Source organism: Colwellia sp. MB02u-9 (genome assembly GCF_014077085.1).
Classification (GTDB): Bacteria; Pseudomonadota; Gammaproteobacteria; order Enterobacterales; family Alteromonadaceae; genus Cognaticolwellia.
Genome location: NZ_JACGVF010000059.1, coordinates 57,672 through 115,342 on the forward strand (window position 1 = coordinate 57,672; position 57,671 = coordinate 115,342).

Annotated in this window: 48 protein-coding genes, 1 tRNA gene and 1 pseudogene (2 of these 50 cut by a window edge); 30 read left to right on the plus strand and 20 right to left on the minus strand. The window is 37.7% G+C overall.

The genetic code is table 11. The features are described from left to right. The 4 genes from H4J65_RS00690 to H4J65_RS00705 all read left to right on the plus strand — a co-directional run. Positions 1-76, plus strand: the final stretch of a protein-coding gene (locus tag H4J65_RS00690) for a Fe-Mn family superoxide dismutase (RefSeq protein ID WP_182135203.1). 506 nt of this gene lie to the left of the window's left edge; only the last 76 of its 582 coding nucleotides appear in the window; the start codon falls outside the window, past its left edge; its stop codon occupies positions 74-76. 332 nt (positions 77-408) lie between these two features. After that, the gene (locus H4J65_RS00695) at positions 409-2,343 is read left to right on the plus strand and encodes a PrkA family serine protein kinase (RefSeq protein ID WP_182194212.1); all 1,935 of its coding nucleotides are present in this window, start codon (positions 409-411) and stop codon (positions 2,341-2,343) included. A 33-nt stretch (positions 2,344-2,376) separates the two neighbouring features. Continuing rightward, positions 2,377-3,651: a YeaH/YhbH family protein gene (locus H4J65_RS00700; protein ID WP_182194214.1), complete on the plus strand. Its 1,275-nt coding sequence runs from the start codon at positions 2,377-2,379 to the stop codon at positions 3,649-3,651. Positions 3,652-3,674: 23 nt separating this feature from the next. Further along, complete coding sequence (locus H4J65_RS00705; RefSeq protein WP_182194218.1) at positions 3,675-5,201, plus strand: SpoVR family protein; 1,527 nt, start codon at positions 3,675-3,677, stop codon at positions 5,199-5,201. Positions 5,202-5,281: 80 nt separating this feature from the next. Here the strand turns inward: H4J65_RS00705 and fadR are convergent, their stop codons facing one another. After that, positions 5,282-5,992, minus strand: coding sequence for a fatty acid metabolism transcriptional regulator FadR (fadR, locus tag H4J65_RS00710; RefSeq protein ID WP_182135195.1), 711 nt, complete (start codon positions 5,990-5,992; stop codon positions 5,282-5,284). A 151-nt stretch (positions 5,993-6,143) separates the two neighbouring features. On the opposite strand from fadR, the gene H4J65_RS00715 reads away from it, so the two are divergent. Beyond that, a tRNA-Leu gene (locus H4J65_RS00715) sits at positions 6,144-6,238 on the plus strand. A 101-nt stretch (positions 6,239-6,339) separates the two neighbouring features. On the opposite strand, the gene H4J65_RS00720 is transcribed toward H4J65_RS00715, so the two are convergent. The 3 genes from H4J65_RS00720 to H4J65_RS00730 form a co-directional block, all read right to left on the minus strand. Then, positions 6,340-8,538 carry a hypothetical protein gene (locus H4J65_RS00720; RefSeq protein ID WP_182194222.1) on the minus strand — a complete coding sequence of 733 codons (2,199 nt, stop codon included), beginning with the start codon at positions 8,536-8,538 and terminating at the stop codon, positions 6,340-6,342. Further along, entirely contained in the window at positions 8,538-9,128 is a 591-nt protein-coding gene (locus tag H4J65_RS00725) for a GNAT family N-acetyltransferase (protein WP_182194226.1), read from the minus strand. The genes H4J65_RS00720 and H4J65_RS00725 overlap by 1 nt, the downstream gene beginning before the upstream one ends. Before the next feature lie 1,104 nt (positions 9,129-10,232). Further along, the gene (locus H4J65_RS00730; protein ID WP_182194229.1) at positions 10,233-10,931 is read right to left on the minus strand and encodes a FadR/GntR family transcriptional regulator; all 699 of its coding nucleotides are present in this window, start codon (positions 10,929-10,931) and stop codon (positions 10,233-10,235) included. Positions 10,932-11,097: 166 nt separating this feature from the next. On the opposite strand from H4J65_RS00730, the pseudogene H4J65_RS00735 reads away from it, so the two are divergent. The 6 genes and pseudogenes from H4J65_RS00735 (at position 11,098) to H4J65_RS00760 (ending at position 16,126) form a co-directional block, all read left to right on the plus strand. Further along, positions 11,098-11,733, plus strand: a pseudogene (locus tag H4J65_RS00735) (integrase core domain-containing protein). An 88-nt stretch (positions 11,734-11,821) separates the two neighbouring features. After that, complete coding sequence (locus H4J65_RS00740) at positions 11,822-12,589, plus strand: SDR family NAD(P)-dependent oxidoreductase (RefSeq protein ID WP_182194233.1); 768 nt, start codon at positions 11,822-11,824, stop codon at positions 12,587-12,589. Next, on the plus strand, positions 12,590-13,549 hold the full coding sequence (locus tag H4J65_RS00745) for a 2-dehydro-3-deoxygalactonokinase (protein WP_182194237.1): 960 nt from the start codon (positions 12,590-12,592) through the stop codon (positions 13,547-13,549). Between the two features lie 31 nt (positions 13,550-13,580). Continuing rightward, positions 13,581-14,228 carry a 2-dehydro-3-deoxy-6-phosphogalactonate aldolase gene (locus tag H4J65_RS00750; RefSeq protein ID WP_182194242.1) on the plus strand — a complete coding sequence of 216 codons (648 nt, stop codon included), beginning with the start codon at positions 13,581-13,583 and terminating at the stop codon, positions 14,226-14,228. Beyond that, positions 14,228-15,139, plus strand: coding sequence for an SMP-30/gluconolactonase/LRE family protein (locus H4J65_RS00755; protein ID WP_182194246.1), 912 nt, complete (start codon positions 14,228-14,230; stop codon positions 15,137-15,139). Before H4J65_RS00750 ends, H4J65_RS00755 begins: the two co-directional genes overlap by 1 nt. A 105-nt stretch (positions 15,140-15,244) precedes the next feature. After that, on the plus strand, positions 15,245-16,126 hold the full coding sequence (locus H4J65_RS00760) for an aldose 1-epimerase (RefSeq protein WP_182194248.1): 882 nt from the start codon (positions 15,245-15,247) through the stop codon (positions 16,124-16,126). Between the two features lie 244 nt (positions 16,127-16,370). Here H4J65_RS00760 and H4J65_RS00765 read toward each other — a convergent pair whose 3' ends face one another. Then, positions 16,371-18,506 (minus strand): alpha-galactosidase, encoded by a 2,136-nt coding sequence (locus tag H4J65_RS00765; RefSeq protein ID WP_182194252.1) that lies wholly within the window; start codon positions 18,504-18,506, stop codon positions 16,371-16,373. 231 nt (positions 18,507-18,737) lie between these two features. On the opposite strand from H4J65_RS00765, the gene H4J65_RS00770 reads away from it, so the two are divergent. After that, complete coding sequence (locus H4J65_RS00770; protein WP_182194256.1) at positions 18,738-20,705, plus strand: beta-galactosidase; 1,968 nt, start codon at positions 18,738-18,740, stop codon at positions 20,703-20,705. Between the two features lie 75 nt (positions 20,706-20,780). Continuing rightward, positions 20,781-22,205 (plus strand): SLC5 family protein, encoded by a 1,425-nt coding sequence (locus tag H4J65_RS00775; RefSeq protein WP_182194312.1) that lies wholly within the window; start codon positions 20,781-20,783, stop codon positions 22,203-22,205. A 72-nt stretch (positions 22,206-22,277) separates the two neighbouring features. On the opposite strand, the gene H4J65_RS00780 is transcribed toward H4J65_RS00775, so the two are convergent. From H4J65_RS00780 to glpK, 4 genes are all read right to left on the minus strand, one after another. Further along, positions 22,278-23,024 (minus strand): SapC family protein, encoded by a 747-nt coding sequence (locus H4J65_RS00780; protein ID WP_182194259.1) that lies wholly within the window; start codon positions 23,022-23,024, stop codon positions 22,278-22,280. 9 nt (positions 23,025-23,033) lie between these two features. Continuing rightward, a complete protein-coding gene (locus H4J65_RS00785; protein WP_182189168.1) occupies positions 23,034-24,554 on the minus strand; it encodes a tryptophan halogenase family protein in 1,521 nt (506 codons plus the stop codon). A 193-nt stretch (positions 24,555-24,747) separates the two neighbouring features. After that, entirely contained in the window at positions 24,748-27,453 is a 2,706-nt protein-coding gene (locus H4J65_RS00790; protein ID WP_182194262.1) for a TonB-dependent receptor, read from the minus strand. 316 nt (positions 27,454-27,769) lie between these two features. Beyond that, on the minus strand, positions 27,770-29,248 hold the full coding sequence (gene glpK, locus H4J65_RS00795) for a glycerol kinase GlpK (protein WP_182194265.1): 1,479 nt from the start codon (positions 29,246-29,248) through the stop codon (positions 27,770-27,772). Positions 29,249-29,410: 162 nt separating this feature from the next. Between glpK and H4J65_RS17930 the strand changes: the two genes are divergently transcribed. Then, entirely contained in the window at positions 29,411-29,824 is a 414-nt protein-coding gene (locus tag H4J65_RS17930; RefSeq protein ID WP_404851930.1) for a DeoR family transcriptional regulator, read from the plus strand. Here H4J65_RS17930 and H4J65_RS17935 read toward each other — a convergent pair. Next, positions 29,771-29,965 carry a hypothetical protein gene (locus tag H4J65_RS17935; RefSeq protein WP_259367458.1) on the minus strand — a complete coding sequence of 65 codons (195 nt, stop codon included), beginning with the start codon at positions 29,963-29,965 and terminating at the stop codon, positions 29,771-29,773. The genes H4J65_RS17930 and H4J65_RS17935 overlap by 54 nt on opposite strands. Between H4J65_RS17935 and H4J65_RS17940 the strand changes: the two genes are divergently transcribed. Next, positions 29,879-30,052, plus strand: coding sequence for a hypothetical protein (locus H4J65_RS17940; protein ID WP_310649893.1), 174 nt, complete (start codon positions 29,879-29,881; stop codon positions 30,050-30,052). The two genes, H4J65_RS17935 and H4J65_RS17940, sit on opposite strands and share 87 nt — an antisense overlap. Before the next feature lie 615 nt (positions 30,053-30,667). On the opposite strand, the gene H4J65_RS00805 is transcribed toward H4J65_RS17940, so the two are convergent. Next, the gene (locus H4J65_RS00805) at positions 30,668-30,886 is read right to left on the minus strand and encodes a hypothetical protein (protein WP_182194269.1); all 219 of its coding nucleotides are present in this window, start codon (positions 30,884-30,886) and stop codon (positions 30,668-30,670) included. Between the two features lie 146 nt (positions 30,887-31,032). On the opposite strand from H4J65_RS00805, the gene galE reads away from it, so the two are divergent. Genes galE through H4J65_RS00830 form a run of 5 tightly spaced genes read left to right on the plus strand, consistent with a single transcriptional unit; the run spans position 31,033 to position 36,639 of the window. Next, positions 31,033-32,046, plus strand: a complete 1,014-nt coding sequence (gene galE, locus H4J65_RS00810; RefSeq protein WP_182194272.1) for a UDP-glucose 4-epimerase GalE — start codon at positions 31,033-31,035, stop codon at positions 32,044-32,046. A gap of 1 nt (position 32,047) precedes the next feature. Then, positions 32,048-33,103, plus strand: a complete 1,056-nt coding sequence (locus H4J65_RS00815; protein ID WP_182189172.1) for a UDP-glucose--hexose-1-phosphate uridylyltransferase — start codon at positions 32,048-32,050, stop codon at positions 33,101-33,103. After that, positions 33,093-34,241, plus strand: coding sequence for a galactokinase (gene galK / locus H4J65_RS00820; RefSeq protein ID WP_182189173.1), 1,149 nt, complete (start codon positions 33,093-33,095; stop codon positions 34,239-34,241). Before H4J65_RS00815 ends, galK begins: the two co-directional genes overlap by 11 nt. A 55-nt stretch (positions 34,242-34,296) precedes the next feature. Then, positions 34,297-35,274, plus strand: a complete 978-nt coding sequence (locus tag H4J65_RS18155) for a Gfo/Idh/MocA family oxidoreductase (RefSeq protein ID WP_310649894.1) — start codon at positions 34,297-34,299, stop codon at positions 35,272-35,274. A gap of 24 nt (positions 35,275-35,298) precedes the next feature. Then, entirely contained in the window at positions 35,299-36,639 is a 1,341-nt protein-coding gene (locus H4J65_RS00830; RefSeq protein ID WP_182194276.1) for a serine aminopeptidase domain-containing protein, read from the plus strand. Between the two features lie 546 nt (positions 36,640-37,185). On the opposite strand, the gene H4J65_RS00835 is transcribed toward H4J65_RS00830, so the two are convergent. Next, on the minus strand, positions 37,186-38,121 hold the full coding sequence (locus H4J65_RS00835) for a LysR family transcriptional regulator (RefSeq protein ID WP_182194279.1): 936 nt from the start codon (positions 38,119-38,121) through the stop codon (positions 37,186-37,188). A gap of 121 nt (positions 38,122-38,242) precedes the next feature. Between H4J65_RS00835 and H4J65_RS00840 the strand changes: the two genes are divergently transcribed. From H4J65_RS00840 to H4J65_RS00860, 5 genes are all read left to right on the plus strand, one after another. Next, complete coding sequence (locus H4J65_RS00840; protein ID WP_182183007.1) at positions 38,243-39,268, plus strand: zinc-binding alcohol dehydrogenase family protein; 1,026 nt, start codon at positions 38,243-38,245, stop codon at positions 39,266-39,268. 72 nt (positions 39,269-39,340) lie between these two features. Then, positions 39,341-39,631: a putative quinol monooxygenase gene (locus H4J65_RS00845; protein WP_182183005.1), complete on the plus strand. Its 291-nt coding sequence runs from the start codon at positions 39,341-39,343 to the stop codon at positions 39,629-39,631. A gap of 223 nt (positions 39,632-39,854) precedes the next feature. Further along, positions 39,855-40,010: a hypothetical protein gene (locus H4J65_RS00850; protein ID WP_182194282.1), complete on the plus strand. Its 156-nt coding sequence runs from the start codon at positions 39,855-39,857 to the stop codon at positions 40,008-40,010. Positions 40,011-40,033: 23 nt separating this feature from the next. Beyond that, positions 40,034-40,411 carry a VOC family protein gene (locus H4J65_RS00855; RefSeq protein ID WP_182135183.1) on the plus strand — a complete coding sequence of 126 codons (378 nt, stop codon included), beginning with the start codon at positions 40,034-40,036 and terminating at the stop codon, positions 40,409-40,411. Further along, on the plus strand, positions 40,408-41,187 hold the full coding sequence (locus H4J65_RS00860) for an oxidoreductase (protein WP_259367459.1): 780 nt from the start codon (positions 40,408-40,410) through the stop codon (positions 41,185-41,187). The genes H4J65_RS00855 and H4J65_RS00860 overlap by 4 nt, the downstream gene beginning before the upstream one ends. A gap of 300 nt (positions 41,188-41,487) precedes the next feature. Here H4J65_RS00860 and H4J65_RS00865 read toward each other — a convergent pair whose 3' ends face one another. Both H4J65_RS00865 and H4J65_RS00870 read right to left on the minus strand, forming a co-directional pair. Next, positions 41,488-41,895 carry an ACT domain-containing protein gene (locus tag H4J65_RS00865; RefSeq protein ID WP_182194285.1) on the minus strand — a complete coding sequence of 136 codons (408 nt, stop codon included), beginning with the start codon at positions 41,893-41,895 and terminating at the stop codon, positions 41,488-41,490. Positions 41,896-41,922: 27 nt separating this feature from the next. Then, positions 41,923-42,237, minus strand: a complete 315-nt coding sequence (locus tag H4J65_RS00870) for a multidrug efflux SMR transporter (protein WP_182135179.1) — start codon at positions 42,235-42,237, stop codon at positions 41,923-41,925. Positions 42,238-42,525: 288 nt separating this feature from the next. Between H4J65_RS00870 and H4J65_RS00875 the strand changes: the two genes are divergently transcribed. Further along, positions 42,526-43,350 carry an EamA family transporter gene (locus tag H4J65_RS00875; RefSeq protein WP_259367460.1) on the plus strand — a complete coding sequence of 275 codons (825 nt, stop codon included), beginning with the start codon at positions 42,526-42,528 and terminating at the stop codon, positions 43,348-43,350. A gap of 384 nt (positions 43,351-43,734) precedes the next feature. Here the strand turns inward: H4J65_RS00875 and H4J65_RS00880 are convergent, their stop codons facing one another. Further along, positions 43,735-45,789: a methyl-accepting chemotaxis protein gene (locus H4J65_RS00880; protein ID WP_182182992.1), complete on the minus strand. Its 2,055-nt coding sequence runs from the start codon at positions 45,787-45,789 to the stop codon at positions 43,735-43,737. Positions 45,790-46,771: 982 nt separating this feature from the next. Between H4J65_RS00880 and nhaB the strand changes: the two genes are divergently transcribed. Both nhaB and dsbB read left to right on the plus strand, forming a co-directional pair. Then, positions 46,772-48,361, plus strand: coding sequence for a sodium/proton antiporter NhaB (nhaB, locus tag H4J65_RS00885; RefSeq protein WP_182182989.1), 1,590 nt, complete (start codon positions 46,772-46,774; stop codon positions 48,359-48,361). 121 nt (positions 48,362-48,482) lie between these two features. Then, on the plus strand, positions 48,483-49,001 hold the full coding sequence (dsbB, locus tag H4J65_RS00890) for a disulfide bond formation protein DsbB (RefSeq protein WP_182194288.1): 519 nt from the start codon (positions 48,483-48,485) through the stop codon (positions 48,999-49,001). A gap of 72 nt (positions 49,002-49,073) precedes the next feature. On the opposite strand, the gene H4J65_RS00895 is transcribed toward dsbB, so the two are convergent. From H4J65_RS00895 to H4J65_RS00905, 3 genes are all read right to left on the minus strand, one after another. After that, positions 49,074-50,450 carry an SLC13 family permease gene (locus tag H4J65_RS00895; protein WP_182194291.1) on the minus strand — a complete coding sequence of 459 codons (1,377 nt, stop codon included), beginning with the start codon at positions 50,448-50,450 and terminating at the stop codon, positions 49,074-49,076. Between the two features lie 125 nt (positions 50,451-50,575). Then, positions 50,576-51,595, minus strand: coding sequence for a beta-N-acetylhexosaminidase (nagZ, locus tag H4J65_RS00900; RefSeq protein WP_182194294.1), 1,020 nt, complete (start codon positions 51,593-51,595; stop codon positions 50,576-50,578). Positions 51,596-51,751: 156 nt separating this feature from the next. Then, positions 51,752-52,381 (minus strand): TetR/AcrR family transcriptional regulator, encoded by a 630-nt coding sequence (locus H4J65_RS00905; RefSeq protein WP_182194297.1) that lies wholly within the window; start codon positions 52,379-52,381, stop codon positions 51,752-51,754. 626 nt (positions 52,382-53,007) lie between these two features. Between H4J65_RS00905 and H4J65_RS00910 the strand changes: the two genes are divergently transcribed. Continuing rightward, positions 53,008-54,852: a M2 family metallopeptidase gene (locus H4J65_RS00910; protein ID WP_182194300.1), complete on the plus strand. Its 1,845-nt coding sequence runs from the start codon at positions 53,008-53,010 to the stop codon at positions 54,850-54,852. 120 nt (positions 54,853-54,972) lie between these two features. On the opposite strand, the gene H4J65_RS00915 is transcribed toward H4J65_RS00910, so the two are convergent. Continuing rightward, positions 54,973-56,193, minus strand: a complete 1,221-nt coding sequence (locus tag H4J65_RS00915) for an Nramp family divalent metal transporter (protein WP_182194303.1) — start codon at positions 56,191-56,193, stop codon at positions 54,973-54,975. Positions 56,194-56,378: 185 nt separating this feature from the next. Between H4J65_RS00915 and H4J65_RS00920 the strand changes: the two genes are divergently transcribed. Beyond that, positions 56,379-56,843: a MarR family winged helix-turn-helix transcriptional regulator gene (locus tag H4J65_RS00920; protein ID WP_182135159.1), complete on the plus strand. Its 465-nt coding sequence runs from the start codon at positions 56,379-56,381 to the stop codon at positions 56,841-56,843. A 71-nt stretch (positions 56,844-56,914) separates the two neighbouring features. On the opposite strand, the gene H4J65_RS00925 is transcribed toward H4J65_RS00920, so the two are convergent. Further along, on the minus strand, positions 56,915-57,671 hold the final stretch of the coding sequence (locus H4J65_RS00925) for a choline BCCT transporter BetT (protein WP_182135157.1). It continues 1,193 nt past the right edge of the window; 757 of the gene's 1,950 nt are visible here — the last part of the coding sequence; its start codon lies off the right edge, out of view — the gene reads right to left on this strand; it ends in the stop codon at positions 56,915-56,917.

Genomic DNA, 57,671 nt, shown 5'->3' on the forward strand with positions numbered 1-57,671 from the left:
TAATCTTCGCCCTAGCTACATGGAAGCTTTCTGGGCCTTAGCGAACTGGGATTTTGCCTCAGCAAACTTCGCTTAATCGCTAAAGTAGATTAATTTCAATTTAAAAGGTCAGCATTCATTGCTGGCCTTTTTATTTGCCTTAAATTCAACCAATACACCTTTTCAATCAACATACCTTAAAGTTGATCGTCTATTCAATAACATAGCTTCCTCACTACTACCCTCTGGTTACAATTCTTTTCGCTAATATTTAAGCGCTTTCATAATTAACATCTAGACTTATACATATACTAAGTAAAACAGTAATGCTAAAAAAAGTCACAGTATTATGTCGGGTTTGATAAGTAACATTTCTCAAGTAGTCGCATTATCAGCCCAACCTGAACGATTTATCTTCTGGAGGCGGTTATGAGTATATTTCAACATTTCCAATCACGTTACGACGAAGCACAAGAAGAGTGCTATTCAATTCAAGACTTTCTTAGTCTATGTCGTCATGATCCTATGGCCTATGCTAGCGCAGCGCAGCGGTTGTTAAAAGCCATTGGCAAGCCCGACATGATAGATACCTCAAATGAGCCCTGTTTAAGCCGAATTTTCTCCAATCGGGTTATTGCCCGTTATCCCGCTTTTAAAGATTTTTACGGTATGGAGGAAGCCATAGAGCAGATTGTGGCCTATTTAACTCACGCTTCACAAGGCTTAGAAGAACAGAAACAAATTCTCTATTTACTTGGTCCTGTGGGTGGCGGTAAGTCGTCATTGGCTGAAAAATTAAAAGCGTTAATACAGCAAGAGCCGATTTATGTCCTGAGTGCAAACGGCAAACGCAGTCCAGTCAATGATCACCCTTTTTGTTTATTTGATGCCAATGCCGACGGAAAAATATTGCAACAAGAATACAATATACCCGCACGTTATCTCAGTACTATCATGTCACCTTGGATAGCAAAACGTTTGCATGAGTTCAAAGGCGATATAGCAAAATTTGAAGTGATAAAAATTTATCCTTCTATTCTGGACCAAATTGCCGTGGCTAAAACCGAGCCAGGAGATGACAACAACCAAGATATTTCTGCTCTGGTCGGTAAAGTAGATATTCGCCAATTAGAGCACTTTGCCCAGAATGATCCTGATGCCTATAGCTACTCAGGGGCTTTATGTCGTGCCAATCAAGGATTAATGGAATTTGTTGAAATGTTTAAGGCCCCCATTAAGGTATTACATCCGCTTTTAACCGCCACACAAGAAGGTAACTACAATCCGACTGAAGGCCTTTCCGCCCTGCCATTTAGTGGTATTTTACTGGCCCACTCCAATGAGTCTGAATGGACAACCTTTAGAAACAATAAGAACAATGAAGCCTTTTTAGACCGGGTTTATATTGTCAAAGTACCTTACTGTATGCGTGTTTCTGAAGAAGTAAAAATTTATCGAAAATTATTAGAAAATAGTGAATTAAATCATGCCCAATGCGCACCAGACACCCTAGAAACCTTAGCGCAATTCTCAGTGCTTTCACGCTTAAAAGAACCAGAAAATTCAAGCATATATTCTAAGATGCGCGTGTACGACGGCGAAAGCTTAAAAGATACCGACCCCAAAGCAAAATCATATCAAGAGTATCGAGACTATGCCGGTATCGACGAAGGTATGTCAGGGCTTTCAACACGTTTTGCCTTTAAAATATTATCTCGTGTTTTTAACTTTGATCATTTAGAAGTGGCGGCAAATCCGGTGCATTTGTTTTACGTACTTGAGCAGCAAATAGAACGAGAGCAACTACCCAAAGAGATCAGCGAGCGTTATCTAGCCTTTATCAAAGGTTACTTATCACCAAAATATATTGAGTTTATCGGCAAAGAAATTCAGACCGCTTATTTAGAGTCCTATTCTGAATATGGCCAAAATATTTTTGATCGTTATGTGACTTACGCTGATTTTTGGATCCAAGACCAAGAATACCGTGATGCTGAAACCGGGCAACTATTTGACCGTGAAGCACTGAACAATGAGCTGGAAAAAATAGAAAAACCTGCGGGGATCAGTAATCCAAAAGATTTTAGAAATGAAATTGTTAATTTTGTCCTGCGTGCAAAAGCCAATAATAATGGTAAAAATCCTTTATGGACCAGCTACGAAAAATTGCGCACCGTTATTGAGAAAAAAATGTTTTCAAATACCGAAGACTTATTACCTGTAATTTCATTTAACAATAAAACCTCCAACGATGATCAACAAAAGCATGATGATTTCGTTGAACGCATGATGACTAAAGGCTACACAAAAAAACAAGTCAGATTACTTTCTGAATGGTATTTACGCGTTAGAAAATCTTCTTAGGTTGTACTTAGTACCTCTAAGTTAGGAGCATAGATGACAAACTTTATCGATAGGCGATTAAATAGTAAAAACAAAAGCACGGTCAACCGACAGCGCTTTATCAGACGTTATAAAAGCCAAATTAAACAGGCTGTTTCTGAGGCGGTTAATAAACGTGGCGTTACTGATATAACCAGTGGTGAAAATATTACCATCACTAAAAAAGATTTAAATGAGCCCGTTTTTCATCAAGGTAGTGGTGGCATTAAAGACCGCGTTTATCCAGGTAACGACCAGTTTACCAGTGGCGATCACATTGCTCGACCACCACAAGAGCAAGGGCAAGACGGCCAAGGTGATGCAAGTGATTCTGGCGAAGGCGATGATGACTTTGTCTTTACTATTTCCAAAGATGAATATCTACATTTACTTTTTGAAGATTTAGAGTTACCTAACTTAGAAAAAAATCAGTTAGATAAAGTCACTAATTATAAAACGGTGCGTGCGGGTTATTGCGCTGAAGGCGCCGCTTCCAACATCGATATTGTGAAATCATTACAAGGCTCAATAGCGCGCAGAATTGCCATGACCGCGGATAAACGCCGTAAACTTAAAACACTCGAAGCTGAGTTAACCTTGCTAGAGCAAGACAGACACGATAACACTCTCGCTAAACATAAACTTATTACGGCCATTGGCAATCTTAAAGAGAAAATCAGTAAAGTCCCTTTTATTGACTCCTTTGATTTACGTTATCGTCATTACGCCAAACAAGCGCTGCCAACATCAAAAGCGGTGATGTTTTGTATAATGGATGTCTCAGGTTCGATGGATCAAGCCACTAAAGATATTGCTAAACGTTTTTATATTCTTTTATACCTATTTTTAACGCGTACTTATAAAACCATCGACGTGGTTTATATTCGTCACCATACCCAAGCAAAAGAAGTTAACGAACATGAGTTTTTTTATTCGCAAGAAACTGGCGGTACCATCGCATCAAGTGCTTTAGAGCTAATGATTGAGATAATGACGCAGCGCTATAACGAAAAAGAATGGAATGTTTATGGCGCTCAAGCGTCTGACGGCGATAATTGGGCCGATGACTCTCCGCACTGCCAGCAATTAATGCGCGAAAGTATACTGCCAAAAACCCGATACTTTAGTTATATAGAAATATCTCAGCGTGCTCATCAAAGCCTATGGCAACAATATGCTCAACTTGCTGATACCGATGATGCTTTTTCAATTGAGCACATTAAAACAGTGGCAGATATTTATCCGGTATTTAGAGCCTTATTCAAAAGAAAAAAAGTACAAGCCGCGTAGGAATTCAATACATTGGAGCTTTTATGACTAAACGTAAACCACTTGACGATAGCAGTGACTGGACATTTACAAAGCTTGAACAATACCAAAGTGAAATTGAGCGTGTTGCGGAACATTATCGTTTAGATACCTACACTAACCAAATTGAAGTGATCACCGCCGAGCAAATGATGGACGCCTACGCGGGTGTCGGCATGCCTATTGGTTATAATCATTGGACCTTTGGTAAGAGATTTATTCAAACCGAGCAAACTTATAAACGCGGACAAATGGGCTTAGCTTATGAAATTGTTATTAACTCAGACCCCTGCATTGCGTATTTAATGGAAGAAAACACCATGGCGATGCAAGCCCTTGTTATGGCACATGCTTGTTATGGGCATAACTCATTTTTCAAAGGTAACTATTTATTTAAATCATGGACAGACGCGAGTTCGATTATTGACTACTTACTGTTTGCTAAAAAATATATTGCTGACTGCGAAAATAAACATGGTATTGACGAGGTTGAAGCTTGCCTTGATGCTTGCCATGCCCTAATGAATCATGGTGTTGACCGTTATAAACGACCACAAAAAATATCAATGGAAGCAGAATTAAAACGTCAAAAAGAACGTGAAACTTATCTGCAGTCACAAGTAAACATGCTGTGGCGAATTGGTGCAGCTAATGAGACAGAAGGCAAAAAAACCAAGGCAACTTTTCCAACCGAGCCCCAAGAAAACATCCTTTATTTTATCGAGAAAAATGCCCCGCTATTAAAACCTTGGCAACGAGAATTAGTACGCATTGTCCGAAAAATTTCTCAGTACTTTTACCCTCAAAAGCAAACGCAAGTGATGAATGAAGGCTGGGCTTGTTTTTGGCACTACACTATCCTAAATCATCTCTACGATGAAGGCTTAGTAACAGATACCTTCATGCTGGAGTTTTTACATAATCATACTAATGTGGTTGCACAACTTGACTATAACAGCCGCTATTATTCAGGTATCAATCCCTATGCACTAGGCTTTAATATGTTTATGGATATTAGACGGATATGTGAAAATCCAAGTGAGGAAGACAAGCTTTGGTTTCCAGAAATAGCCGGCAGTAATTGGCTTGATACTGTGCATTTTGCTATGGAAAACTTTAAAGATGAAAGCTTTATAAGCCAATTTTTATCACCAAAATTAATGCGAGATTTTAAACTATTTCATTTACACGATGACAGTGATAAGAACTACATTGAAGTGGGCGCTATTCATAATCAAAGTGGCTATCAACAAATTCGAACTATGTTATCTGACCAATACAATTTAAGTAACCTAGAAGCAAACATCCAAATTATTAATGCCGATGTTAGTGGCGATCGCTCATTAACTTTACGCTATATTCCGCATCAAAAAGTATCACTCGCTGACTCTAAAGATGAGGTGTTAAAGCACTTATATTACCTGTGGAAATTTGATGTGAAACTGCTACAAGAGAATAAATACGGGGTTGACGAAATTATTGCGCAATGCCCAGAGCCAGATGAATTGGCAAAAAAAAAGGCAACTATTTAGTTGCCTGATTTACTTTGCATGATTTACTTTACATAATAACGTTAACTTCAGGTTATTGCTGCTCAGCTATTATTTATTAGTTATTCAGCAAGTTCTTTTAATACTTCGTCTTTTAGCTCAATCCAAAGTTTACCTGACTCAATACCATATTTTCTGACCGCAAATACAGCTTCGTCGCATTGGCCCGCTTTAGCTAGTTCAATCAGTTTTTTATAATAGTTTCGTGATATTTCACGGCCGCGCGGATGAGAATAATACAAAGTACCTAAACGCGAATACAAACCTCTAAAACCATTTAGAATCAATAAATAAATAGAGTTTCCTGAGGCTACAACCAAGTCTTTATTGAGCTTGTAATCAAATTCCGCAAACGCTTCGCCAGTATCTTCAACATCTTCAATGGCTGACAATAATTCAATGGTTTTTTCTGGATTATTTTTAATTGCGCCACGGACATATATTGCACTAATATTGGTACGCGCCGACATTAAATTATCCACTAAATCAGGAATTCCTTCTTGATCAAGCTGCGCTAACGTTTCAAGAATGTTAAGGCTAGACGTTTCCCAAAAATTATTAACTTTTGTCGGCTTACCATGTTTAATGGTTAACCAACCATCGCGTGCTAAACGTTGTAGCACTTCTCTTAATGTCGTTCTTGTGACGCCGATAAGTTCTGATAATTCACGTTCAGCGGGCAAAATAGTACCCGGTGGAAATCCACCATTCCAAATAGATTCTACAATATACTGCTCGGCAAATCCTGCTGGGCTGTTCGCTTTTATAACCATGTGGCTCCACATCACTTAAAGTTGACTGTAATTGAAACAGATTGTACCAGAAGATCCAATGGACACAAGCGCAATAGAATTGATAATAATTGACTAGTGCCACTTAAGTTGATAATTCAGGCAGGTTGAGAATTTTTATCATTAAAATTTAGCAGCAGATTACAGCTGGCATTGTTTAGGCAGCTTAAGGGGATTCAAAATCCGGTTTCGAAAGAAGTGACGGTTCAAGTCCGTCCTGCGGTACCAAAATATGAAAGCCCTGATTCGAAAGAGTCGGGGCTTTTTGTTTTTTAAATTCAGAATTTTAAATCCATATCTTGCCTAGACTGTACAATTTCGTCTAGCTGTTATTTTTCATTGCCATTCTTATTTACTAGCAAGATAATCAGCATCATTGCGAATAAGACCACAATACTCACCTGTAGGGGGCCTGAAATGTTAACCCCTAACTTGCTGCCGTTAAGGATATCAAAGATATCTTTCAGTGCACCTATAGATATTAATGCCATTGAACCAGATAAAACACGGGTGAAGCGTTTACTATTTCGAGTGCGTATCTTTTCATACAGCTTGGCTGTTTCTGAAATAATTTCTTCTTGGCGATTTTGAATCTTATCTAAAGTGCTCTGAGTGCGGATATGGAGTTTTTCAAAATCCATATGCTTGAAGACCTTTTGGATCATACGTGTATGATCCGGAAAGGTCATCATACTACCTGCGCTTATCAAATCCAGTAACCAATGGGCATCGTTGGTGAACTGTTTGAGGCACTCCCCTTCAATTTGTAACTTTTCTACACGTGATTTAAGCTTTGAAGCAGTAATTTTTTTATCGCTCAGCGTTGGCAATGCTTGATCTAAGCTAAATTTCAGTTGTTTATCTAACCGTTTATTGGTGAGCTGAAATAAGTTATTAATGGCGGCGGCAACACCCATCATTTCGGCAGATTGTTCTATCACCCAATTAGGTTGTTGAAGTAGACCTAAAACGCACTCATGATGATTGGTATAAGCAAACTCTTCATGGTTATAGCAATCTTGGTTCAAGTTAAACGATTCTGAGTTCACAGTCCTAAGGCACCAGTCATCAACCGCGCTTCGCAGCTCTCGTTGCTGCAGGACAAAAACAGGGTAAGCAAAATGTGATTTAATCGATTTAGCCGTGACTGCAGCGCACTCGCCATCGACACATTCAACTATCCGGTCCAGCAATGTGGATACGTAGCGATTCTCTGTTTTATTAAACGAGAGGATGTCAGAAACAGGTTTTTCATAATGATCAAAATTGCTACTGAGGCTATTGGCTAATTCGATAAAACGATTTTCAGCGAACTCTTCTAGCAAGCCCATATTTTGATTGTGCCAGCGCATTTTTTGGTCCATAGCAAATGGGGTGCCCAGTGACATGGCATGTCGAACGCCACTTGCGCTAACATTATTTAATTGTGCTTTTAGGTTTAGTGCAAAAATACCCATGGGATAATAAATCAACTCAACTGCAAAATTAAGATTGGAGTCTTTGCCGTTTTTATTGCGGAATGGCATAGTTAATTCTGGTAATTGCCATGAATAAATATCTTCAAAGTTTTTTGAAATTCCAGCCCAAATATCATTTAGCATATTGCGTTGAGGTGCTTCTGCTCCCCAGTCTTCAAGATAGAGTTTATGTGTTTTTGGGGCTTGGTCAACGATGTTTGATAGCGATTGCCTTAACTCTCGTGTCACCGTGTGATTGACGCAAGCAAAGTATGAAATATTAATTGCCCCACGTTCGACAAAGAGTTCTCCCGAACCTTTTGGCCTATTTTCACTAAAAAATCTTAACGATGGCCAAAGCGCTTCCAAATCCGTCGACATAATGTATTTGTCATCGTCGGTTAATGCCTTTACTGCTTCCAAAAACTTTGGCCGAAGCTTGGCCATTTGTTGAGTAAGGATTTCAGGATCTCCCCAGCGGATAGCACACAACTGGGCAATAATTGAAACGCCTGCACTAAAGTGACGATATGAATTGAACTCTTGCACTAAATGCTCAGAATATAATTGGCACTCAACGTCATTAAACTCAGCGGTTAGTTCGTTAATACATACTAAGTGGGCATCAATATTTTCAGCTGCTTGTGCCATCAACCATTCTTGACTGGTATAAATACCGCGATCGATATAGCAAATATCAACTTGAATTACGGCGAACTGTTGTAGCGTTTTGTTGAATGCACACGAGGGTAACGCTTTTAATGCGGTAATGCTTGAGCGCACTAATGTTTCAGCATGATTATACCAATTACTCTCTTCGACCTCGTGGCGAGCGTAGCCATAGCAAGCACAAAACAATAATAATATTTCATCGTTGTTAATGTTCTCGATACTTTGAGTGGTTATTGTGGCTTGGTCTTCTAATTGATTAACAAGCGTAAAAGCGGGAGAATTGTTGGCTTGTAACTCTGTTTTTGCCCAATGGAAACATTGTTCAAAATTTTCTGAGCGAATATATTCAAAAAACTTGGTTAAAATGATTTGTTGTCCGATGTTCTGCTCGAATGACATTAATTTTCCTTGGATAAGATACGGTTGCGTTGTTGCTCTAATCTTGGATCATCAGGCATCAGGTAATAGCTTTGCAAGAATATTTGTTCAATGATGTCAGCAAGTTGATATTTAGAGGGGGGGGGGTGTTTCGAGCTAGCGTGATACATCAATGCCATTGGCGTTGATTGCATATTATCATAATGGGGTGAAAGATATTCAACATTGAGCGTGGTAAACCCTAATTGCTTGTAAAAGTCTTCAGGTCCCGACTCGGCCTCGACTAATAACCATTTTAAATCAGCATTAGCATCGAAAAAATTAAACAATTCATTGCATAGCAATTTGCCCAAACCTTTGCCCTGATGATGCGGCGCAATGAATAAATAACCTAACATGGCAAAAGACAAGGGCGAGTAAAGCTCAGTTAATGACATACCGAGCACTCGATTATCTTTGCACAGCAAGATGCATCGAGATTGTCCGTTGTTAATAGCTTGTTCAATGTCAACTATCGGCTCTCGCTCCCATTGAGGAAATATATCGCAATACAACGCAATAGCCTCTTGCCAGAGTGGACCCTCGGCATGTGTAAGTTGTTTAGTCTGCATGAATTTAACTACTTCTGCTTTTTCTAAATAATATCAAAACTAGGCCAGAAATGTTTTTTCTTTTTTCAACAACAACCAGAGATTATGAATAAGGCCAAGCGGAGTATTGTCCTTCTATGTTTTTTATGCCAATTCCTATAATCTCGGCTCTAGATATACTGAAAGCTATAGGAGAAACAATGATCGGTTTAATAGATTTTTCTCAGCACAACAAGATCACAAACTTAATGAGATTGGTATAAAATAAATAACCTATCCAAAAATTTTACTTTACAGATTTTTCTGTATCTGAGTCGATTCTTCTTCTCAGCAAGATAAACGCATTATGGACTTCCCACATTTACCTTCAATAGGTATGTCATGGTCAAACTTCATTGGATATAATGCACGTAGCTCAATGCCGTTTTGGGATGGCATCATTTTGTTCTTCTTTCTCAGTATCTTTTGTATACCATTTTCTATCAATTCTAAAGGGGCGTACCAGAGATTTCTATTGTCATATTTAACAATATGTAGTGTTTTATCTATTACATGTCTAGCAACTTGTTTAGCCATTTATTGAGTGTTTTAGAGGTAAATAATACTGGGATTAAGAGTACGCTCAGGAATTAACTTTTGCAAAGTATATGCAAAGTGTGTTTTTGGTATATTTAATTGTTTGAAATATAAGTGCTTGGCTTGGCTTGGCACTATACTTTAATATAAGGCGACTGGCTTTTCATATCTATTCATCATTAACTATGCCATTTCACATCTCGCTCGACAGGCCAGTTTTGAATATTTCGAATTAGCACGTTATGGGTAACAACGTAAAATAAGTTGAGGTGTCAACACACATTTTCAGCATCTAGTATTATCGCGGCTAGTGATATGTTACTGACCGCTAAAGAAACAAAAGATAAAATGTATGCAAAATTGCTGTATTTGGTTATTTATCGATTACCTGTGGATTTAGCAGATATTGACATACACTTATATTGGCACAAAAATCTAAATTTTTAATTTGTAAATAAATGGCTGGTAAATAAAGTTATTCAAGCAACACCGGGGACTTTAACACCCGGTGAAGATACAGAGTACGGTCAACCAAAAAGCGCTTTACCTTTACAATTGAGATTCAATTAACTCTAGCGCTTCGTCTAAAATAATTGTCACTGCGTTACGAGCTTTTTCGGGGTTTCTAGATTTTATGGTATCAATAATTTCAGCATGCTTTTTAACATCAGCCCCTGGTACACCTTTAATCTTATTTGTGTAACGTATACTCACTCTGAGTGCAGTACTGATAAACTCGGTAAGTTGCCCAAAGAATCGATTACCACTAGCAACCAATATACTGGTATGAAATGCAATATCTGCCTCTAAAGGGTCATCTAATCCTAGTTCCGCTTCTTTCATACGAATAAGCGCTTTATCAATATCTTCTAATTGTTCAAAGGAAGCATTCATCGACGCTAATGCTGCAGCTTGAGGTTCTATCGCCAGCCTTACTTGAGTAAATTCTTTTAACAAAGACAGAGAAGGTTTGTTGCTTAGTATCCAAGTTAATACATCAGTATCAAACATATTCCAGCTACTTTCAGGCAACACTCTTATGCCCTGTTTAGGACGTGATGAAATAAGTCCTTTCGCCGACAACATTTTTACGGCTTCACGAGTCGAACTGCGACTAACATTATGTTGCAAACAAAGATCAGCTTCTGATGGCAGCCCTTGGCCAATTGGATAAGTGCCTTTGACTATTGCCATCCCTAGATCATGAGTCAGTTGATGGGTTAGGTTTTGTCTAGGAGAATGCTTCATTTAGTGCTGTTCCGAACTTGTGAATTAATATGTTATATCATATTTAATTTCATGAAAATATGATATAAATTTATCTCATTAATAAATAGTAATACGGTAATCCCACCTAAAAATAATCGAAGTCAAAAGTAGAATCTTCTCTTACGCTACAAGCAGGAGAACATTCATGAAAAACAAACACTTTAGTGACAGTCAAATATTAGCTATTTTAAAGCAAGCTGAAAATGGTGTTTTAAATAAAGCGGCATGGATGCTTCACTTATAGCAAGAATGCAAGAGCTAGAAGCATAAAGTAGACCTTTGAAAAAATGTCTGCTGAAGAGCGTGTAAAAGCATAAATTATTCAGGAAGCACTGGCAAAAAAGTGCTGAAAGCTTCTAAGCGTAAAGTCATGGTTCAAGAAGCGATACATCATCATAATGTCAGCATCAGTCTAATCTGTAGAATATTCTCCATTAGCGAAACCTGCTATCGGTATCAGCCAAAGCTGAGGTGTGATCATGAAAAATAGCAATTTTCCTCTGGCTTTAACGTTCAAGAAAAGTAACTGGAGTTTTGAATTATGCTTTATTCAGCCAGGTAAACCACAGAAAAACGCATATATTTAGCGTTTTAATCGGACAGTAAGATATGACTGGCTCAGTCATTACATTTATCGTGATATTGAAAGTTACGAAACAGAGCAACATAATGGTTATAGACTTATAACCATGAGCGACCTAACATGGGGATTGGCGATATGACTCCAATCCAAAAAATCAAACTAACACAGAGTAAAATGTCTACTACCGACCGCCATTAAAATGGGGGTATTACCAGACAAGGCATCATAATTTTTTGTTTGCTATTAAGAAAAATATATAACCTTTTTAACTAGTTGGAGTATTAAAGTGGGTTTATTAACTCAATATAATAATTTAAAAGATAAAGTCGTTTTTATTACTGGTGGCGCCAGTGGTATTGGTGCATCTATGGTTAAAGCGTTTGTGCAGCAAGAAGCAAAAGTAGCCTTTATAGATTTAAATCAAGATCTAGCTGAAGAATTAATAAGTAACTTGCCTTTAACCACACTCGATAATGTCTGGTTTAGAGCGATTGACGTGACAAAATCTGAATCATTACAACAAGCCATTACCGATGCCGCAGAGCATTTTGGCAGTTTAGATGTACTCGTCAATAATGTTGGTAATGATAACCGTCAAGATATTGAAAAAATTTCGGCACATGATTGGCATAAATGTATGCAAGTCAATCTAGACCCTGCATTTTTTTCTGCTCAAGCTGCATATAGCATTATGAAAAAAAATGCCTCAGGTAGCATCATCAACTTCAGCTCTATCAATGCATTAATGGGGCAACAACATATGACAGGGTATGTTACCGCTAAAGCCGGATTGATAGGCATGACCAAAGCCCTCTCAAAAGAATTTGGTGATCAAAATATTAGGGTTAATGCAATAGTTCCTGGCTGGGTAGCAACTGAACGTCAATTAGCAAGCTGGTTGACGAATAAAGAAGAAGACAAATGGACTGAATCTATGGCGCTTAAAACAAGAATTTTGCCAGAAGATGTTGCAAATTTAGCCTTATTTTTAGCCTCGGATGACAGTGCGTTAATCACAGGACAAAGCATAATAATTGATGGTGGGAGAACATAATTGTTAATTCATGAATATATTGTTGCTGTTGATTGGGGAACAAGCCATTTACGTGCTTTTTTATGTAAAGTAAATAAAGATAATCCCCTGACATTGGTTGATAAAGCGTATAGCTTAGGGGTAAATAAAGTTATTCATAGCTTTGAACAAACCCTATTTGACTGTATTTCCCCTTGGCTTTCACAATATGGCAAAGTTCCTATTTTTATGATCGGACAAATTGGCTCAAGTCTTGGTTGGAAAGAAACTGACTACCTCCCTTGCCCAACCAAACTTGAAGGCATAGCAGCAAAAGGTGTTAACTTTACTTGTGCTGGCCATGAAATTACTATTATTCCGGGGTTGAGCTGTCGTTTAAGTAATGATAATTATGATGTGATGCGAGGTGAAGAGCTGCAAACGCTTGGGTGGTTACAACAAGATACTCAAAGATTTAAAGGGACACATCTAGTTTGTTTACCTGGCACTCATACTAAATGGGTGTTGATTAAAGAAGGTAAAGTTGAACTCTTTAAAACAGCGATGACAGGTGAACTTTTTGACTTGTTAACCAATCACAGTATTTTAATTCAAAAAGGTAATGCGACTTTCGATCAACCTGCATTTAAAAAAGGCGCTGACTTTACGCTAAAAAGTGAATTAGGTAGTTTTACTCACGGTTTATTTAGTGTGAGGAGTAAGCAACTTTTTGGAGAGTTAACTCATTCGCAAGCATCTTCCTATTTATCCGGTTTGTTAATTGGTAGCGATGTACGCGCCGCATTAAATGCAGAGGAATGGCAATTATCTGAATTAGGTGAAGTGTCAATCATAGGTACTAAGCATTTAAGTCAGCAATTTTCACAAGTACTCGAAATGCATGGGATCAAAACAAATATATGCGAAGTTACTGACATGACTTTATTAGGTTTTAATGCCGTATACCAGCAAGTTTCAGCATTATCCAAGCCAGAACACTAAAAGCTAAGAGTCAATTAACTAAGGATTATCGTTGGAAAAACATATTCAAAAGCACCCTGTCATTGCTATTTTACGTGGAATAACACCTGAAGCTGTCGTCGAAATAGCACAATGTTTATACGCTCATGGGATCCGTGTCATTGAAGTGCCTTTAAATTCGCCTCAAGCAATTAAGTCGATTGAAAAACTTGTTAATGCTCTGCCAGATGACTGCTTAATTGGTGCTGGTACCGTGTTCAACGTAGAACAAATTATACAAATAGAAAATGTTGGCGGTAAACTCATTGTTTCACCACATTGTGACCCAGATTTAATTCAATATTGCCAATCAAAAAAATTACATGTTATAGCTGGAGTAGCAACACCAACCGAAGCCATTTTAGCTTATCAAGCAGGAGCAAGGTGGTTGAAACTATTTCCCGCACAAACTTACGGTTTTAGTCATGTTAAGGCACTAAAATCTGTTTTACCTAATGACGTACATATCATTCCTGTTGGAGGAGTTTCACAAAATAACGTTTTACAATGGTTATCATCTGGGGCTAGTGCTTTAGGCTTTGGGAGTAGTTTATATCAAAGTAATGACTCTCTTGATGAAACTACGGCTAACGTAATTAAATTAAATAAAGTACTCAATATAACCCCCAATACTAATATAAATAAACAATGGCAAACATAATGAGTACTACAACAGCTACGTTATTGAAAATTATTCCTTGTCAATGTCAGTTAGGTGAAGGCGTTTTATGGCATGACGAGCAACAAGCTATTTATTGGCTAGATATTGAAGCATGTGATTTGTACCGATATTATATTTCCAGTGAGGTATTAGAAAAATTTACATTACCTCAACGTATGGGCAGCTTTGCATTTACTCCAGTTAATAATCAAATCATTGCAGCCTTTGAACAGGGGTTTGCTCGATATAACTTTATAACATCTGAGATAGATTGGATAAATCAACCTGAGCTTCACATAAAAGGTAACCGTCTTAATGATGGTCGAGTAGATAAACAAGGACGATTTTGGGCAGGATCAATGGTTGAATCAACAAGTACACCCAAACAGAAATCCGCGTTATATTGCGTTGATCATCAACTTAACTGCCATAAAAAGATGGATGATTTACTTATTTCTAATAGTTTATGTTGGAACAAAGCAGGAGATATTCTCTATCATGCAGATTCTCCTAGCCATCAAATATTTCAATATGATTTTTGTAAAGAAAAAGCCGCAATCAGCAATAAAAAACTATTTGCAACCACAAACACTTCAACGTTCCCTGACGGTTCAATAGTAGACGCCCAAGATTACTTATGGAATGCGCAATGGGGTAGCAGTAAAGTCATAAGATATAATTGTAATGGCGAAATTGACTTATCAATAGTGCTCCCCGTATCACAACCTTCATGTGTTACTATCGGAGGCGAAAACTTAGATTGGTTAATAATCACCAGCGCTAAACAAGGCTTATCCAGTTCCGCTCTCACCAAAGAACCCTTATCAGGTAACCTCTTTATTTATCAGTTAACTGGTGCTTCTGGTTTAGTAGACCCTCAGTGCACAATTTGCTTTAACTGGTCTTCATAAAATAATACAAATCCCCTTAATTATCCTAAATTTATCACTAGACAAGACTACATCTTAGTGTTTTAATTTAGCTAAATTATCATATAAATAATATTTAACTCAATTATGGCCTCAATATTTTTAAAGAGTGATATTGCTAGCATAGAGATTTCACCTGAATTAGGTGGAGCTATTTTGGCTTATGATGCCAAATTACATAATAGCTTTGTACCTATATTAAGAAACAGCAATAACGCAAAATCTGTGCTAGGTAGTAGCTGTTTCCCGCTTGTACCCTATTCTAACCGTATTAAATATGGTCTTTTAAATTGGCAAGAAAAAAGTAGTCAACTTCCGCTGAATCATTTACCTGAAAAGCACAGTATTCATGGACATGGTTGGCAATTACCTTGGAAGGTTATACATCAAACCGATACTAACTTAACGCTCGAATATCATTATCAACAAGCCGAATGGCCTTTCTCTTATAGCGCTCAACAAATTTTTACACTTAAAGGCAGTGCGTTGAGTATTGAGCTTTCATTAATGAATAACTCAAAGAGTCAAATGCCGGCAGGATTAGGATTACACCCTTACTTTAGCTTAACGAAAAAAACATCTTTAAAATGTTCTGTCGAACAGATGTGGGCTGTGGATGACGAAAGTATGCCAACAACACTTATCGGTGCGCCTAAATCGTTGGCTAAGTCGGAAGGGTTATTAATCACGAATAGTAATTTAGATAATGTATTTACTGGTTTTTCTGCTGCAGCGACAATCGTTTGGCCTGAATGGAAGGCTAAAGCCGATATAACCACGTCTTCAAACTGTAAGTTTATCGTGGTATACAGTCCAAAAAATCAAAACTACTTTTGTTTTGAACCTGTTACTCACAGTACCGATGCTATAAATATGTCAAACAACGGGATCGATAATACGGGCATTATGACGTTAAACCCTCAAGAAAGAATGACAATATCAATGTCTATTACTCCTAAAGAAACTTAGCCTATACTCGAAACACTATTGACTACAATGGTGTTGCTCACTTAATAATAAAATGCAGGCTTAAGCTTTCAACGAGAAGGTTAAAACGTATTCAGCCATGTTTTGTAAGATAATCAATCAAAACATGGCTTATGCCCTTTCAGTATTGAACATTTTGTATTAAAACATTCTCTGAATTTTTTTAATTTCAACGACTAAATCCCTTTTATGTCGACGTTAAAAAATCCAAATATATTTAAAACAGTTATTGCGTATCGTTCAATTCAAAAATTAATGACGTCTGAGGAAATAATACTGGCAACTGCATGCCCAACTGCATAAGTGATTCACCCGAAAACTTTTGGCCCTGAATTTTACTTAAAACAGAAGGTGAATATTCCTTAAGTTTAGTAGGCCAAACCAGTGTTAATTTATAGACTTTATCTGCAGATAACCCGACAAATCTATACTTAGGTGGTGTAGTTCTTTTCGTTTCATTAATACTATTATAAGCAAAAAGTGCTTGTGATTTATCCTGGTTAATTATACCAAAATTAATTGAGTCACCATCTTGATTCAAACGAATTAACTCACCACTGTGAATTAATTGACGATGTTTTTTATGTAACGCAATAATTGTAGATAACTGTTCACAGTCTTCATCCGTTAATTCTCTGGGGTCCATTTCTAACCCCATATGACCAAAAAATGCCACTGCAGCACGCATTTCCATACTGACAATTCTACCTGTGATATGGCATTCTCTTGGCCCGATATGAGCGCCCATGACTTCACTAGGGAAGAAGAATGAACAACCTCGTTGAATCGTTAACCTATCTAAAGCATCATTCGAATCTGAGGTCCACACGCGGTCAGTATGAGCCAGTATACCATAATCCACACGAGCTCCACCTGAAGAACAACTCTCAATTTCAACATGTGAGTGCTTTTGCTTTATGCGATCAATTAATTGATATAAAGCTGTTGTTTGTTGATGTATAGCAGGCTTGCCTTGTGCGTTACCTGCGTGATTAATGTCTCGATTCATATCCCACTTAATATAAACAATTTTAGGATATTCGGTAAGAATGTCATCAATCGCATGAAATAAATAATCAACCACTTCGTTACGTGATAAATCGAGTACTAACTGGTTACGAAAGTTTAATTGTTGATTACCTGCTGTTGCTAAAACCCAGTCAGGGTGCGCGCGATATAAATCACTGTCTGGGTTCACCATTTCAGGTTCAAACCATAGTCCAAATTCCATGCCCTGTTGATTAACATGATCAATAAGAGGCGATAAACCGTTAGGATAAATTTCTTTGTCAACAACCCAATCACCTAAACCAGCAAAATCTCCACGACGGCCTTTAAACCATCCGTCATCTAAAACAAAACGCTCGGCTCCTAATCCTGCGACTTTATTCGCAAGCTCTTTCAATGTGTCGACATCATGCTCAAAGTATATCCCTTCCCATGTATTATAATGTACAGGACGGGGCTTTTGGCTGAGTTTTGGCGATAATAATTCACTGCGAACATATTGATGGAAACAGTTAGATAAGCCACTAAAGCCTTGATCAGAATAGCCAGCATAGAGTGTTGGGCTTTGATACGATTGTTGCGGCAACAATACTATCTCTCCCGGCATTAATAATTCACCTAATTGGACATAACTGCGACCTTCAGGCAACAGTTCTGCACGCATTTTATGGTTACCGCTCCAACCAAGATGAAAGCCGAAGCATTCACCCGCTTGTTCATGGGTGAAATTATTGTGCATTACCATCCCAGGAAAGTTGTCATGAGAGGTTTTTCCTTTACGGTTTTCACGTACAAAACTGCCCAGAAATAGATCAAGTGAATGGCATTGAAATTCATTTGACCATCGTCCTTCAAAAGACATTATTTTATTCATTTGATCAGACAACGGAATTGTGGGTGTCGCACACCAATTAACCGTTACTGATTGTTCACTCAGATTCACTAACTCAGTATATGCACTCAACACATCAGTATCGTGATCTAATGAAAGTGTATGGACTACTTTAATTTGGCGAATATCATCTAGCGTTTCAAAACAAACTTTATGTTCATCTATCTGAATAATATCAACAAGTTCACCACCCAATGACCATGCATAATCGTGATTGTTAATTTCAATACCTGGAGATCCTGTAAAACCCTCTCCTAAAAGAGGAGACAATGAAATAGGCGCTTCAATAACCAACGAACATTTTGCTTCTTGGCGAGTAGACAGTAGCGATAACATATCTGCAGAAGTTTGTTTAGATAATAGCTTTCCCCAATAAATTATAGCGGGTGTTTTACTCTGGCAATCAATAATTAAGCTAGCATTAGAACTATTGAGCTGAACAAAGTGTTGGTCTGATTTCATTGTAAACGTCCTTCAAATTTAAATTTAAAATTGATTTTTATTTATAGTTTATTAAATGTAATTATGATTACTATATTAATATATTTACTGAATTGCATTATTTGATCTAAAGCATCAAGAACTGCCAAACAACTGCTTAAGATAACACATTAATAATTTCACTGGAATATATCATATAAATAAGGTTAATATGCATAATATACTTTCAAATAATAAATTGGTAAAAAGTAAATGTTAGGTGTTTGTTATTATCCAGAGCATTGGCCAGAAAAAATGTGGGCACAAGATGCTAAAGAAATGCGCGAGCTTGGCTTACGTTATGTTCGTATTGGCGAATTTGCTTGGTCAAGAATAGAGTTCAGTGAAGGTGTTTATACTTTCGACTGGTTAGACCGTGCAATAGAGACTTTAGCTAATGCTGGTTTAGAAGTCATTATGTGTACGCCGACAGCGACCCCACCAAAATGGTTGATTGATAAATATCCTGATATTTTACCTGTTGATATTAATACAGGAACAAAGCGTGGCTTTGGCTCTCGTCGACACTATGATTTTTCTAGCAAAAATTATTTTCGTGAAGCAATGCGTATTTCTGAAGTTTTAGCAAAGCGTTATGGTGAACATCCAGCAATATGCGGTTGGCAAACTGATAATGAAATTGCATGTCATGATACCACTCACAGTGGTTCACCTACGGCAAAAAAAGCATTTCATGCTTGGTGTCAAACGCGTTATAAAACAATTGATAAACTTAATACCGATTGGGGCACCGTTTTTTGGTCAATGGAATATCAAAGCTTCGATCAAATTGAACTCCCTATATTAGCGGTTACAGAAACTCACCCCGCTCACCAATTAGCTTATCGACGTTTTAGCTCAGATCAGGTGATCCAGTTTCATAACAAAATGATAGCGATAATTCGCCAATATGCACCGAATAGGTTTGTCACCCATAATTTTATTCCCATGGTGGACACCCAAACTGATAATTATGCTCTCGCTGAAAATCTAGATTTTGTTAGTTATGATAATTATCCACTAGGTCGATCTGACATGTTCTTTAAAGATAAACCTGCTAAAGAATTCAAACCTTATATGCGTACTGGCCACCCAGACTTTGCCAGTTATGACTTTGATCAAAGTCGCGGTATCAGTAAAAAGAACTTCTGGATCATGGAGCAACAACCAGGTCCTGTAAATTGGGCACATCACAATCCTCGTCCAGAAAAAGGCATGGTACGTTTGTGGTCATGGCAAGCTTTTGCACATGGAGCAGATTGTGTCTGTTATTTTCGTTGGCGCCAAGCACCGTTTGCTCAAGAGCAAATGCATGCAGGCGTTAAAAGAAATGATAATTCAAAATCAGCCGCATGGGCAGAAATCGAACAAATGCGCGATGAGCTAAAAACCGTAGAATTTTCTATTGATGCACCAATACAAGCAAGAGTTGCTATATTATCAGGTACGACTAACCAATGGGTGAGTGAAATTGAACGCCAAGGCGACAGTTACAACCACCAACAAATAGAGTTCTCCTACTATTCAGCATTGCGCCAATTAGGCCTAGTTGTAGATTTTATTTCGATTAAAGGTGATTTTAGCCAATACGATTTAATTCTTGCACCATGCTTACCGATTGTCGACGATGCTTTCATAGAAAAATGTAAAGACTCGAATGCTCATTTTGTTTTTGGCCCACGTTCAGGGGGGAAAACCGACGAGCTTTCATTAGCACCGAACTTACCTCCAGGAAAACTTCAAGCCTTGTTGCCCATCAAAGTATTGTCAACTGAAACCATACGTCCAGATTGTAGTGAACAATTGAACTATAAAGATAAAACCTTTGAAAGCAGATGTTGGCGTGAAGAGTTAGAAATAACCAAAGACGTTATCGTCGATGCTAGATATCACGATCAATCACCCGCTGTTGTTCGTCATGAAAATACAAGTTATATCGCCACCTTAACTTGTGATGACTTTCTAATTGAACAGTTTGAGCACTTAGCAACAGAGCTCGATATTGCCACGGTAAGGTTACCTAAAGATATGCGGATTGTGTATCGTGGTGATCTCGCTTACATCTTTAACTATGCGGGAATAGCACAAACTTTCCCAGCAAAAAATATGGGGACATATCTATTGGGGCAAGCTTCCATGAGCCCTTATGATGTTGCCATTATTAAATTAAATAACCAATAAAATAATTAATTAACTAACTAAGATTAGTAAGGGGAATCCGTGAATATTCAAATAGCAGTATTTTTATTTATCACTATGTTAATTGCATTTTTAACCTATTTAAAATGCAAAGGGCACGGTAGAGGGAAGGGAAAAAATCAACAAAATAAGGAGTACTTTTTAGCAGGTGGTGGCTTGGCTTGGTATTTTGTCGCTGGTTCAATAACACTCACTAACTTAAGTACTGACCAATTAGTTGGGTCAAACGGTACACAAATGGCCTTGTTAGCATGGTGGGAGTTTGCCGCTGTTATTGGCTTGATACTTCTCGCGAAGGTTTTTTTACCTGTCTATTATAAATACAACTGCACCACAACCACAGAACTATTAGAGAAACGTTATAATAACAAACATATTCGCGCCGTTATCGGTGGGATGTTTTTTCTCAGTAGTGCATTAATATTTTGCCCTGCAGTGATTTATTCTGGTTCATTATTTATGCAGACAATGTTCAAAGTCGACATTCCTTTAATGTACATTGCTACTGCTTTTGCAACGTTAGGTGCACTTTACGCAATATTTGGCGGTCTTAGAGCGGTTGCCGTATCAGATACTTATTCCGGCGTGTTACTGCTAGGAATGGCTATTGTTGTCTTATTTTTATCTTTGAATGCGATTGATTATGACTTTTCAGGTATTCCTGAGGAAAGATTAACACTTATTGGTGATAACGATTCTCCAATACCTTGGCCTACATTACTAACAGGTATGATTTTTATTCAAATGTTCTATTGGGGAACAAACCAAGTTATCACCCAAAGAGCAATGGCAGCCCCTAACCTTAAGGAAGCCCAAAAAGGTGTATTTGCTGCGGTGTTCATTCGAATTATTATCGTACCTGCCATTATAGTTATCCCTGGGATAGTTTCTTTTAAACTCTACGGGGATATAGGTGATACTGCTTATGGACAGATTGTTGGGGATTTATTACCCGGATGGCTCTCTGGAGTTTTTGCCGCTGCAATGGCTGCTGCTGTGCTCTCAACCTATAATAGTAATTTAAACTCTGCAACCGCTTTGTATGTTTGTGACTTCCATGAACCTTATATTAATAAAAACATAAATGTACAAAAACTCAGTGCGTGGATCACCGCTGGGCTTACCATAGTTACCCTGGCTCTCGTTCCTGTGTATCAACAAGCTGAAAGTATCATTAATTTACTTCAGCAGTTATGGGGTTTATTTAGTATGCCTATACTATCAATATTTATTGTTGGTTTATTATTTAAGGGCGTACATGCGAACGCAGGTATAGCAGCAGTCTTTTTTGGTGTTTTATTATACGGTTCATTGTCATTTGAATTTTCACCATTTCATGCACCATTTGGTTTACATTATATCCACTTAATGTTTATCACTTTAATTGCATGTGTTTCATTTGCCTTACTGGTAAATCGCTTTGTCTTTAAAAACAAAGCCAGCTTCGCCTTTACAAAAGAAGCGAGTGCTTCTCCAACATAACTTTCTATTTGATATAGAAAAGCCACTCATTTGAGTGGCTTTTTATTGGCTAAATATTATCATTAAATCGCTTTATTCGAGCGCCAACTTAACTTGTGATATCAACTTATTGTTTTCGATATGGTTATGTTTTCTAATAAGGTTGTTTAATTGAAAAATAGACATTAACATCGCATGAATCGGCATCAGATAACCTAGCTTATTTAACTCTGCCAACTCGTCATTTGATAACTGCTGTAACTTAGCTTCATCAATAGTGTTCATACCTGTTAACGTTTGTTCAGCTCCGTCTTTATATTGCACAATAAGGTTAATACTTTTGATTAATTGCATACTCGCCAATTTATCAGTAAACAAATAACTTTGTCTGTCATTTTTTATATCGGCTTCTAATAAGGTTTTAATTCGACTTAACATCAAACTTGCTTTGCCTGTTGACTCAAATATATCAAGCCCTTTTACTGTTGAAAAAACAGGGTCACTCGGTGCTATACCTATGGTATAACCCTTATTTTCTCCAGCTGAATTCATTAAATAAAATGGGTAGCTGTGCATGCTAGCAGGGGTGAATATTGCATCCCACTTATCATTATGAACAAATAAATTTTTACCCATATTAAAACTTGCTAATGCTGACAGATTCCACATGCCTGTCTGTGAGTTTTTCACGATAAACACCGGAAAACCACTGATCGCTTGAGTGATCTCTTTTACATGTACTTTTAACATATGTTGGTGCTGTATGAAGGTCACAGCAGCATTTTCAGCCACTTTCAATTTTCCGTGTTTACTATTACTCAATTCTATTAATTCAGTCATTATGATTCTCTAAGTTGAAGTCGCTAGCCATTTTTCAATATAGTCTCGATGCGGTGGTAAATTCTGTAACATTTGCTGAGTTAATTGTTCGTTACGATTTATCACTTGCTCTGCTTCTTGCTGTTGATTATGTAAGTAACTTTGACGAGAGAAGTCAGGTTTAAATTCCATACCATAAAGCACATACTGATAACTTGCCGCTGGGAATAATTCCATTGCGCTAGTAAAGTCATCAGTTGTTGGGCCACGATACTGCCATAATGCAATATCTTCTTTTAAACTTTCAGTGAATGTTTTCGGATCGCAGTGTGCTTGCCAATAAGGTTCAGGCCGCTTGGTAAGCATGTAGTGAAACTTAAGAAAATCAACAATACGTTGCCAACGATACGACATTTGCGTGTTAAAACGCTTAGCGACCACTGGCATTAAACTCTCATCCGCCGGTAAATTTTCAGCAATATAGCGTGCAGATAATTCGACCAGCATAATAGCGGTAGCTTCAAGCGGCTCAACAAACCCTGCAGCCATACCTACGGCAACACAATTACCTTTCCACCACTGTTCACGATGACCCGATTCAAAACTAATTTTACGCGCTTCTAAACCTTTTGCTGCATCACCTAAATAATTACGTAAGTTTTGTTCGGCCTCTTCATCCGTTAAAAATTTACTCGAGTACACATGTCCGACGCCACGTCGATTAGTTAAGCCAATATCCCATATCCAACCAGCATTTTGCGCCGTTGCAATCGTATGACATGCAACGGGAGTATCCTCATTTTCGTAAGGAACTCGCATCGCTAACGCTGTGTCGTTAAACAATACATCATCAACTTTTTTGAACGGAACTTTTAACGTTTGACCTAATAACAACGAACGCGCACCTGAGCAGTCAATAAACAAATCAGCCGTCAACTTGCCATGCTTGTTTAATACTACAGCATCAATTTTTTCTCCGTTTTCACTAATGCATTCATCAACGGTATCAATAATATGCTCAACGTTGAGGTTATCAATACAGTGACTTTTCAATAACTCTGCAAGGGCGCCGGCATCAACATGGTAGCCGTAATTACATTGCCCTTGATATTCTGATTCTGCCAATGAGCGTGGTGCAAGACCCGCTTCACAAATATCGTATTGAAAATTAGCTTCACGAGCAAAGTTTTTAACGTTTGATACGTACGGCGATAAGTCAAGTCGGCCATAACCTAAAGGCAAAGTAAACGGATGGTAATAAAAGTCACCATTACCATGTACCCATTCAACAAACTTCCCCCCCTGCTTAAAAGAAGCATGACATTTTTTAAAGAGATCACTCTCTTTAATACCAATTTTATGTAGAGTATTTTTCATGGTAGGCCATGTACCCTCACCTACACCAATAGTTGGAATGTCTGACGATTCAACCAAGGTGATTTTAAGTTCGTTTTTATGTGCATGTTTATGATGTGCAGCAATGACAGACGCAGTTAACCAGCCTGCAGTACCACCACCAATAATAATAATATTTTTTATAGCGTTTGACATATTTGAGTATTCCTAACTAAAACCCGCTGATTTTTGTAATTATTTGCGGTAAGTTGATCGTATGAAAACTTAAAACTTGGTTAACATTTTACATTTTTTTAGTGAAAATATACCAACTATTTTCACTAAAAAAATGGCCTGCTTGCTAGCAAGTCAGGCCACGTTATACTTTTTTTAAATTAAATACTTATCATTAAAACTTAGCTCTTACACCTATAGCGTAACGAGAGCCGTTATCTTCAATGTTGTACGTTTGGTTAGCGTAACGACCTGTTTGTACTAGCTCTTCTTCAGTAATGTTAGTACCTTCAAAGAATACAGATACATTTTCTGAAACATCGATACTAGCACTAACATCTAGTTGCCCAAAAGTATCAGTATTAACAGGTTCGCCGTTAAATCCGTTATCAGCTAAACGTAAGAATCCTTCACGGTTATTATAAGCAATACGTGCTTGCCACATGTCAGCTTCATAGAAAAGAATAAGGTTTTGTGAATCACCCAAACCTTCTAATCCAAATGAAGTACCGTCTTCATCACTGTTAACAACTGTCGCGTTTGCTGTAAAACCAAAGCCATTTTCAAAGATATGTGTCAAGGCAACTTCGTAGCCTGTTACACGTTTTGTATCACCATTGTTAGGGCGAGCTACCGTATATTCTTCAAACAGACCATTCAACTCGCCTTCTAGTTGTGCCGTTTCTGCATCACAACCTACACAATTAAAATCAGGACCTGAACGATTAGTCATTTCATATGACTCTAAACCGGTAGAAACAGAAATGAAGTTTGCTACTTCTTTACTGAAAACAGCAAATGAAAATAAGCTTGCATCACTGTAATACCACTCATAAGAGATATCCCAGTTTTCTGAAGTAAACGGTTTAAGGTTTTGATTACCGCCAGAAGCCGTCAGTGTTTGACGTCGAGGTTCACCAAAAACAGTCGCTGGAGATAATTGAGATAATGTTGGACGCGTTAATGAGTCATATACGGCAAAACGAACTACCATATCTTCTTCAACTTCTAACTTCACGTTTAAACTAGGAAGTAAATTAGCATAACTACTTGATTTGCTGATATCTTTCGCCGGACCAAAGACATTAGAGAATAAGGTAGGATCAGTTGTTTCAACAACATCTGCAATATCACTTTGTACCGCTTTAGCTTCAACACTTGTGGTTGAATAACGCGCACCAAAATTAACCGTTACAGGCATGTCAGCTAACTCATAACCCAAGGTAAAGTCTACGTATAAGCTTGTAATATCTTCATTAATGGCATAACGGTTATTTTGTAATGTAGGCTCAATTGGAAAACCTTCAGAAGCTAAATAATCAACATATTTATCTCCGTCATAAGTATAAAAAGTATCGATTAACCCTGGAAAATAATTATTTGCTGTAAAAGATTGAAAATCGATAGCATCATTAGGAGCTGCAGTACCATACCCACAAAATCCACATTGACTCGCAAATATTTGAAAGCTTGATTTTTCACGCTCTTGACGATAAAGACCAAATTTTGCTCTTTCAAAAATATCGCCATCAGCTTCGTAAACAAAATCTACTTTAAATTCATTTACTTCATCTTTATCAGTAAATTGATTACCTTTTTCGTTATAATGTAGACGAGATAGCGAAGCATCAGGTAATGCGCCATTACCAAAACCTTCATGTAGCACTGTTGGAATAGCGCCTGTTCCATCAAATGCATAGTTGTTTACAATACCAACCACATTAAAACGATCTCGGCCAGCACGATCATTTTCAGCACTCGATGTTGAAACATCAAATGTAGCACCTAACTGATCAGAAATTTGCCACTCAACATTTAAGCCAAAACCATCAGTAGATACATCACGAGAATTACGTGTGTGTGAAACGAAATCAGTAGCACCGCCTACTTGGTCAAACGTTAAAAGTGTTCTAGTTTCAGAATCAATAGTTGCATTATTAACACGACCCGGTTCAAACCAAGACGCTAAATCAGTCGCAACAGAGTCAACTTCAAATTTTGAAACAAAGCCATCAAGTGTAATACTTACATCATCTGAAGGTGCATATTGAAATACTAAGCTAGCATTTGTACGTGTACGCTCTTGATTATCAACAATTTGATCCCAGTTACGAGGAATATATGCATTAGAAAATAATTCTTCACCACTAGTTGTCTGTATTGATCTGCCTGGCATCCAGCCAGCCGTTTCTATACGGTTAATTTGCACATCACGCTCTGAGTGACTTACGGCTAATAAAACACCCGCTGTATTATCTGCAAATGTATTACTAATTAATAGTGAGGCCGCTGGAGATGTCTCTTCAGAAAGACTTTCATACATGCCTTTTAATGAACCAACTAACTGAAAACCTTCGTAATCAAATGGTTTAGCGGTAGAAATATCAATAGTACCGCCGATACCACCTTCTTGCATATTCGCTACAGATGTTTTAAATACATCAGCACCGGTAATTTGATCAGCGGCTAAAATGTCGAAGTTAAACTCACGACCAGCACTATCAGTAGCTATTTGACGACCATTAACTAAAACCGTGTTAAATTGTGGGCCAAAACCACGAACCGTTACTGCTTGACCTTCACCACCGCTACGGTCAATTGAAACACCCGTAATACGTTGTAATGATTCAGCTACGTTAAGATCTGGGAACTTACCTAAATCTTCTGCAGCAATGCCATCTGAAACAGTATTTGATGCTTTCTTATCAAGCATTGACGCTTTCATACTACTGAGCATACCAGTGACGACAATGGTTTCAACTTCTTTTTCTTTGGCACTAGCTGTGTCAGCTGCATAGGCACTAGCATTAGTTAACGCACCTGCCACCGCAATAGCTATTGCAGTTCTTTTATTGAATTTTGACATGTTGTTTGTATACATTTTATTCCCCGTTATTTTAATTATAATGTTTTTTCTACATTTTGCTTTTATACTTTTAAAGCTACTTAAGCTTTTTAAACTACTTAACCTATAAAGCTTATTTATCATATAAATACATTAATTGAACAATAATATCAACTATTATTTGCATAGCCAACCAATGTATTTAAGGATTTTTAAATATGATTTATGCTAAAACAGCACAAGACATAGATGTTTATTTATTAAAATTTAACGACTATTGATTTCATCAATATTTAAGTTTATACCTAAATTCAAAAAATTTTAATAATAAAAATTTATAGCGTATCCACAATTAACTTTGTACTTTTTTTACTGCGTCTAACCACTTACCATACAATGCATTACGCTGCTGGTCATCAAGTTCTGGCGTAAAACGTTGATCACAGTGCCACATATTAGCCAACTGCTCAGTTGAGTTAAAAATACCAGCCTTCAGTCCTGCTAAATATGCAACCCCCAACGCCGTAGTTTCGATTATTTCAGGACGATCAACGGTTGCGCCAAGAATACTTGAAAGAAAACTTAACAACCAATTATTAGCAACCATTCCACCATCAACACGAATCAGTGTCGGTCTAAGACCATCTCTTTCCATTGCTTTTTGTAAATCTTTCGTTTGATAACAAACCGATTGTAAGCCCGCTGTAACAATCTCATTAATCCCTGAATCACGGGTTAAGCCAAGAATGGCCCCTCTCGCATTAGGATCCCAATAAGGAGCGCCTAACCCCGTAAATGCTGGCACTAAAAACACACCATGATCTAAGGGCATCTTTTCAGCAATTGACTCTGTTTCGCATGCACTATTAATTAACTTTAAACCATCACGTATCCATTGAATGGTGGCGCCAGCCATGAAAATACTCCCTTCAATGGCATAAGTGGTTTTCCCATTGAGTCGATACGCCACGGTAGTTAACAGTTTGTTCTTGGATTTTAAAGCTTTATCACCGGTATTTAACATTAAGAAACAACCTGTACCATAAGTACTTTTAGCCATTCCTTCCTCAAAACAAGCTTGACCAAACAAAGCAGCCTGTTGATCTCCAGCCATCCCTAAAATTGGAATTTCATCACCAAACAATGAACTATCCGTATAGCCAAAGTCATCTGATGAATCCATTACTTCAGGTAACATAGATAGTGGAATATTGAATAATTCGAGTAATTCTTTATCCCATTGTTGATCGTGAATATTAAAAATCATTGTTCTTGAAGCATTAGTGGCGTCTGTTCGGTGAACTGTGCCATTGGTAAGATGCCATAACAAAAAAGTATCGACAGTGCCAAAAGCAAGTTCTCCCCTTGCTGCCTTTTCTTTCGCACCGGTTACATTTTCGAGTATCCAACGAATTTTAGTCGCTGAAAAATATGGGTCTAACAATAAACCGGTTTTGTCATTAATAAGCGTTTCTATACTTGGAGACTGTATTGACTCGCAATACTCAGAAGTGCGACGATCCTGCCAAACAATTGCGTTATAGAGAGTTTCACCGGTATTACGGTCCCACACTAAAGTTGTTTCTCGTTGGTTAGTAACGCCTATAGCCGCTATCTCTTTCGCCTGTACATTATTTTCATCAAGTACTTTTTGACAAGTGTTGAGTACTGTTTTCCATATATCATTTGGATTATGTTCAACCCAACCATCTTGGGGGAAGTGTTGATCAAACTCTTCCTGCGCTACAGCATGAATTTTACCTTGCTCAGTAAAAAGTATGGCTCTTGAACTAGTTGTACCTTGATCTATAGATAATATGAATCTCGACATCGTCACTATTTATCTTACTTAATAAAAACATTCATTCGATAATGCACATTTATTTTAAAATTGGCAATCAATATTTTCACTTTCGAACATTACGTTGTAATGATATGTTTTGAAACACATCTAACATCTGGGATGATTTTATTATATTTCAACTTTTAAATAATAGCGGCAGCCTTTACGGGACTAAATCAACGCCAAACTGCACTAGCAGATCTGCTACATGAAAAAGGCTTTATAATTACCGATGAACGGGTAAATAATTTCGGTGTAACACCTCAAACTATTCGAAGAGATCTTAACTTACTCGATAGCTCAGGTATAATTATCCGTCATCATGGTAGAGTAGAAAGTTCTTCAAGCACTGAAAACACTTCATACCAGTCGCGTAAGATATTAAATTTAGCAGCGAAAGAGAGTCTCGCTGGTGAGTTAGTAAAAACGCTTCTTAATACGGCTGCTTTATTTATTAATATAGGTACCACAACAGAAACTATCACTCATGCTTTGTTTAATCATAAAGCCTTAAATATAGTCAAAAATAACATTCATGTCGCTACAATTTTGCTTGCTAAATAAGAGCTTAGCACTATTGTTGCTGCTAAAGACATTAGACGCAGAGATAGCAGCATTATTGGCGAAGTTACTGATGATTTCATGAATCAGTACCAAATGTATTTTGGTATTATTGGCATCAGTGGAATTAGTAATGATGGTCATTTATTTGATGTTTATCTTAGAGAAGTTTGTGTTGCTCAAGCTATAATAAATAACTCAACTAATGTTTTCTTGCCGCGGTTCAATTGAAACTTGCTCGAAACGCAATGATAAAACAGGATAATATTATGACTCAAATCCACCATTTATTTTCCGATACAAAACCGCCGATAAAAATAGAAAAGATACTTTCAAATAACAACATATCAATTCATATCGTTTAGTCTCTAAACTTAACCAGGAAAACTGACTAATAAAACCAACTAATTTTATTTATTTAATGTATATCATTGATTGATAACCTGCTAAATAACAATTAGCTAAGTCATTTTCTGCAGTAAAAAACGCCCGTATTCCTAGATAGTGAATATTAGCGACCCAAAATCGAACCTAAACGAACACCACAACGTAAATAACGAACATTTAATTTGTCCTACAAATAAATTTAACTAGGATAAAGGCGCGACGACTAAATCATGAAGTGTCGTTTGATTTTTTAATCGAAAAATAATGGGTTACCAACATAGAGGATCTAATTTTTCGATAAACTAAACGTGGTTTATATTTAACAAAGCAGCAAGTTAATGAAATAACAAACTAGCTTAACGCTGACCCAAAAATTATTGCAAAAAAAAGTCAGCATGATTCAAAGTAGCCTAATCATTTAACGTAAAATATCATTGATTCTAGTGAGTAGTGGCTTATTTAAGTCCCTACTTCAAAGCGAATACCGCATGGCATATTCATGCGATATTCGTTTGAGATAACTTCAATGATCGGTATACCAGGTTCAATAACACCACATATTTTTCCATTCGCTGGATATACTTGTCCCAGCAACAAATCCCTAACGATGGCTAAGTATAAAGGCAATAATAAAATTAACTGAAGTACTTTATGTAAGGAAAATGTTATATACATCAACTTTAACTACTCTTGTTTTTTTCTCACAAGCTTATCTACACACAGCATAACTCATCAACTGAACAACTGAGAATCCAACAAATAACAGTTGCTATTTGCACTATTATTATTTATCTTATAAATAAGATTTATAAGAAGCGTTGATAATGAATATATTAGTTACTGGTGGAATGGGTTACATAGGCAGTCATACCTGTTTAGCATTATATAAAGCAGGTTTCACCCCTATTATTTACGATAATTTGTCGAATTCAAGTATTAAAGTATTGGAGCAATTAAAAATTATTGCCAACCATACCTTTGAATTTGTAGAAGGTGATATTAATGATAGGGATAAGCTCGAAGCCACATTGAACGATTATAATATTAAAGCTGTTTTTCATTTCGCGTCTTTAAAAGCTGTTGGCGAGTCAACTGAGCAACCATTACGCTATTACGATAATAATGTATCAGGCACTGTTACTTTACTTACTGCTATGCAAAAGTCAGCAGTTAAGCAAATAATATTTAGTTCCTCGGCCACTGTCTATGGCGATCCTCAATATCTACCTATAGATGAAAAGCACCCAATAACTGCGACAAATCCCTATGGTTGGACAAAAGTTATGGTGGAGCAAATTCTAAATGATTGGTGCCTAGCTAATGAGCAGAACCTTGCCATTGCGCTTAGATATTTCAACCCTGCGGGAGCTCATCCTAGCGGTTTACTCGGCGAAAGCCCTACCGGTATTCCTAATAACTTAATGCCTTATATTTCGCAAACTGCTGTTGGCCAACGTGAATTTGTTAACATTTTTGGAAACGACTATGACACAGAAGATGGCACTGGCGTCCGAGATTACATTCATATTATGGATCTAGCTGAAGGACATGTTGCCGCATTTTCAACACACCAAAAAGATTCAGGATCACTTGTCTATAACTTAGGTACTGGTAAAGGCTACACGGTTTTAGAAATAATCACTGCTTTCTCATCATCAGCAAATGTTGAAATCAATTATAAGTTTGCGCCAAGACGTGCTGGTGATATCGCTAGTAATTTTGCTAACGCATCATTAGCACAAGAAAAACTAGGCTGGAAAGCCAAACTAAACATTAAAGCAATGACTGACGATACTTGGCGTTGGCAATCAAAATACCCTAACGGCTTGGAAGATTAATATGAAAAATTTAGAATGTACACATCGTCGCAAAAATCCATTAACCGGAGACTGGGTTTTAGTTTCGCCACACAGAAATAATCGTCCCTGGTTAGGCGCTACAGAAGCAGAAGCAGTTGATGAATTACCCAAATACGATGCAAGTTGCCCGCTATGTCCAGGTAATGACAGAGCCAACAATGCAGTAACCCCTAATTATCAAAATACCTATGCTTTTATTAATGACTTTGGTGCATTGACCGAAAAACAAGCTGAGTCCGTTGAAGAAAGTGATGGTCAACATCCCTTATTTCAGGCCAATGTTGCCAATGGTGAATGTAGAGTCGTGTGTTTCTCTCCCGATCATAACAAATCACTACCCGAATTAACGGTTGCTGAAATTGAAAAGGTTGTGAATACTTGGCAATCAAACTATGTTGAATTAGCAAAAACTTATGCTTGCGTTAATATATTTGAAAATAAAGGTGCCGTAATGGGTTGCTCTCAACCGCATCCACATGGACAAATATGGGCACATCAACATTTATCAACTGAAATAGCACAAGAAGATCAGCAACAACTAACTTATCAGCAAAACCATGGGAAAACGTTATTAGCTGACTATGTAGAACATGAAATTCTACAAAAGGATCGCATAGTAGTTGAAAATGAGCATTGGTTAGTGGTTGTGCCATTTTGGGCGGCTTGGCCTTTTGAAACCTTATTGGTTATTAAAGACGATATTCAACACTTTGGTCAATTAAATGAACAACATAAAAATAGCTTAGCTCAAGCATTGCAAGAATTGACCATACGTTACGACAATGTATTTAATTGCAGTTTCCCCTATTCTATGGGGTGGCACAATGCACCTGAAAACCTTAACGACAATAGCCACTGGCGCTTACACGCCCATTTTTATCCGCCACTATTACGTTCATCAACGGTTAAAAAACACATGGTTGGCTATGAAATGCTAGCAGAGAGTCAACGAGACTTAACGGCTGAAACCGCTGCTAAAATATTACGTTCAGCCAGTACCTCTCACTATAAAAAAGACCAAACTCATGCCAGTTGATTTATTTAATACTAAGTTTGAACAACTTTATAACAAGCCCGCAGAAGCATTAGCTACAGCACCGGGACGTGTCAATTTAATAGGTGAATTTACCGATTATAATAACGGTTTTGTTTTACCTTGTGCCTTGGAGTTCACGACGAGAATACTTTTTAGAAAACGCGATGATAATCAAGTTATTGTCCACTCGTTACATTACCCTGGGGAATGTGACAAATTTAGTATTGATGACGAAATCAGCCGTGGTGATTCTCAATGGGGTAACTATATTCGCGCCGTGGCGTATGTATTAAAACGTCAAGGCCATCTGTTATCTGGCGTTGATTTACTTATTGATAGTACGGTACCACAAGGCAGTGGCTTATCGTCTTCTGCCGCTTTAGAAGTTGCTGTCGGAGGTGTTTTCAATCATCTATGCCAACTGAATTTGTCAGGTGAAGAGATTGCACTATTAGGCCAAGAAGCTGAAAATGATTTTATGAATTGTCAGTGTGGCATTATGGATCAACTCGTATCTGCTAACGGACAAAAAGGCCAAGCATTACTCATTGACTGTCAAAGTTTAACAACTGAGTCAGTCGCAATTCCTGAAGATTTATCTATTGTCATTGTTAATTCAAATTATCCTAGAAAATTGGTTGATAGTGAATATAATCAACGTCGAATTGATTGCGAACAAGCCGCAAAAAAAATGTCTATTGCTACTTTACGTGATGCCGACATTAAAAAATTAAATGCTGCTCGTTCTGCAATGTCAGACAATGAGTATAAACGTGCTCATCATGTTATCACTGAAAATTCACGTGTAATTAAGGCAACCCAAGCTTTAAAAAACAATGATATGCCAAAGTTACGAGAGCTGATGACGGCTTCTCATCAATCTTTAAGAGATGATTTTGAAGTAACCGTACCTGAAACTGATGGTTTGGTGGACATATGTCAAGAAGCGTTGGGTGATAAAGGTGCTGTCCGTATGACAGGCGGTGGTTTTGGCGGAGCAATTGTCTGCTTATGTCGCCATTCAGATATTGATAAGATTAAAAGTGCCGTAGAAAAACACTATTTTTCTCGCTTTAATATTCAGGCGTCTATCTATGTTGGTAAAGCAGGTGACGGTTTACAAGTGACCGTATTATAAAGTAATTTATATCTTAAAATAAATTTAAAAAGTACCGGGGTGAAATATTAAACAGATTAATTTTGGGGTTATTGGTTGTGGGAGCATTGCTCAATTATTTGTTAAAGGTGTGCAAAGGTTAGAGCATTGCAGCCTGCTTGCTGGTGCGTCATGCACCGCAGGACGGGCGGAAGCATTCGCTAAAAAATTTGGCATTGAACGCGCTTATACTAACTATGAATCTTTAGCCTCTGATCCTGAAATTGATGCCGTTTACATCGCTACCACGCATAATTTTCACTTTGAAAACATTAAACTTTGTTTAGAAAAAGGTAAACATGTACTTTGTGAAAAACCTTTCACTGTCAACGCTCAACAAGCAAAAATACTGGTAGCTTTAGCTAAAAAGCAACAATGTTTCATGATGGAATGTGTCTGGACTCGATTTTTACCGGCCATTAAGCATTTAAACGTTTTGTTAGCGCAAGGCGTTATTGGCGATGTGCAAACAGTTAAAGCTAATTTCAGTATTTCTGGGGATTTTTCTCCTGAACATCGATTAAGAAACAAAGATCTTGCCGGTGGAGCTTTGCTCGATTTAGGTATTTACCCATTAACCTTAGCGGCCCTTGTTTTTAATGAACAGCCAACGAAAATAAAAAGCTCTGCAGTGCTAGGCGAAACAGAGGTTGATGAAAGCTCTTTTTATCTGCTTGAATATGCACAAGGACAGCGAGCAGTGCTGTCCTCCTCTTTTATAGATAATGCCCCGACCGAAGCGATTATATCAGGCAGTAAAGGTTATATCCGCTTGCCGAATTTTCTTGCCGCTCAAACATTACAACTGTATATAGGCAACGAAGCTGTTCAAACGTTAGAGTTTCCTTTTGATGAAGATGAAAGTTTTACCTTTGAAATAGCTGACGCCATGCAATGTATTCGCCAAGGTAAAAGCCAAAGTGATACTTTACCACTGGCTAAAACCTTAGCCATGATAACAACCATGGATACCATTCGTGCCCAATGGGGTCTTAAATACGCAAATGAGTCTTAGTAATAAATAAAATACGGAACTATTATGCGAGTTAAAAATAAAAAAACATTAATAATCAGTACGCTACTATGTTGTTATTTACAATTTTCACATACCGTACTTGCGAATACACCATCGAATACTCAGGTAACGCTAGTACCCGAGCAGCTATACTCACCCTTACCCTCAGATGTTGTTCCTGAACTGGCTTCACTCGGAAAATTTAAGGTCGGTGTTAAAACAATAGAGATCGTCAACCCTGACCAATTCGATGCTGCGACACAAACAACAAAAGATAGAAAATTAGTCGTTGAAGTTTGGTACCCAAGTAATGCGACTAGCACTAGTATTAAAACCAGCTATGAAAATGAAACGCGCACAGGCATTGAGTTTTCGCTACAAGCTAATGCCTATCGGGATGCTGTTGTATTATCGCCAAACGATGACGCTAAATTCCCCTTGGTTGTTATCTCTCACGGCTATACCGGTTATAGCACTATCATGTTTTATTTGGCAGAGCACTTAGCATCACATGGCTATATTGTTGCCGCTATTGATCATACAGACTCAACTAATGCTGACGTTGATTTTAACATTAATCCAGTATCAGGCTTTTTCAGTACCTTGTTAAATCGCTCTCGTGACCAACAATTTACCCTTAACTACCTAACAAAGATGACACACTTTGCTTCTGCCGCTATCGACAATAATAAGGCAGGTTTAGTGGGTTATTCAATGGGTGGTTTTGGTGCTATAAATACGATTGGCGCTTGTTATAACTTTACTCCAGCGACTACATCAGCATTCACAGGTTTAAAAAATCCCGAGCAAGTACAAAAAGTCATGTCATTATTGAATAGTTGTGCAGGTGGTCAATATAAAAATGCAAGCGTTGACCATAAATGGCAGGCTGTTGTTGCTATGGCTCCATGGGGCGGACAACATAATCTGTTTAAGCAAGAAGCGATGGCGAAAATGAATACTCCAATTTTATATGTTGGTGGATCATTAGATGATATTTCTGGTTATGACGGCATTAAATCACTTTATGAAAAAACAGGCAGTAAAGATAAATATTTACTAACCTATCAAAATGCACGACACAATATAGCGCCTCACCCTGCTCCATCAGTTTCTAAAATAAGTGAAATAGACATCGGCCATTACTATGAGGCCTCTTGGGATAGTTTGGTATTAAACAACACCAATAAGCATTTCACACTCGCTATGATGGACTGTCATTTAAAACAACAATTAGATAAGTGTGAATACCTTGATTTATCTAACAGTTCGAATCAAGTTGCTGTTGATGGTAAAACACCAAAACCATGGAAAGGATTTGATCACCGTTATTCTACCGGTATGAATTGGCAAATGTCTAAATAATTTTATTAGCTGTATCATCAACTTGATTAAAATCGCTTATCAAGCGCTTGGTAAATCGTCTTTTATCATTAACGAGTCGCCGCCTTTATTCGACCAGAAATACCCGTTAACGAGTTACAGACTCACCATTTTCAAGTGGTTTTATTCATAATTTCCGTCTCTGATTAAATAACAGCAATCATATTTCACGCACTTCGAAAACAATATAGCTAGCAATAAGAATTACATGCCCTGAGAATTCGTTAGTTAGCAATGGTGGTACCTGTAGCGTCGAAAGAAAAACTGAAAACATCAATGTTTTTTGGAGGCATTATTCGTATGAAGCAGGCACATGACCTGAACTAGTTAAGTATGACTTAATTCAGGACGGAAAGACTATAATGCGCTTCCAGGAAACACTAACCTAACCTCTTGACCCTGTACGCTTATCCACTGGCAACCTAACACTTAGTATTGTGTTAACATTAGTATCGTCCATATTCATTGGGTGGGTGGCTATATAGTCTAGTGCAGGTGTGAATATATTTAAGTAATAAATTAACTCTGCTATTCAACATCTGCCTTAGTTACAATACCTTTATCAATAAGTTGACTATATACCTCAGCACATTTCATTTTCAAATGCTCCCTAAGTAATCTAACGGCAGGAGTAATGGTTTGTCTACTTGGGCAAATAAGCCATAACTCAGTCGGGTTAAGGGTAAATTCGGTTAATATTGGAATAATCTTATTTGAAAGCAAATCATTTGACATATCTAAACTAGATTTCGCCGCTACCCCTTTACCGCTCACGCACCATCGTCTAACCAGTTCAGCGTCATTTGACGTACGATTACTTTGCATTTTTACTTTAATGATTTTACCTTGCTGGGAAAACGCCCAAACATCATGAAGCATGTCATGCAATTGATATAATAGACCATTATGTGTGGTTAAATCATGAGGATGTTTAGGGGCACCATTTTTTTCTAAATACTTAGGTGTTGCACAAAGTACTCGCGGCACATTACAAATTTTGAAACCATATAAATTAGCATCCGTGGGTGAGCCGTAACGTAGCGCGATATCAACCGGGTCACGATAAAAGTCGATATTACTATCGCTAATATGAAGTTTTACACTAACCCCTTTATGCGTTTGCATAAATTCATCAAGCCAAGGCAAAATTAAATGCCGACCTAAGTCAGACGGTACTGATATTCTTAACTCACCATCAATAATATCTAAGTCGTCTTTAACATTTTGCTTAGCTTGGTCGAGCATTTGTAATGCTTGTTCACAATGGGGAATGTATCTTTCACCAGCAATAGAAAGCCTTAAACGCCGAGTTGTTCGGATAAATAGTTCAACGTCAAGTGCACGTTCAACGCGTTTAATTGCCGCACTGGCGGTGGCTGTACTCATATCTAAGCTCGCTGCTGCTGCGGTAATACTGCGAAATTCAGCGACTTTTAAAATAACATTAAGATCTTCTAATAACATGATTGTCAAAAATAATTTGATAAAGATTCAATCATTATGCGGTTTCTTTATTATCAAGCAAGGCCTAATATTACTGCCAAGATAACTTAACGATTAATTGAAACATACTCAGGGGAAAAACATGAAAGCAATTGCCTACACTCAATCATTACCTATTAACGATTCAGCCTCTTTAATTGATATTGAACTACCACAGCCTACCGCTTCAGGGGTTGACTTATTAGTAAAAGTCTCATCAATTGCGGTTAATCCCGTTGATTACAAAATACGTCAGAATGCTGCACCAGAAGAAGGTGAATACAAAGTACTCGGCTGGGATGCTGTTGGAGAAGTCGTCGCGACAGGTGAATTAGTTAGCCACTTTAAACCCGGCGATAAAGTGTTTTATGCTGGCGATTTAAATCGCCAAGGCAGTAACGCCGAATATCAGTTGGTTGATGAGCGAATCGTTGGTCATAAACCGAAAAGCTTATCTGATAGCGAAGCCGCCGCATTACCACTAACAGCAATTACCGCTTGGGAATTATTGTTTGAACGTTTAGCCATAAAACAGCAACAACCTGACGCAAAAACGCAATCAAATGAAGTTATATTGATTGTTGGCGCTGCCGGTGGTGTAGGCTCAATTTTAGTTCAATTAGCGAATAAACTCACAGGTGCAACCGTTATCGCAACTGCCTCTCGTGAAAGTTCGGCAACCTGGGTGAAAAAGTTGGGTGCTGATCATGTTATCGATCATACCAAACCATTAACGGCTCAAATTGAACAATTAAATATTGGCCAGGTAACGCACGTTGCCAGCTTAACTCACACAGATTCATACCTAGATAGCTATGTTGAGTTGTTAGCGCCTATGGGTAAAATTGCCTTAATTGACGATCCAAAATCCCTTGATATCAGCAAACTTAAGTTAAAAAGTTTGTCACTACATTGGGAGTTTATGTTTACCCGCTCTATGTTTAAAACTACTGATATGAGCGAGCAACACCGCTTACTTAATAAAGTTTCTGACTTGATTGACCAAGGTCATATCCAAACCACGGTGGGCAAAAACTTAGGCACTATTAATGCCAAAAATTTAAGAGCTGCTCATGCAGAACTTGAATCAGGAAAATCAATCGGAAAAATAGTGTTAGAAGGTTTTTAAAAACCTTTTAAAAGTAAATATTTAAAAACGTTAACAACAATTAAACGCATTAAAAAGACAACGGAAATTAACATGACAACTTTAACCATAGTAGCAAACATCAAAGCAAATTCAGATAAAATTGCTTTAGTAAAAGCAGAGCTTTTAAAGCTTATTGACATTACCCGTGCTGAAGCTGGTTGTATCAATTATGACTTACATCAAGACAATGCCAACCCGGCACATTTTATGTTGTACGAAAACTGGCAAACACGTGAACTTTGGCAAACACATATGGCCAACCAGCATTTAGCTGATTATATGGCGGCAACAGAAGGTTGTGTTGAAGAGTTTGTTTTAAATGAAATGACCGTAATCGTTTAAGCACTATTTTTATTAAGTAGTTACCAAAGGTTTTGTAACCTTTTTATAAAACCTTTTAGTCTTTCACCTTGTTATAGTTAGCACCTTATTCGGAAAATATAATGAAAAGTAAGGTATCAAACAAGCTCACTCTAGGTGTCATTACTTTATCTTTTCATCATGTTGCCGGGTCATTAGTTAGCCATATTTTAAACCACATGGGATTTGAAGTAACAAGCAATGGTTGAGCGAAGCACAATTGAAAACATTAACTGCTTTACGTTTTTCAAATGACATTATAGCTGAGCTTGATAATCAAATTTTTTGTGAAAATAAAGCACTTGATGATGTCACACTCATATGGCTAAAATTGAATGGTTTCTTGACGATTCAAAATTAAGTTGTAGCTAAATAGGAATATAAATGAATATTAAATTTGATCACATTTCATTAAGCGCTAAAAATCCTGAAAAAATGAGAGATTTTTTGGTTGCTTTATTGGATGTAAAAGTAGGTACTAGAGCAAAGCTTTCTTTTGATGGTTATTTTCTGTTTGCTGGAGATAAAGATGTTATCCATATTTTTGGTCAGTCACAGCCTAGTAAACACAACGCAACTGAACAAAATATTGTTCACCATATTAGTTTTTTCAGTGATAACTACAAGGATGTTATGGACAGAATTTCATCGCTAGATTTACACTATTCTATCAAACAAGCCTCTGACTCATCAAAAGTACAAATTTTTGTACGTGCTCCTGAGAATTTAATGATTGAAATACAAGCGGTACCACCAAAATGATGGATATTAATACTCATCCATTTTATATTGCTGCCCATGAATCAGGCAGTTTAGCCAGTAACATTCCGTTATGGGCAAGCCGAGAAGAAAACCCATTTAAATTTACTCATGCAGCGCCACAAGTTGTTACTCGCAGCGACATTGCAGGTGTACCGGGCGCTTTCCAGTTATTAAATGTATTAAGCGCAGAAGAATGCCAAGCATTAATTGATGCGACCGAAAGCATGGAATATACAGAAGATGCGGCAGTATCGTTAGGCCGTAATATTCGCCATAACATGAACCTAAGTTGTATTGTAGATATAAGCACTGAACGACTTATTTGGTCGCGAGTAGCTCCATTAGTCAAGGTAGAAAGTACCCCTCCTTTTGCGGGTAAAATACCATTAGGATTAAATCAACGTTTTCGTTTTTATCGTTATAAAAAAGGTGACTATTTTTCCACTCATACCGATGGTGCATGGCCAGGCAGTAAAATAGTTAATGAAAAACCCGTTACCGATGCTTTTGGCGACCGCTATAGTTTATACTCCTTTTTGATTTTTCTAAGTGACGAATTTACTGGTGGAGAAACACAATTTTTAGTGGATAAAAGTGATCCTACACGCCCTGCTAGAACCCCTAACAATGCACAATTAAAAGGTGTTCGCACACCGGTTGGTGGTGTTTTATGTTTTCCACATGGTACGCATCCATTACATTGCTTACATAGCTCTCAAATGATTACTCAAGGCGTGAAGTATATTATTAGAAGCGATATTTTATTTAGCCTATAAACACATTCAATATTAGCTTCCAGTAAATGTGTTTATAGGCTATGCCGTAAGATATATACAGACGTTTTGGCAATCTATGGGCGATATATTATTGCCAAGCATAAAGTAGACCTTATACTTGTTTACAATCCCAAGAATTACCCGACAAGCTTATATTTCCACCGTGTGACATCACTTAAAGTGCTTAAAGTAAACGTCACCGGCAGGTTTAGTTAAGCCCTGATATCTAAAAGCCTCAGGTCAAGTTTGAGCGACTACCAAGCAAATTTTACTGATAAACACATAACTTGGCTTACCTTATTATTGTTCCTGAAGGACAAGTTCATTTAGACAAGCCAATGCTTTTTCGGCATCTTTAGATGCAATAAATATATGATCATGATAATACGCCGCTATAACATTTGCGCTAATATTTGCTTGTGTTAATTTGGTTGCAACAGCAGCCGTTAAACCAACAGCATCAAGGCTAGAATGTACAGCTAAAGTGATACATTTAAATGTGCCTGAATGTATAATATTAAACTCCTCCGCTTTTTCTTTTTTAACGATAACCGTTAATCCTTCTTTTTCTTGAAACGTACCAATAGGTTCTAACTGGGCTAGCTGTTCACAGCTATTAGTATCAAGCGTGCCAAAAACATATTCTGTTTCAGCAAGAAGGGGCGTCATTGCAGCAATTAGTTTTTTTAGATCGATTTCACCAGACATATTTATTTACTCACTTTGTTGATTATATTAATTAGATATTTTTAAGCCAAGCACGCCAATAAATATTAAGCAAAAACAGCATAATTGCTGAATAGTGATTGGTTGTTCAAAAAAATAATGGTTTATGATAGAAATGGATGATGCACCAACAGCCAACCAAACAATGTAAGCTGTAGTAATAGGAATTTCTTTTAAAGCAACTGAAAATAACACTAAACTAAGTGTCATAGAGAAAATTGCAAAGATGATATAATAGGGTTTCGTAAAAGATTCGGATTTTTGAAGACCAACTAACCAGCCAGCTTCTAAGGTTCCTGCAATAAATAAGATAAACCAAGACATGTAAGCACTCAATAATATAGAGGTCGTCCTCTGATATAAATAGAGCGGTGAGGTCGTCCTCACATCAAAACTGCTTAGGTTTGATAAGAGCATAACAGATAGTAATAAAAAATAAAACGGGAACATTTAAAGTTACTTTAGCCGCTCATTACTCACTGATTTTTGTCTATGGAACGAAATAAAAGCCATACGCCCACTTTCACGGTACTGCTACTTAACCAATAGGGTAAACTGCTGTATCGTGCTTTTTATTTATTAAACAGCATACAATAATATTTAGGAATTTTTTTGGACATTTGGATTTACTTCACTTTATTAGCGGCGCTTATGCAAGCCATTCGCACCGCCGGACAAAAGCAGCTTTCAAGCCACCTAAATGCCATGGCAAATACCGGTGTTCGCTACTTATATGCGCTACCTTTTGCTTGGTTGTATCTATGGTGGATACTTGAATATCGCCAGCTAGACATGCCAACACTTAATCCAAACTTCCTAAAATATGCACTGATCGCTTGTTTTGCCCAAATCATTGGCACAGTTTGTTTAGTTATTGCTTTTAAATATCGTAATTTTTCAGTCGCTTCTAGTTTAGCAAAAACAGAGGCTATTCTAGTTGCTGTTGTTGGCGCCTTACTCTTTTCAACAAGTTTAACTTATTTAGGGTGGTTTTCTGTTGCTGTTGGTGTTGTCGGTGTTTTACTCGTGTCAAAAGTAAAATTTACTTTTGACGATGTATTTCGTAACCCGGGTGCTGGATTTGGCCTTGCTGCTGGCTTAGGTTTAGCCATAACAACATTGCTGATAAGACAATCAAGTTTAGCATTAGAAACCGATTTACTACTCAGTGCTGCGGTCACCTTAGTATTTATGATCACGGTTCAATCAGTTATATCTTTTGTTTATGTCTATTTTCAAGACAGAAATCAATTATTGTTAATGGTTAAGTATTGGCGTATTTGTTTATTTGTTGGCGTAACCAGCGTAATAGGCTCTATCGGTTGGTTTACAGCAGCAAGCTTTCAAAATGCGGCTTATGTCAAAGCATTAGGGCAAGTTGAGTTTTTCATCACCTTGTTTATTACCTATAGAATATTAAAGAAAAAATATCCTTAATAGAGTTCTTAGGGATGGCTTTAATCATTACTAGCGTAGTGATTTTATTACTCTGGGCATAGTAGTTAATTCGTTTGATCGAAAAATAAAGCTATGTTTTTATTGTTTATTTAAACTTGATTTTTTATTGCTAGCCACACAAAAAATGTAGCTATGCCATATTATAATTGGTGTGCTTTGTTTTTTAAGTGATGCTAATAAGTAGTAATAAAATGCCAAAAATTTTCATAGCAGCATCCATTGTATTTACAACGCCCTATGATAAAAACTAAAAAAACGGCCTTGAATCAATTTATGATTGAATTCGAAGACCGTTTTAAATACTTTATTTAAAACTAGCAGCTACACAAAATTTTTACAGGCTAGCTCAATTTATTAAATAATTTAGACTGTAAACCGTGTTGTCTTGGTGTGTAATTGTTTTACCGCACCTTGCATTTGTGATGTTGACTCAAGCATTTCGTTTGCCCCATTAGAGGTTTCGCTTGATATATCACGAATATTTACCACACGTTGATTCACATCTTCTGCTACTCGTGATTGCTCTTCAGTCGCAACCGCTATTTGGGCTGTCATCTGAGAAATAGACGCAACAGATTCAGTTATTTGATTGAGTACGTCATCGGCTTTTGATACTTCTTCAACACTACTTCTGGCCTTGTCTCGGCCTAATTGCATTTTTTCTACCGCTTGTGTAGCGCTATGTTGCAATCGCTCGATTATCACACGAATCTCAGCCGTTGATGTCTGTGTTCTTTGCGCCAGCGTTCTCACTTCATCAGCAACTACAGCAAACCCTCGACCTTGTTCACCGGCTCTTGCAGCTTCAATCGCTGCATTTAACGCAAGTAAGTTAGTTTGCTCTGCTATCCCACGAATAACCTCTAAAACAGTTTCAACACTTTTACTTTCACTTTCAACCGCTTCAATCGCTGTTGCCGATTCTTCAACTTGAATAGCTAAATCTTGAATAGAACTTGCGACATTATTAACAACCAAGTTACCTCGTTGAACATGATCATTTGACTCTTTCGTTAGGGAGTCGGCAGTAACCGCACTTGATGCTACTTCTTGCACTGTTGCGGCCATTTCATTTATGGCCGTTGCAACTTGATCTACTTCATCTAACTGTTGACCCGCTCCTTGTCGTGTTTGTGCAGCAACCGCTGCGACACGTTCTGAGGCAATGCCCATCAGATCAACTGAACTTAAAATACTGTTAATTAATATTGAAAATTCTTGCGCCATTTTATTTAAATGACCCGCTAAAAATTGTATTTCATTAGAGGTATCTTCAAAATCTTCCGAGCCTTCTACCGTAACACGCGTTCTGAGATCTCCTTGTCCCAATAGTTTCAAACTTTGAGCAATGGCATTTAAGGGTTTCAACCAATGCTTTAACGAAAGATAAACTAGCGCCAAAATAACCAACGCACTCAAAATGGTCATTGCAATTAAATTATTACGCAGTGAAACGCTTTCCTTTGTAAATTCATCGGTATAACTTCCTGCAGCAATAACCCAGTCCCAGCCATTAACATGCTTATAGGCAACTAATTTATCCTGGGCCTGTCCTTGGGCATTATTCCATTGGTAATGCATAACACCTGAATCACCATCAAGTAATTTTTTAAAAACTTTTTTGCCTGACGCATCTTCCATTGCGACAAGATTTTTTCCTTCAATGGAAGGATGAATAACTAAAGTTCCCTGCTTAGGGCCTTTTTTAGCTGAAATTGCATACAAATAACCCGTGTCACCAAACTTAATTTTAGCTAATTTTTCCTTAAATGTTGCTAGCGATGCCGTATAGTTAAAACCAACATACATAATTCCTATAACCGCACCGTTGACATCTTTAAAAGGAATATATTTAGTCATGTAGTTACGACCAAATAAAAAGGCAGGTCCTTTATAGGTGTTACCTTGCATTAAAGTGGAATAACCAGGATGACTTTTACCTAACAAGGTACCAAAAGCCCTATCATTGTTTTCTTTACGTAAAGAGGTAGAAACACGAATAAAGTCATCATTGTATTTCATAAATATAGTCGCACTTCCCCCGGTCATTTTGGTGAATTCATCGGGTAATGAAAAATTGCCGTTAATTGCTTTATCGCCATGCATTAATGTCGGCACATCAAAGTTACCTACTCGGCTAATATTAGCCATATCAATGCTCAGATCATTTGAAAACATATTAAAGAAAATATCACCTAACTGACTGGTCCTTTGTTCTAAGGTCTCATGAAAAAATTCAAAATTTCCTGATATCGACTTTAATTCACGATTCAGTTGTTGCTCAACGCCTTTAATTGCGCCTCTACTGGTGTCATAAGAAACATAAAGTGTTAATAGCGAAAAAACTGCCAATGTAATAATAAAAACAATCGTTGTTAATTGATAAACAATGGATAACTTATTAAATTTTTTAAGCATAAAAAGGTCTCATATTAAATAGTAAAAATTAAAGGTCTATAAAAACAATATGTAATGTCTTTTTTACGTTAGTGAACTATACCAAGTCTAAAAGACTGGCAATAGGACTTAAGGTGATTTAACAGATCCTTGGTAAGTAATCAGCTTAAAGCTAAGGGTTAAAAATTATGATTTTAATATTATTGAATAACTTGTTGAATGTATTGTTTTTAAAAGTAGCTTCATTGGTTTTCCTGCTAGCCACTTTCTCCTCAAGAACCCAATCTATTAATCTGTATACAGGCAATAAATTAGCTAGCTATTGTATATAAACCGACAAAAATCTAGTCAAAACACTTCACGGGGACTTAACAATAAAACTAAAAGTTAAAGTGATAATTTGTTCACAGATGTAATTCAAAACACACCTTTAATGATTCAAGCAATAATCTAACTTAGTAAAAATGGAAATACTAACATCTATTTCAGAATATAATCAAGTGCATGAATCAGCAGATAAAGCCGTTCAAACATCAGCCTGATAACAGTACTTTTTTTCTATAACAACTATAAAACGACTATATAGCAACTAAGTAGTTAAATTAATTTTAAAGCTATTTTAGTAAAATTTTTGATACCTATGAGTGCGAGAGGCATCAAACGCTCAACTTCATTGGCGCTAGTCATAAACCAATATCCCCTAAAGCTGCCATGTTAAATTCACCTTAGCTTTATCGCTATTTTTTAAGTATTCTAAAATCAAAAGTTTTTCTTATAACTGCTGACTTTGCCATTTTTTAAAGCGTGCTTCTTGATGCGAAAATTACATTTACTGCCCTAAAGGTCCTTTTCAATACCCAACAAGCTTGATCTGACTTATTTACAATAGTTCAATTAACGCTTAAACTCTTGAACTCTTAAATTTATAAAAATAATTAAAAAAAATAATTAAAAAACGTTTAAGTCACACTAACCCTAGCTCTTAATTTTCAAAAGGTTCATCATGCAGCAATCATTCATGAATGCGTTTTATAAAAACTTTCTTGGCAATTCGCCAGAATGGTACAAAATCGCAATAATTACATTTTTAGTAATCAACCCATTACTATTTTTCGTTGTCGACCCCTACATTGCCGGTTGGGCATTGGTTGTTGAGTTTATATTTACTCTAGCAATGGCACTAAAATGTTACCCTTTACAACCCGGTGGCTTACTCGCTATTGAAGCAGTTGCCATAGGTATGACAAGTCCAAATCAAGTCATGCATGAGATGATCTTAAACTTTGAAGTGATCTTATTATTAATCTTTATGGTTGCCGGCATTTACTTTATGAAAGGCTTGTTACTATTTTTATTCACTAAAATAGTCACTAAAGTTCGTTCCAAAGTGATGGTGTCTTTACTGTTTTGTTTCTCTGGGGCCTTCTTGTCGGCCTTCTTAGATGCGCTTACCGTAATTGCTGTAATTATAAGTGTCGCTATTGGTTTTTACTCTGTTTATCACAAGGTTGCTTCGGGTAAAGACATTAAAGTTGACCACGATCATACCAGTGACCATGAATTAGCTGAATACTCTCGTGTTGATTTAGAGCAGTTTCGCGGCTACTTACGTAATTTAATGATGCATGCTGGTGTGGGTACCGCTTTAGGTGGTGTATGTACCATAGTTGGTGAGCCACAAAACTTAGTTATTGGTCAACAAGCCGGCTGGGAATTCCTTGAGTTTGCTATTCGTATGTCACCAGTAACTATTCCAGTGTTTTTTGCTGGTATGATAACCTGTGTACTTTTAGAGAAAGTAAAATGGTTTGGTTACGGCGTTGCTTTACCAGAAAATGTTTACAATGTGTTGAACGACTACGATATTGCAGAAAGTAAAAAACGTAATAAGCTTGATAATGCCAAACTGATTATTCAAGGTGCGATTGCCGTTTGGTTAATTGTTGGTCTGGCCTTACATTTAGCACCGGTTGGTATGATTGGCTTATCTGTCATCATTCTAGCCACTGCTTTTACGGGTATTACTGAAGAGCATCAAATTGGTCATGCCTTTGAAGAAGCGCTACCTTTTACTGCTCTATTAGCTGTGTTCTTCGCGATAGTTGCTGTTATTGTCGATCAGGGTTTATTTACGCCTGTTATTACTTGGGTGTTAACCTTTGAAGGTAACATGCAGCTTGTTATGTTCTATCTGGCAAATGGCTTACTTTCTATGGTGAGTGATAATGTATTCGTAGGTACGGTTTACATTACAGAGATTCAAAAAGCACTAATGGCTGGCCAAATTACCCGCGACCAGTTTGATTTGTTAGCGGTAGCAATTAACACAGGTACAAACTTACCCAGTGTGGCAACACCGAATGGTCAAGCAGCCTTCTTGTTCTTATTAACCTCAGCACTAGCGCCATTAATTCGTTTATCTTATGGTCGCATGGTTATTATGGCGTTCCCTTATACGATAGTGTTAACTATTGTTGGTTTACTGGCTATCTCAACGGGACAGTTAACCAAATACACCCAGTATTTTTATGACGAAAATATTATTCAGCATCACAGTGCAAAGCCTGAAACTAGTGCCCCTGGTGGTCACTAATAAGTTTTGTTCAAGTTATAAGCTGATATAAAATTTAACAAAAGCGCCCTTGTGGCGCTTTTTTATTATTGTTAGCATATCTAGCAATATTACTTAAATAATTAATCATGGGCGATATGTCGTGAATTTCTTAAGCCAATTATCTTTAAATCAACGAGCTTGGCAATTGCTCGCGGTTAGTGCCTTATGTTTTGAATTAATCGCACTCTACTTTCAATATGTGATGGGGCTTGAACCCTGCATTATGTGCATTTATCAGCGCACCGCCATCTGGGGGATATTTTTAGCCGGTGTCGTTGGGGCTTTAGGTTGTCAATTTGTATTAATACGTATTGCCGCTTATGGTTTATGGGCTACTGGGGCTATTTGGGGCTTCATCATTGCTTTAGAACATGTCGACATGCAATCATCAACCATGTCGTTTTTATTTAGTTGTGAGTTTATACCAAACTTCCCAACTTGGGCGCCACTACATCAATGGTTACCGGCCTTGTTTGAAGCAACAGGCGACTGCGGTGATATTAACTGGCAATTCTTAGGCTTTACCATGCCACAAGTCATGCTAGTCATATTTGGTATTTATAGCGCCGCGTTCGCTATTATTTTATTAGCACGTTTGCAAAAAGAGAAAATGTTTTAACCGTTTTTTTATCATACTCGCGTTATAACCCAAGGTCATAACGCGAGTATTTAAATTTGACGTTAAAGGCTATTAGAGCAATAACAAGTAACAAGTAATACCCACTAAGCAAGAAATAATAAAACTGAGCACGGCCCCTTCTTTTACCATCTCTTTAATTTGTATTTCACCGGTGCCATAAGCGATGGCATTAGGCGCTGTTGCCACAGGTAGCATAAACGCACAACTGGCACATATCGCCGCAGGTATCATTAACACTTTAGGGTCATAACCAGAGGCAATAGCCGCCGCTGCTAAAATGGGCATCAGTAAGGTGGCTGTTGCGGTGTTACTGGTTATTTCTGTTAGATAAGTCACCACCAAACAAATAGTAACAATCATGATAATTGCCGGTAAGTGAGCAAATGACGCTAACCACTCACCCAATAAATCACTTAAACCTGAAGCGACAAAACCTTTAGCTAAGGCAATACCGCCAGCAAATAGCAATAACATACCCCAGGGAATAGTTTTAGCGCTGTCCCAATCGAGTAAGCGTGAGCCTTTACCGTTGGGCACAATAAACATCAACACCACAGCAAATAAAGCGACAGTGCTATCACCTGCTATCTCAATATCTAAGGCGCCACTCCAACCACCAAAAGGTTCTTTACGTGTGATCCATGCTAATGCAGTTAAACCAAAAATCCACAAAGTGCGTGTTTCTTCCGCGCGCCATGGCCCTAATACGGGTAAGTGTACCGCTTGTTCAAGTTTGACATTTCTGGTAAGCCAAAAGGCCATAATTGGAATAGCAAGTACCACAATAGGTACGCCAATTTTCATCCATTCTAAAAAGCCAAATTCAATGCCGGTTTGTTCTTCATAAATGCCCATAAAGATCACATTAGGCGGCGTTCCAATCGGGGTCGCAACACCACCCACACTTGCTGCATAGGCAATACCAAGAATCAGCGCTACTTTAAGATTTTGATTATCAATATGTTTTAGAATGGCCAAGGCAATAGGTAACATAATTAAGGTTGTGGCGGTGTTGGATATCCACATACTTAATAGTGCACTCGCTAACATAAAGCCAAAGACCATTCGCCTGCCGCTATTAACGCCCACCAAGCGCACCATGTAAACCGCTAACCGTTCATGTGCGCCACTTTTTTCAATGGCTTTTGACAGCATAAAAGCACCCATTAAGAGCAAAATTACGTGGCTACCTAAGGCGGATGCGACCACTTTATGATCGACAATGCCAAATAGGGGCAGCAAGGCAAAAGGCACTAATGACGTGGCAGGTATAGGCAGTGCTTCTGTCACCCACCAAATAACCGTTAATAGCGTAATAGCCGCAGCGATAGAGGCTTTACTGTCCAAGCCAATAGCTTGCAAGGTAAAATGAAATATTACTGCTAAAACAGGGGCTAACGGAATGAATAGCTGTTTAGTGAGTTTCATAAATTTATCCAATATTTTTATTATTATATTTTTATTTTGATATTTTGTTAATATTCTTTATTATTTAAGTTTGTTATTTAAGTTTATTGCTTTGTAATTTGAACAGCTTCGATCTCAGCTAAAAATCAACGATATTGCTTAAGGTATTGGCTCGCTTGTTGCCAGACTACATTTTCTTTAAGCCTTGACCAATTAGTGTTTTTATCTGGCGTTTTCAGCAGCTTATTAAGCCTTTCACTACCGACTAATGATGTTGAAATATTAGCATTATCAAGCACCTCTACACAGCCATCACGGTTGTTGCATAATAAAAGCATATCGCAACCTGCTGCTTGTGCTGCCTCAGCGCGTTCAATATAACCACCGATACTTGCCGCGCCTTGCATGGATAAATCATCACTAAAAATCACGCCATTAAAACCGAGTTGTTCACGTAAAATGTTTTGTAGCCAATAGCGAGAAAAACCTACTGCTTGAGGATCAACATCGGGGAAAATAATATGTGCGGGCATCAAGGCATCCACTTTTCCTTTGTTAATAAGTTGCTTAAATGGCATTAAGTCTTGTTGGAAAATTTCAGTGCTTGTACGTTTATCAATGGGTAAATCAATATGAGAGTCAGCTTTAACACTACCATGACCCGGAAAATGCTTACCGGTTGCTTTCATACCCACTAGGTGTAAGCCACTAATAAATGCCTCAGCTAGTTCAGTGACGTAATCGGGTTGTTGATGAAAGGCTCTATCACCAATAACGTCGCTAATGTTATTAATATCTAATACGGGCGCAAAACTGATATCTATACCGACCGCTTGCACTTCCAATGCCATCAGAATAGAACTTTGTTTAGCGAGTTCTTTTGCTAAGGCGAGGTTTTGTTCTGACATTCGCCATAACTTACCCATAGCCGGGATTAAAGAAAAACCCTCTCGAAAGCGTTGTACACGACCCCCCTCATGATCAACCGCTAATAACATAGGCTTTTTAGCTGCCATGCGGATTTGCTGACTTAAGTCAGCCATTTGTTCTGGTGATTGATAATTTCGAGTAAAAAAGATTAATCCACCGATCAGTGGATGTTGAAGTATTTCTTTATCTTCTTGAGACAATGATGTGCCTTGCACATCAAACATAACTGGACCCATAACAACACTTTACAATATTAAGATACGGCTACTTTACCTAATTAGCACGCATAAACAAAGATGCTGACGCTATTAAATAATAAGCCTGCTAAGGACCCTGTAACAAAATCTGTGTAATGTTTATCTTATATTTTAGCTAACTCAGCTGAGCACAACTTAACGTTTCAAGGGCATAGGTGCGCCAACACCGGCCGCAACATAGGGAATAACATTACGGATAACATCTGAAATTTGCAGATCACGATCGAAATCACTTTTAGCAATATCAATCAAAGCGTCACTCGAAGACATGGTAAAAACCACTGTGCCCATGGTAAAATGTAAACGCCAAAACATCTCTTCAGCACTTAGCTCTGGGTAGGATTTTTGTACCGCTAAAACAAAATTATCAATAACACCTGGGTATTGAGTGGTTAAAAACCAGCGTAAAAAACCTTGGCTGTCAGTATAACCTCGGCCTAAAAGCTGCAAGAAATTACTGGTCCCATTGTCCTTAAACTTGTTTAAGGACAATAGCGGATCGATAAAAGCAGAAAACACGTCAATTAGGTTAGGTGATTCTATTTCACAGACTTGTCTTAAAGCACTTTCTAAACGCGGAGATAACTCATTCATGTAACGAGACATAACCGCTTTAATTAGTTCTTTCTTCGAGCCAAAATGATAATTAACCGCAGCTAAATTCACATCGGCTTGACCGGTTATTTCACGTAGAGAGGTACCATTAAAACCCTTATTTGCAAACAAACTTTCTGCTGCATCTAATATTTTATTCTTCGTGCTCATAGGTAAATAACGCCGTAGTTCTAGTGTGATCAACAAATTAATACAAGTAGTTTAAACAAGCGTTTAAACTAACGCAACTAGGATTAAATGCAGAACTAAAAAAAGTCTAAACAAATACCCAAAAAAGTCAATTAATGGCCACTAGATTAAAAATGCGTGCCCATTTAACTTTCTCTACAGCAATATTAATACCTTGTAGGTATCTCAATTGATATTTTCTTGGTGCTTGGTGCTTGGTAAATAATGTACTTCGACTTACTCTCCGTATAATATTTTAACCTTAAAATGATATTACTGAGTTGTTTTGCAATTATTCCTCTCATTCATTACAAACTATTACAGAAAAAACACAGTTAAAAACACCTAATGTAGCTATAATTTTTTTGCATTTCCTGAAGCAATTTTTGAAAAGCAAATTTCATACTTTCCCTAGTATATTTTATATGATGGCCCAGCACCCCTTTCGCTGGGCTTTTTTTTGTCCAAAATTTATCAATTCCCCCGAATGTCCTTAACAAAATCAAGACTATTGCCAAGATGATAATCTCAATCTACACTAGCCATGACCCTAGATTAAGTTGATTAAGGCGCAAATCAAGCGCTAACAAAAACAATAATGGATATTTATGCAATCGACATTTAAATTAACCACAGCAGCTATCTTGGTAGCAGCAAGCCTTAGTGCTTGTAATGGTGATAACACAGTAAAAAATGCAGCTAAAGCGGCCACTGTAGTAAGTAAAGCGTTAACCGCTCAAGAGGCAGAAAAATTCTTAGCCACTACCGAAAAAGAGCTGGTGCAACTTAACCTTGAAGGCAGTCGTGCGGCTTGGATCAATGCAAACTTTATTACGCAAGACACTTCAGCACTTGCCGCAGCAGCAGATCAAAAGTCGACAGAAGCTGGGGTTCGATTTGCCATGCAAGCCGCTAAATTTGACGCTGTAGAAGTCAGTGCAGATCAACGCCGTAAACTCAATATATTAAAGCAGAGTTTAGTGATGCCAGCACCGCAAAATCCAGCTAAATCGGCTGAGTTAGCAAAAATTGGCGCTGAGTTAAATAGTCTATATGGTAAAGGAAATTACACCACTAAATCGGGCGAAACCTTAAGTTTAGGCGAGATGACCGCTACCATGGCAACCTCTCGTAACTACGATGAATTATTAGAAATGTGGCAAGGTTGGCGCACCATTAGTCCAGCGATGAAGCCCTTATATATTCGCCAAGCAGAATTGGGTAACGAAGGCGCACAAGGACTAGGTTATGCCGATTTGGGCGCAATGTGGCGTTCTAATTACGATATGCCTGCTGATGATTTTGCTAAAGAGCTTGACCGTTTATGGGGGCAAATTAAACCCTTATACGATGATCTACATTGTTATGTGCGCAGTGAATTAGGCAAAACGTACGGCGAAGATAAAGTGCCACAAGACCAACCTATTCCGGCGCATTTATTAGGTAATATGTGGGCACAATCGTGGGGCAATATTTATGACTTAGTGGCACCTGAAAATGCTGATCCTGGTTATGATGTTACCAAACAACTTGCCAGCCATAATTACGACGAAATTAAAATGGTAAAAGGCGCTGAAAGCTTTTTTACTTCGCTTGGCTTTGAAGCCTTACCAGAAACATTTTGGCAACGTTCATTATTTACTAAGCCCGCCGATCGAGACGTGGTATGTCATGCCTCAGCATGGGACTTAGATGCCAAAGATGATATTCGCATTAAAATGTGTATCCAAAAAACTGGTGAAGACTTCTCAGTTATTCATCACGAATTAGGTCATAACTTTTATCAACGTGCTTACCAAAACCAGCCCGTTTATTATCAAAATAGTGCTAACGACGGTTTCCATGAAGCTATTGGTGACACCATTGCCCTGTCAGTAACGCCTAAATACTTAAAAGAGATTGGTTTAATTGACACCATTCCTGATGAATCAAAAGACATTGGTTTATTAATGAAAATGGCGCTAGATAAAATTGCCTTTATTCCCTTTGGTTTAATGGTTGATCAATGGCGTTGGAAAGTTTATTCCGGTGAAGTTACCCCTGAAAACTATAATAGCGCTTGGTGGGAGTTACGTGAAAAATATCAAGGGGTAACCGCCCCCATTGATCGTAACATCGATGCTTTTGACCCGGGAGCCAAATACCATGTACCCGCTGGCGTACCTTATTCTCGTTATTTCTTAGCACATATTCAGCAATTTGAATTTCATCGTGCCTTATGTGACATTTCAGGTAATACGGACCCTATTCATCGTTGTTCTATTTATAACAACAAAGATGCCGGTGCCGCGTTAAATACCGTCCTTGAGATGGGCTCAAGTCAGCCATGGCAAGCCGCGTATAAAGTATTAACTGGCAATGAACAAATGGATGCAACCGCTATTCTTGATTATTTTGCCCCCTTGCATACTTGGTTAAAAGATAAAAACCAAGGTAAACAATGTGGTTTTTAATCATTAGTTAACACTAAAAAGCCCTTAAACCATCTGATTTAAGGGCTTTTCATCTCTTGTAGGCGATTAATATTATTCTAGATAAAGCTGTGTTTTTATATAGTCATCAATACTCAGTGCTTACAGCAAACCAAACGCTGACATCAAGCTACGCCCACTCAAGAGTAAGGTAATCAAAATCACACCGGCCGCAGCCATGTTCTGCCATAAATTATTGCGGTACTCACCTAGCACTTTTGTATTCATAATCCATAAGAGAAAAATACTGATCAAAGGTAGCAGAATGCCATTGGCTACTTGTGCAAACCAAATAACAGCAACAGGTTTAAAACCTGCGCTGCTGACAACAACACCAATAATTAAAATAATCATCCAGGTTAATCTAAAGCCAAAAGCGTTAAGGTTTTTGTCTAAATTTAAAATACCACTTAACGCAAAGGCTGCAGCTAAAGGGGCGGTGATCGCAGATGATATGCCCGCACAAAATAAGCCAAGGCCAAGAAATAAACTTGCAGAGTCACCAAATAGCGGCTGTAGCGCAGGTGCTATGTCGGCAGCACTTTGCAAACTGAGTTGCTGACCAAAAAAGGCCGAAGCCGCGGTTGAAAGTACAGCCACTGATATTAAAGCCCCAAGCGGAATAGATAGCAGTAAATCTTTCCTTGCTGTTGATATATCATCAACTGACTGCCATTTTTTACTCGCCGTTGAAGCATGTAAAAATAAATTATAGGGCACAACTGTCGTGCCAATGAGAGCAATAACCGTGAGTGTTGCACCTGTGGGTAATTCAAAGGTGACAAAACTGCTCATTAACTCGTACCATTGTGGTTTGCTTAAAAAAAATGTCACTATAAATGCAATACTCATTAAGCCAACTAACACCACTAAAGCTCGCTCAATGACTTTGTAACTTCCGGTAATAAGTAAGACAAAAGCAAGCAAACCAATCATGATTGGGAAAATAATAGCTCCAAAAGCCACTTTAAAACCTAACTGTTCTGCAACACCTACTAAGCCTAAACTTGCGCCTGAAATATTACCACTTTGATATGCGCCATTACCCACCACAATAGCGCTCACCACCAGCATAACAACACAAGCCTTAGCAAACGGCTGCTTAATCGCCTGTCGTATATTTTCGCCTAAACCTTGTTGACTGACGATACCCAGCCTTGCCGCCATTTCTTGCAAAATTAACGTCGCAAACATAGCAAATAGCAATGCCCAAACAAGTGATACACCATAATTTGCGCCAGCCATTGACGCGGTAATTATTGTCCCTGGACCAATAAACGCTGCTGTAACAAGAAACGCAGGTCCTATTTTTGGAAATTTCATATTGACATACTCTGTTATTTTTATATTGAGAGATCACAACTTTTCAGCCATCATACCTATACGTTATTTGAAAAACCCAAGTGATTTTAGTTAAATAATGTTTATTTCAATAATTTCTCTAGTCGGTCGTTATAATTTTGATTAGACTACGGAATTTTAAAGTTAGGAGTTAGGAGTCTACTGTTATGGAAAAACACCAGGAATTATTAATTTCCTTAAGAAAAGTTATACGCGCCATTGATTTACATTCAAAACATCTTAATAAAACGTCCGGCTTAACCAGCCCACAATTATTAATTATGTTAGAGATCGATAAAGAATACAGTATCAATTCAAGCCAAGTTGCCAAAAAAGTTAATTTAAGTCCCGCAACGGTGACCAATATTATTGATCGGTTAGAAAATAAAAACCTTATTTCAAGAGTGCGTTATACACAAGACAAACGTAAAGTCGGCCTGTATTTAACTGATGATGGAAAAGCGCTTTTGCTTAAGGCACCGCAAGCATTGCAAGAACATTTTATTGAAAAATTTTCTAATTTAGAGCAATGGGAACAATCGCAACTGCTGTCTTCAATGGAGCGTTTATCAAATATGATGGATGCTGACAAAATAGATGCTGCACCGCTATTAGAATTACAGAGCCTATAACAATTTTGTTATAGGCTCTGATTATATGTAACGAGCGCCAGTAATATCGATAAAACTGACGCCGTTAGTGGTTAACGTAACAAATGCAAAAAGTGCAAATGTTTATGGTATTGATCAATAATATTATTGATCACTGCCGCCTTCGACCACCCCATAATGTCATAATCTTGTCCACCTTCACCTAAATGAACTTCTGCTCGATAATAATTGTGCTCATCATCATCGGCTTCATTAGCAAAGTCTGGTTGTGAATGCTTTCGAGCAAGCACCCGATAAACAAACTGCTGTTCTTCACCATGTTCAACCAATAAACTTAGGCCATTTTCATCCGAAACAACCACATTGATTTGGTTTTTCTTTAGTTCATCAGCAACGGATTTAAACGCAGGTACAACGGTCTTACTAATAAATTTATTAACATTGCCCTTGTTTGGGTAATCAACAATATTATTTAACCGCACCTGCCAGCTATCATCACGATCATTGTTTGAATGAGGTACCGCTGTTATAAGCTGGCTGTCTTGCTTAAAAGCTTCAACTCTCAATGCTTTAATCAAGCCAGCAATAGCAAGCAGTAGTACGATAGCAAAAGGCAAGGCACTGGCAATAGTCATAGTCTGCAGAGCACCAAGTCCACCCGCTAACAATAAAATCCCTGCGACCATGCCGATACCTACCGCCCAATAAACTCGTTGCCACAAGGGTGTGTTATTACTGCCATGCGAACAGAGCATATCCACTACCATCGCACCAGAATCACAAGAGGTAACAAAAAATATCACTATCATCAAGACACTAAAGAAAGACAGCAAGGTAGATAATGGGAAG

Excerpts from the sequence above, each read along its gene's own strand:
- H4J65_RS00695 (WP_182194212.1), top strand. The coding sequence starts at position 409 with ATGAGTATATTTCAACATTTCCAATCACGTTACGACGAAGCACAAGAA.
- H4J65_RS00700 (WP_182194214.1), top strand. The coding sequence starts at position 2,377 with ATGACAAACTTTATCGATAGGCGATTAAATAGTAAAAACAAAAGCACG.
- H4J65_RS00705 (WP_182194218.1), top strand. The coding sequence starts at position 3,675 with ATGACTAAACGTAAACCACTTGACGATAGCAGTGACTGGACATTTACA.
- fadR (WP_182135195.1), bottom strand. The coding sequence starts at position 5,992 with ATGGTTATAAAAGCGAACAGCCCAGCAGGATTTGCCGAGCAGTATATT.
- H4J65_RS00720 (WP_182194222.1), bottom strand. The coding sequence starts at position 8,538 with ATGTCATTCGAGCAGAACATCGGACAACAAATCATTTTAACCAAGTTT.
- H4J65_RS00725 (WP_182194226.1), bottom strand. The coding sequence starts at position 9,128 with ATGCAGACTAAACAACTTACACATGCCGAGGGTCCACTCTGGCAAGAG.
- H4J65_RS00730 (WP_182194229.1), bottom strand. The coding sequence starts at position 10,931 with ATGAAGCATTCTCCTAGACAAAACCTAACCCATCAACTGACTCATGAT.
- H4J65_RS00755 (WP_182194246.1), top strand. The coding sequence starts at position 14,228 with ATGAGTACTACAACAGCTACGTTATTGAAAATTATTCCTTGTCAATGT.
- H4J65_RS00760 (WP_182194248.1), top strand. The coding sequence starts at position 15,245 with ATGGCCTCAATATTTTTAAAGAGTGATATTGCTAGCATAGAGATTTCA.
- H4J65_RS00765 (WP_182194252.1), bottom strand. The coding sequence starts at position 18,506 with ATGAAATCAGACCAACACTTTGTTCAGCTCAATAGTTCTAATGCTAGC.
- H4J65_RS00770 (WP_182194256.1), top strand. The coding sequence starts at position 18,738 with ATGTTAGGTGTTTGTTATTATCCAGAGCATTGGCCAGAAAAAATGTGG.
- H4J65_RS00775 (WP_182194312.1), top strand. The coding sequence starts at position 20,781 with ATGTTAATTGCATTTTTAACCTATTTAAAATGCAAAGGGCACGGTAGA.
- H4J65_RS00780 (WP_182194259.1), bottom strand. The coding sequence starts at position 23,024 with ATGACTGAATTAATAGAATTGAGTAATAGTAAACACGGAAAATTGAAA.
- H4J65_RS00785 (WP_182189168.1), bottom strand. The coding sequence starts at position 24,554 with ATGTCAAACGCTATAAAAAATATTATTATTATTGGTGGTGGTACTGCA.
- H4J65_RS00790 (WP_182194262.1), bottom strand. The coding sequence starts at position 27,453 with ATGTATACAAACAACATGTCAAAATTCAATAAAAGAACTGCAATAGCT.
- glpK (WP_182194265.1), bottom strand. The coding sequence starts at position 29,248 with ATGTCGAGATTCATATTATCTATAGATCAAGGTACAACTAGTTCAAGA.
- H4J65_RS17935 (WP_259367458.1), bottom strand. The coding sequence starts at position 29,965 with ATGACCATCATTACTAATTCCACTGATGCCAATAATACCAAAATACAT.
- galE (WP_182194272.1), top strand. The coding sequence starts at position 31,033 with ATGAATATATTAGTTACTGGTGGAATGGGTTACATAGGCAGTCATACC.
- H4J65_RS00815 (WP_182189172.1), top strand. The coding sequence starts at position 32,048 with ATGAAAAATTTAGAATGTACACATCGTCGCAAAAATCCATTAACCGGA.
- galK (WP_182189173.1), top strand. The coding sequence starts at position 33,093 with ATGCCAGTTGATTTATTTAATACTAAGTTTGAACAACTTTATAACAAG.
- H4J65_RS00830 (WP_182194276.1), top strand. The coding sequence starts at position 35,299 with ATGCGAGTTAAAAATAAAAAAACATTAATAATCAGTACGCTACTATGT.
- H4J65_RS00835 (WP_182194279.1), bottom strand. The coding sequence starts at position 38,121 with ATGTTATTAGAAGATCTTAATGTTATTTTAAAAGTCGCTGAATTTCGC.
- H4J65_RS00840 (WP_182183007.1), top strand. The coding sequence starts at position 38,243 with ATGAAAGCAATTGCCTACACTCAATCATTACCTATTAACGATTCAGCC.
- H4J65_RS00845 (WP_182183005.1), top strand. The coding sequence starts at position 39,341 with ATGACAACTTTAACCATAGTAGCAAACATCAAAGCAAATTCAGATAAA.
- H4J65_RS00855 (WP_182135183.1), top strand. The coding sequence starts at position 40,034 with ATGAATATTAAATTTGATCACATTTCATTAAGCGCTAAAAATCCTGAA.
- H4J65_RS00860 (WP_259367459.1), top strand. The coding sequence starts at position 40,408 with ATGATGGATATTAATACTCATCCATTTTATATTGCTGCCCATGAATCA.
- H4J65_RS00865 (WP_182194285.1), bottom strand. The coding sequence starts at position 41,895 with ATGTCTGGTGAAATCGATCTAAAAAAACTAATTGCTGCAATGACGCCC.
- H4J65_RS00870 (WP_182135179.1), bottom strand. The coding sequence starts at position 42,237 with ATGTCTTGGTTTATCTTATTTATTGCAGGAACCTTAGAAGCTGGCTGG.
- H4J65_RS00880 (WP_182182992.1), bottom strand. The coding sequence starts at position 45,789 with ATGCTTAAAAAATTTAATAAGTTATCCATTGTTTATCAATTAACAACG.
- nhaB (WP_182182989.1), top strand. The coding sequence starts at position 46,772 with ATGCAGCAATCATTCATGAATGCGTTTTATAAAAACTTTCTTGGCAAT.
- H4J65_RS00895 (WP_182194291.1), bottom strand. The coding sequence starts at position 50,450 with ATGAAACTCACTAAACAGCTATTCATTCCGTTAGCCCCTGTTTTAGCA.
- nagZ (WP_182194294.1), bottom strand. The coding sequence starts at position 51,595 with ATGGGTCCAGTTATGTTTGATGTGCAAGGCACATCATTGTCTCAAGAA.
- H4J65_RS00905 (WP_182194297.1), bottom strand. The coding sequence starts at position 52,381 with ATGAGCACGAAGAATAAAATATTAGATGCAGCAGAAAGTTTGTTTGCA.
- H4J65_RS00910 (WP_182194300.1), top strand. The coding sequence starts at position 53,008 with ATGCAATCGACATTTAAATTAACCACAGCAGCTATCTTGGTAGCAGCA.
- H4J65_RS00915 (WP_182194303.1), bottom strand. The coding sequence starts at position 56,193 with ATGAAATTTCCAAAAATAGGACCTGCGTTTCTTGTTACAGCAGCGTTT.
- H4J65_RS00920 (WP_182135159.1), top strand. The coding sequence starts at position 56,379 with ATGGAAAAACACCAGGAATTATTAATTTCCTTAAGAAAAGTTATACGC.